Raw genomic sequence first — 56893 nt, forward strand, 5'->3', positions numbered from 1 at the left:
GCGTCAAATGCACATTTTGGGAATTACACCGTCCTGGTCGCGTGAACGCTTTACGCTGGACGAGGGCCTGAACGAGGCCGTCCGCAAGGTGTTCGTGCAGCTCTATAAAGAGGGCCTGATCTACCGCGCCAAGCGTCTGGTGAACTGGGACCCGCATTTCCAGACCGCCATTTCGGACCTTGAGGTCGAGCAGAAGGAAGTCGACGGTGCGTATTGGCACTTCGCCTATCCGCTGGCCGATGGTGTGACCTATCAACATCCGGTCGCCTTCGACGAAGACGGCAAGCCGACCGAGTTCGAGACCCGCGATTACATCGTGGTCGCCACCACGCGCCCCGAAACCATGCTGGGCGACACCGGCGTGGCCGTTCACCCGAAGGACGAGCGTTACGCTGGCCTCGTTGGCAAGGAAGTCGTCCTGCCGATCACAGGCCGCCGCGTGCCGATCGTGGCCGATGAATACGCCGATCCGGAAAAGGGTTCGGGTGCGGTGAAGATCACCCCTGCGCACGACTTCAACGACTTCCAGGTCGGCAAGCGTGCGGGTCTGCCGGCGCTGAACATCATGGACTCGCTGGCCCGCATCATTGCCGACGAGGTTCCGGAAATTCCGGCCGAATATGTCGGCATGGACCGTTTCGTCGCGCGCAAGGCAATCATCGCCAAAGCCGAGGAAGACGGCTGGCTGAAGGAAATCGAAAAGACCAAGCATCAGGTCCCGCACGGCGACCGTTCGGGGGCTGTCATCGAGCCGTGGCTGACGGACCAGTGGTGGGTCGATGCCAAGACGCTGGCTCAACCGGCGCTGAAGGCCGTTCAGGACGGTGAGACCGTTTTCGAGCCGAAGTCGTACGAAAAAGTCTATTTCGAGTGGCTGAACAATATCGAGCCGTGGTGCGTTTCGCGCCAGCTGTGGTGGGGTCACCAGATCCCGGCCTGGTACGGCCCGAACGGTGAGATCTTCGTCGCCGAGACCGAAGAGGAGGCCCGCGCCGAAGCCGAGGCCCAGCTGGGTGCCGGTGTTGAACTGACGCGCGAAGAGGACGTGCTGGATACGTGGTTCTCGTCGGCGCTGTGGCCGTTCTCGACGATGGGCTGGCCGGAAAAGACCGACGATCTGGCCCGTTTCTATCCGACGTCGGACCTCGTCACCGCCGCCGACATCATCTTCTTCTGGGTTGCCCGCATGATGATGATGGGCAAGCACTTCATGGGCGATGCCCCGTTCAAGCGCGTCATCATCAATGGCCTCGTCCGCGACGAGAAGGGCCAGAAGATGTCGAAGTCCAAGGGCAACGTCATCGACCCGCTGGAGATCGTGGACGAGCTGGGTGCCGACCCGCTGCGCTTCACCATGGCCATCCTGTCGGGCACACGCGACATTAAGTTGTCGAAGCAACGCATTGAAGGTTATCGCAATTTTGGCACGAAGCTGTGGAACGCCGCACGCTTCAGCCAGATGAACGAATGCGCCCGTGTCGAAGGTTTCGATCCGGCCAATGTCCAGCAGACCATCAACCGCTGGATCCGTGGCGAACTGACCAAGGCCGAACGCGCCGTTTCCGAAGCCATCGAAGGCGGCCGTTTCGACGATGCGTCCGGTGCCCTGTACCGCTACATCTGGAACGTCTTCTGCGACTGGTACCTCGAACTGGCCAAGCCGGTGTTCAACGGCTCGGACGAGGCCGCCAAGGCCGAGACCCGCGCCATGACCGCTTGGGTTCTGGACGAGACGCTGAAGCTGCTGCATCCGGTCATGCCGTACATCACCGAAGAGCTGTGGGCCGAACTGGGCAAGTCTGGCCCGTCGCGCGACACCTTGCTGATCGGTGCCAACTGGCCGCAACTGCCGGACAGCTATGTTGACGCTGCCGCAGAGGCCGAGATCGGCTGGCTGGTCGATCTGATCGGTGAACTGCGTGGTCTGCGTGCCGAGATGAACGTGCCGCCGTCGGCCAAGCCGCCGCTGGCCTTCGTCAATCCGGATGCGGAAACGGCTGAGCGTCTGGCGAGTCACCGCGACCTGATCCTGACGCTGGGCCGTGTGTCGTCGGTGGATGCAGCTGATGCCGCGCCCGCCGGTGCTGTGACCTGTGTCTCGGGCGGTTCGACCGTGGCCCTGTCGCTGGCCGATTTCATCGACTTGAGCGCGGAGAAGGCCCGTCTGAACAAGGAAATCGCCGCGTTCGACAGCGATATCGCGCACTACAACAAGAAGCTCGGCAACCCGAACTTTGTGTCGCGCGCTGCACCGGAAGTGGTCGAGGACCAGCGCCAGAAGCTGGCCGATGCCGAAGCTGGCAAGGCCAAGCTGCAGGCCGCACTGGCACGTCTGGAAGCCATGGCGTGAGCCGTATCCGGCTCGACCAACACCTTGTGAACCTTGGACTGGCCGAAAGCCGGTCCAAGGCCAAGGCGGCCATCGAGGCGGGCAATGTCACGGTGGACGGCGAGGTGGCGAAGGCCGCTTCGCTGAAAGTCCTTGAGGACGCCGACATCGGCTATGCCGACGCCCACCGCTGGGTCGGGCGCGGCGCGCTGAAACTGGAACGCGCGTTCCAGCTTTGGTCGCTGGATGTGGCGGGTAAGGTGGCGATGGACGTCGGGGCCTCGACTGGAGGCTTTACCGAGGTCTGTCTGGACCGTGGCGCGGCCAAGGTGTTTGCCGTCGATGTGGGGCAGGGGCAGATGCACTCGCGCATCGCCGCCGACCCGCGCGTCGTGAACCTTGAAAAGACCGATGCCCGCGAGCTGAGCGTGGATCAGATCACGCAGCCGCCGTCCCTGATCGTGTGCGATGCCAGCTTCATCAGCCTGTTGAAGGTGTTGCCCGTTCCGCTGTCGCTGGCGGCGGATGGCGCGCATCTGATGACCTTGGTGAAACCCCAGTTCGAGGCCGACAGCCCGTCGGCCATCGGCAAGAAGGGCATTGTCAAGGACGTGGCGGCCCATGAGGCGGCGGTCAGAAAGGTCCGCGACTGGCTGGAAGCCGAGGGCTGGGCCGTTCAGGGCGTGGCCGACAGCCCCATTGAGGGCGGGGACGGCAACCGCGAGTTCCTGCTCTGGGCGATCAAGCGCTAGGATCGAAGGCTAAAATGAAAGGGCCGCCGGATGTTTCCGGCGGCCCTTAACGCGTCATCGATTACAGGGGGGCTGAGAGTTAGTCGACGACGCGATAGCGTCCGCGCTCGTCCGGGCAGGTGCGGACATAGCGGGTCTCAACACGGCCATCCGGCAGACGGATTTCGCTCTCGGCCAGCTGGCACTCGTCGCGTGCCGGTGCGGGCTGCGGGCGGCCTTGCTCGTAGCTTTCCGGATAGTCGCGGTAATAGTCATAGCCACCGCGCTTGCTGGGGCGACCATCGTCATAGCGGCGATGGGGCGGAGGCGGCGGGGGAGGCGGCGGCGGTGCTTCATAGACCTCTACCGGCATCGGGGCCGAACCGGGGGTGCAGGCCGCGGCGCTGCCACCAACACCGGCACCGACTGCGGCACCCAGAACACCGCCCAGAACAGCACCTTCGCTGCGGCGACCGCTATGGGCGATTTGCGATCCGGCCAGGGCACCGATAGCGGCACCGACGAGACCGCCGGTCGTCTGGCGCTCGCGGGTTTCGCGCAGGCACGGATCATAGGTCGCAGGCGTTCCGGCATAGCCGCCGCCATAAGACTGGGCGGTAGCCACAGCTGGCAGGGCGGTCGCGGCGCAGGCGATGCCTGCCAAGGCGATAGCGGCGGATTTCGTGATCTTGGCGATCATATAATTCAGCTCCCTCACAGGAGCGGCCCATGGGCAGTGGCACGCTCCGAACTTGGGATCAGGCTTAGCTGTACGAATCTGAACAATCGTTGATCACGCCGTTCATCTTCGTTCATTTTGATTCATCTTTGTTTTCGACACGATCCGCAGGTAGAAGCTCCCAATGACGCAGACCCTGACGATCGCCCGTATGGGCCACCACGGCGACGGTATCGCCGATACTCCGAACGGAGCCGTTTTCGTACCCGGTGCCTTGCCCGGCGAAGTCGTGCGCGGCGAGGTGAAGGACGGTCGCGTCGAGAGTTTTGAACTGGTGGAAGCCAGCGCCGACCGCCGCCCGATCTTCTCCGAAGCCTATGCCGAATGCGGCGTGGCGCCTCTCCAGCACTGGGCTGACGCGCCCTATCTGGAATGGAAGCGCGATGTGGTGATCCACACCCTGCAACGCGAGGGGCTGGAGACCGAGGTTGCCGCCACCGTCGCCACGCCTCCGGCCAGCCGCCGCCGCATCGCTCTGCACGCGCGCCGTGGGCCGAATGGCCGCATCTTGCTGGGCTTCAAGGCGCGGCGCTCGTGGCGTCTGGTTGAAATCAACGAATGCCCGATTTCCGATCCGGCGCTGGTGGCGGTGTTTCCGACCCTGCGCCGTATCGCCGATGTTTTCCTGACACATCCCAAGTCGGCCCCGACGCTCCATGCGACCCTGACCGATACCGGCGTGGACGTGGATGTGACGGGCGTGGAGAAACGCTCGGGCGGGCCGTCGGCCGACCAGATTGCGCGGGCGATCTCTGCCGCTGCCGAGGGCGATCTGGCGCGTCTCAGCCTTGATGGCGACACGCTGGTCATGGCGCGTCAGCCGCGCGTGACCTTTGGCCGTGCGTCGGTTCCGATTCCGGCGGGTGGCTTCCTTCAGGCTTCGCCCGCCGCCGAGGCCGCCATGGTCGAGCGCGTGGTCGCGGCGGTAAAGGGCCACAAGAAGGTGGCCGACCTGTTCTGTGGCGCGGGCACCTTTACCTTCCCGCTGGCCGAGGTGGCCTCGGTCACGGCGGCGGATTCGGCGGCGTCCTCCATCGCGGCCATGAAGGCGGCCTTCCCGACGGCCAAGGGTCTGAAGGGGATCGAGGCGCAGGCGCGGGACCTGTTCCGCCGCCCGCTGTCGCCCTATGACCTCAAGGGCTGTGACGCCATTGTTCTGGACCCGCCGCGCGCGGGTGCCCTGGAACAGACTCAGCAATTGCCGGGCACCAAGGCCGACACCATCGTCGGCGTTTCGTGCAATCCGCAGACCTTCGCCCGTGACGCCCGCGTTCTGGTGGATGCAGGCTTCCGGCTGGAAGCCGTGACGCCGATCGACCAGTTCATCTGGTCCACCCACATCGAACTGGTCGGCGTATTCCGCCGCTGACCGCTGCCGAAAGATATTGTGATGACCGATGCACGCGATGACGACATCGACGGCGGTGGCTTCGATTTTGACGATTGGGATCGTCTGAAACCCTTTACAGGCCGCGTGGCGACGCTGGACGACGTGCAGGCCAAGGCGGCGGTATTCGCCCTTGGCGACACCGAGCGTCCCTATCCGCTGGATATGGAACTGCCCCCGCCGGCGATCTGGTGGGACGAGGACGGCGAGAAGCCTGTGGTCATTATTCAGGCCGAGGCGCACACCAACGCCGACGACGAGGAAATGGAAATCCTCGGCCTCATCCTTCCGGATGGCGACGGTGCGGTGGCGCTGATGGAAGACGTGGACTTTGTGGATGCCACCGACGTTACGTGGCGACAGCTGGTCAGCGACTATATCGATCCGTCGGCCGCGAACGACTGAAGATCGAACAGATCGCCCTGCGCCTTCTCGCTGGCGGGAACGCGGAAACGCGAGCAGTCCAGCGGGGGCAGGGGCGTATCCAGGCGATAGCGTTTGCAGGCCGCGCGGAAGCGCGTGGCGATAAGCTCCGCTAAGGGACCTGTTCCCTTCATCCTCTGTGACCAGTCGGGGTCATAGTCACGCCCGCCGCGCGTCTGGCGGACCAGCGACATGACACGCCGTGCCCGATCGGGACGGGCCTGTTCCAGCCATTCGCGGAACAGGTCCTTGATCTCCAGCGGCAGGCGCAGGGTGACATACATGGCACGTGCCGCGCCCGCCTTGGCGGCAGCCTCCAGTACCGCCTCCAGTTCGTGATCGTTCAGGCCGGGAATGACAGGTGCGAACCCGACCGTGACCGGACAGCCCGCATCGGCCAGTCGGCTGATGGTCTCCAGCCGTTTGGCGGGCGTGGCGGCGCGCGGCTCCATCGCGCGGGCCAGCTTGCGGTCCAGCGTGGTGATCGACACGCAGGCGCGGGCAAGTCCTTTGCGTCCCATGCGGCCCAAAATGTCCGCGTCACGCGCCATCAGGGCCGATTTAGATATGATGGACAGCGGGTGGTTGAACCGCTCGAGAACCTCCAGAATGCCGCGCGTCAGCCCTGTCTCGCGGTCCACAGGCTGATAGGGATCGGTATTGCCGCCGATGTGGATCGGCGCGCAGCGATAGCGCGGCTTCTTCAGTTCCTCCGTCAGCAGTTTGGGGGCATTGGGCTTGAAGAAAAGGCGGCTCTCGAAATCCAGCCCCGGTGACAGGCCCATCCATGCGTGGGCGGGGCGGGCGTAGCAATAGATGCAGCCATGCTCACAGCCCCTGTAGGGATTGATCGAGCGGTCGAAGTTGATGTCCGGACTGGTGTTGCGGGTGATGACCGTCCGCGCCGCCTCGGGCGTCAGCGTGGTCCGTAGGGGAGGCGGTGCCTCGTCCCGCGTGTCCCACCCGTCCTCCATCGCTTCGGTGGTCAGGGCCTCATAGCGCCCGCTGGCGTTGGAGCAGGCCCCGCGCCCGCGTGCTGACTGCATCATGATGGAAGGAGCAGAACATACCGAAGTGAACAGAACAAGAACAAAATTTCATCCACCAGCGTAATTTCGCTTGCACCGCGGGTTCGGCAATGTTTAGAACAAATATCGAACATTTAAGTGTGGATTGGAGATCAACCCCATGGCTCGTCGTTTCAAGGATCTTCTGGCGCTGGCTTCGTGCGGCAGCTTCGTCTGGATGGTTTGGCACGCCGCGTTTCTGGTTTCGTGACGCGTCGGCACGTCACGCTTTTGCCGCTGCTTGGGATCATGTACCGACTCCGTGCATAAGCAGTCTGCGGTCGTTTGCGCCGCGAGTTTGGAGCAGTCCAGGTGACCGACGCCACTGAAACCGCCGGCTTTGTCCATCTGCGGGTCCGAAGCGCCTATTCCCTGCTGGAAGGGGCGATCAAGGCCAGCAAGATCGGCAGCATGGCGGCGGGTATGGGTATGCCCGCGGTGGCGATCGCCGACCGTTCCAACCTGTTCGGCGCGCTGGAGTTCAGCCAGTACACCAAGGACGCGGGCGTCCAGCCGATCGTCGGTTGCGCCCTTCCGGTTTTCGGCATCGGTGGCCGCAAGCCCGAACGCTGGTCCAAGGTACCGACCATCATGTTGCTGGCGCAGAACCAGCAGGGATGGTTGAACCTGTGCGCCCTGTCTTCGTCCTCCTTCCTCGACACCATCGACATGCCCGAGGCGGGCGTGCCGTGGGAACTGGTGGCCGAGCGTTCCGAAGGGCTGATCCTGCTGTCGGGTGGTCCTGACGGTCCTGTCGATCCGCTGCTCGCGGCGGGCAAGTCGGATGAGGGCGCTGCCGCCCTTGCGGAAATGAAGCGCGTTTTCGGCGACCGCTTCTATGTCGAGCTGCAACGCCACAACCTGCCGGAAGAGGCCGCCGCTGAGGGTGGACTTGTCGGCTGGGCCTATGAGAACGACGTGCCGCTGGTAGCGACCAACGACGTCTATTACGGTAAGGCCGAGCAGGCGAAGGCGCATGACGCCCTGCTGTGTATTTCAGACGGTGCCTTTGTCGGTCAGGAAGAGCGCCGCCGCGTTACGGGCGAGCATTGGTTCAAATCGCCCGAGGATATGCGGGCGCTGTTCGCTGACTTGCCGGAAGCCTGCGACAATACGCTGGAAGTGGCGCGGCGCTGCGCCTTCCTGACCCAGACCCACAAACCCATTCTGCCCAGCTTCAATACGGGCGAAGGCCGTTCCGAGGCCGACGAAATGGCGCACCAGGCCCGCGAGGGGCTGAAGATGCGCCTGTCGCGGCACCAGCATTATGCGCCGGAGCAGGACTATTGGGACCGTCTGGAGTGGGAGATCGGGATCATCCAGCAGATGGGGTTCCCGGGCTACTTCCTGATCGTGTCGGACTTCATCAAGTGGGCGAAGCTGCACCACATTCCGGTCGGCCCGGGCCGTGGTTCGGGGGCGGGCTCGCTGGTGGCGTGGGCGCTGACGATTACCGACCTCGACCCGCTGCGTTTCGGCCTGCTGTTCGAGCGCTTCCTGAACCCCGAACGCGTATCGATGCCCGACTTCGATATCGACTTCTGTCAGGAGCGTCGCGAAGAGGTCATCGCCTACGTCCAGAACCACTACGGTTTCGACCGCGTGGCGCAGATCATCACCTTCGGTACGCTGCAGGCGCGTGTGGTGCTGCGCGACGTGGGCCGCGTGATGCAACTGCCGTTCGGTCAGGTGGACCGACTGGCCAAGATGGTTCCGGCCAACCCCGCCAATCCGGTGACGCTGGCGCAGGCCATCGAGCTGGAACCGCGCCTGCGCGAAGCCCGCGATAACGAGGCGGCGGTCAAGGCGCTGCTGGATACCTCGCTGGAGCTGGAAGGGCTTTACCGCAACTGTTCGACGCACGCCGCCGGTGTGGTTATCGGCGACCGTCCGCTGACCGAGCTGGTGCCGCTTTATCAGGATCCGCGTTCGACCATTCCGGCGTCGCAGTTCAACATGAAGTGGGTCGAGCCGGCCGGTCTGGTGAAGTTCGACTTCCTTGGCCTCAAGACCCTGACGGTTCTGGACCGCGCCAAGGGCTTCCTGGAGCGTCGCGGTCAGGCTCCGGAATGGAACCTCATCCCGCTGGATGACGAAAAGACCTATGAACTGATGGCCTCGGGCCAGACGGTCGGCGTGTTCCAGCTGGAATCGCAGGGCATGCGCGACACGCTGCGCAAGATGCGATGCGGCTCGATCGAAGAGATCACCGCTCTGATCTCGCTGTACCGCCCCGGCCCGATGGAGATGATCGACACCTATATCGACCGTAAATTCGGTCGTGCCGAGGTCGATTACCTGCACCCCAGCCTGAAGGAAGTCCTGACCGAGACCTACGGCGTCATCATCTATCAGGAACAGGTGATGAAGATCGCCCAGATCCTGGCAGGGTACAGCCTGGGCGAAGCCGACCTTCTGCGTCGCGCCATGGGTAAGAAGAAGAAGGAGGAGATGGATTTCCAGCGCCTCCGCTTCGTGAAGGGCGCTTCGGAAAAGGGCGTGCCGGAAGAACAGTCCGGCTCCATCTTCGACCTTGTGGCTAAGTTCGCGGGCTACGGCTTCAACAAATCGCACGCCGCCGCCTATGCGCTGATCTCGTTCTGGACGGGCTGGCTGAAGGCCAACCATCCGGTCGAGTTCTTCGCCGCGTCCATGAGCCTTGATCTGTCGAACACCGACAAGCTGGCCGTCTTCTATCAGGACTGCCGCCGCTTCGAGATTCCGGTGCTGGCGCCCGACATCAACCGTTCGTCCGCCGACTTCGACGTCTCGTGGGAGGATGGCAAGGGCAGCGTGCTCTATGCGCTGGGGGCTATCCGCAACGTGGGCCTCGAAGCCATGAAGCACGTGGTCGAGGTGCGGAACGAGACGGGACCGTTCAAGGATATCTTCGACTTCCTCGAACGCGTCGATCCCAAGGTCGTCAACAAACGCGCGCTGGAAGGTCTGGCGCGGGCAGGGGCGTTTGACAGCATCCACCCGAACCGCCGCCAGCTGTTCGAGCAGGCCGATGTTCTTGTCGCGTATTGTCAGAGCGTCGCGGCCGAACGCGCCTCGGCGCAGGTCAGCCTGTTCGGTGCCGATCAGGCGTCCGCCGCCCGTCCGCGCCTACGTGCCGTCGAGCCGTGGGCCGGACCGGATAAGCTGGATCAGGAACTGTCGGCGGTCGGCTTCTATCTGTCGGGCCACCCGCTGGAGGAACTGACGCCGGCGCTGAAGCGCAAGCGGGTCACCTTCGTGGCCGAGGCGACCGGACTGGCGGAGGCTGGACATGAAGCCTTCCAGATGGCTGGTGTCGTGCGCCGTAAACAGGAGCGTCCGAACAAGAACGGCGAGAAATTCGCCTTCGTCAGCTTCTCCGACCCGACGGGCGAGTTTGAATGTCTGTTCCCGCCCGAACAGCTGCGCCGTTGCCGCGACATCCTTGAGGTCGGCTCCGCCGTGCTGGTCAAGGTCCGCGCCAAGGCGTCGGATGGTGAGGTCCGCTTCTTTGGTGACGACGCCAGCCGCATGGATGTGCTGCTGGACGATGCCAACATCGGCCTGCGCGTGATTGTGTCGGCAGGCTCTTCCGATCCAGAGGCGCTGAAGTCCCGTCTAGAGCGCGCCCGTTCGCAAGGGAAGGGCGGGGAGGTCTGGATCCAGACGACCCTGCAAGGCCGCACCGAGGTCGAGGTGAAGCTGCCGGGTCGCTATCGTCTGGATGCCGCCCTGCGTGGTGCCCTTAAAACAGTGCCGGGTGTCGTGATGCTCGAGGATGCCTGATCCGGCGTCGCGGCAATGTCTTTGACGGACTTGAGTTTTCTTGGCGCTGCCTCTTGCGTTTTTGCCCGTCGGGGCGTAGAGGGGCGGCGCACTTCGCACGTGGGTGAGGCGCGGTTGGGGAGAAATCCCGACCTGCTCCGTTCCGAGGGACCGTACGTCCTTTAATCACCCGCGCTAGGTTTGATCGGAAAAAGGATAATACGATCATGGCTCTGCCTGAATTCTCGATGCGCACCCTGCTGGAAGCTGGCGCTCACTTTGGTCACCAGACGCACCGCTGGAACCCGAAGATGGAACGCTACATCTTCGGTTCGCGCTCGAACATCCACATCATCGACCTGTCGCAAACCATGCCGCTGATGCACCAGGCTCTGGTTGCTGTTCGCGACGTGGCTGCCAAGGGCGGTCGTGTTCTGTTCGTTGGTACCAAGCGTCAAGCTGCTGATCCGGTCGCTCAAGCTGCCAAGCGCTGCGCCCAGTACTACATGAACAACCGTTGGCTCGGCGGTACGTTGACCAACTGGCGCACCGTTTCGGGTTCGATCCAGCGTCTGCGCGAACTGGAAGGCATTCTGGAAAGCGGCGAAGGCCGTAACAAGAAAGAACTGCTGACCCTGCAACGCGAGAAGGACAAGCTGGAGCTGTCGCTGGGCGGCATCAAGGACATGGGTTCGGTTCCGGACATCATGTTCGTGATCGACACCAACAAGGAATCGATCGCGATCCAAGAAGCTCGCAAGCTGAACATCCCGATCATCGCTATCCTGGACACCAACTCGGATCCGGACGGCATCACCTATCCGGTCCCGGGTAACGACGACGCCGCTCGCGCCATCCAAACCTACTGCGACCTGATCGCCGACGCCGTTCTGGACGGTCTGGCTGCTGGTGCTGCTGCCCAAGGTATCGACCTGGGTGCTCTGGAAGCTCCGGTCGAGCCGGCTCTGGCTGCCGAAGAAGCTCCGGCTGCTGAAGAAGCTGCTCAAGGCTGATTTCTGACGGTTCGTCCCTATATAGGGGCGAACTCACGTCAAACCGACATGCGGCCGGGCTAATGGTCCGGCCGCTCAATCGAATTTCAGGAGAAGAACATGGCCGAGATCACTGCCGCCCTCGTGAAGGAACTTCGCGAGCGTTCGGGCGTCGGCATGATGGACTGCAAGAAGGCCTTGCAGGAAAACGACGGTAACATCGAAGCCGCCATCGACTGGCTGCGCGCCAAGGGCCTGTCCAAGGCCGCCAAGAAGGCTGACCGCGTCGCTGCTGAAGGCGTTGTTGCTGTTGCAACCGAAGAAAACGGCGCTGGCGAAACCGCTGCTGCCATCGAGTTCAACGCTGAAACCGACTTCGTTGCCCGTAACGACCTGTTCCAGACCGCAGCCAAGCAATTCGCTCAGCTGGCTCTGAAGAACGAAGGCGTTGAAGCCATCTCGGCTGCTACGCTGGAAAACGGCCGTACCGTTTCTGACGAAATCACCCAGCTGATCGCCACCATCGGCGAGAACATGACTCTGCGTCGTTCGGCCCGTCTGTCGGTCGAGCAAGGCGCTGTAGCTTCGTACGTCCACAACGCTGTGTCGCCGGGCGTCGGCCGCATCGGCGTGCTGGTCGCCATCGAAGGCGCTGGTGACAAGGCTGCTGTCCGTGAACTGGGCCGCAAGATCGCCATGCACGTTGCGGCTACCGCTCCGCTGGCTCTGGACACCTCGGACCTCGATCCGGCCGCTATCGAGAAGGAACGTGCCGTTCTGATCGAAAAGGCCAAGGAAGAAGGCCGTCCGGAAGCCATGATCGAAAAGATCGTGGAAGGCCAAATCAACAAGTTCCAAAAGGAAGTTGTTCTGTCGAAGCAGCCGTTCGTGATGGATCCGGACGTGACTGTCGAGCAGCTGGTTGCCAACACCGGTAAGGAACTGGGCGCTGAGCTGAAGCTGGCTGGCTTCGTGCGTCTGGCTCTGGGTGAAGGCGTCGAGAAGGCCGACACTCCGGACTTCGCTGCTGAAGTCGCCTCGATGACGGGCGGCAACTAAGCCAAAAAATCTTCCTTATTGGGAAGATAGAGTTAAAAGGGCGCGTTCGGCTTTGAAGGCTGACGCGCCCTTCGCTTATGATGGATCCGCCGATTCCTTTTTCGCGCGGATGCGTGACACTATTTCTACGGATGATTGCCGCATGACCGACGCCACTCCTGACTTCCGCTACAAGCGCGTTCTTCTGAAGGTTTCGGGTGAGGTGCTGATGGGCGATCAGGCCTATGGCATCGACACCAAGACGGTGGATGTCGTGGCGGCGGCCGTTGCGGCTGTGGCGCGTCAGGGCGTTGAAATCTGCCTCGTGATCGGCGGCGGCAACATCTTCCGTGGCCTGTCCAAGGCAGCCGAGGGCATGGACCGTGCCCAGGCCGACTATATGGGCATGCTGGCCACCATCATGAACGCGCTGGCCATGCAGGGCGCGCTGGAAAAGATCGGCATCGAAACCCGCGTCCAGAGCGCCATTCCGATGGCCGCCATCGCCGAACCCTACATCCGCCGCAAGGCCCTGCGTCACCTTGAAAAGGGCCGCGTGGTGATCTTTGCCGCTGGCGTGGGCGCACCGTTCTTCACCACGGATTCGGGCGCGGCTCTGCGCGCTGCGGAAATGGGCTGCGACGCTTTGCTCAAGGGCACCAGCGTTGACGGCGTCTATACCGCCGATCCGAAAAAGGACCCGACCGCGACCCGTTACGAGACCCTGAGCTATCAGGACGTGCTGGCCAAGGACCTGCGCGTCATGGATGCCTCGGCGATTGCTCTGATGCGTGACAGCGGCGTGCCGATTGTTGTCTTCTCCATCCGCGAAGAAGGCTCGCTGATGAAAACCCTGACGGGCGAAGGTACCTTCACCGTCATCACCAATAAGCCGGCTTAATCCGGCACGAACGACCTTTAGGACCAATCCTCATGGCGAAACCTGATCTCAAAGTTTTCCGCGACCGCATGGACAAGTCGGTCAACTCCCTGAAGGACGACTATGCCGGCCTGCGTACGGGCCGCGCCAACTCGGGCCTGCTGGATCCGGTGATGGTCGAGGCCTATGGCTCGATGTCGCCGCTGAACGCTGTGGCGGCCGTTTCGGTGCCGGAACCGCGCATGATCTCGGTCAACGTATGGGACCGTGGCATGGTGGTTTCGGTCGAGAAGGCCATCCGCGCTGCCGGTCTGGGCCTGAATCCGGTCGTTGACGGCCAGACCCTGCGTATCCCGATCCCGCCGCTGACCGAAGAGCGCCGTAAGGAGCTGGTGAAGCTGGCTGGCAAGTACGCCGAGGACAAGAAGATCGCCGTCCGTAACGTCCGCCGCGACGCCAACGACGAGCTGAAGAAGGCCGAAAAGGCCGGCGAAATCAGCCAGGACGATCAAAAGAAGATGGAAGCCGAGGTCCAGAAGGACACCGACGCCGCCGTCAAGCGCATCGACGAGATCTTCAAGGCCAAGGAAGTCGAGATCATGCAGGTCTAACCCGACCTGCACCTTCTCGTTTCTTTTAGGACCAGTGCCTGATGTCGGCCTCAACCGCTTCACATGACCGCCAGCCACTGCATGTGGCCATCATTATGGACGGTAACGGTCGATGGGCCGAGCGCAGGGGTGTGCCCCGTGCGCTGGGTCACCGCGAGGGCGTTCAGGCACTGCGTCGCACCATCAAGGCGGCACCGGAACTGGGCATCCAATGCCTGACCATTTTCGGTTTCTCGACCGAGAACTGGAACCGGCCCGCCGACGAGGTTTCCGACCTCATGGGGTTGCTGCACAAATTCGTGGGTGCAGACCTCAAGCGGCTCGATCAGGAAGGTGTCCGGATCAAGGTTCTGGGTCGCCGCAAGGGCCTGTCCCGCGACATCATCGAAACGATCGAAAAGGCCGAGCGTCAGACCGCGGGCAATGACCGTTTCCTTTTGCAGGTGGCCTTCAACTATGGCGCTCATGCCGATCTGGTCGATGCCGCCCAGGTGCTGATCGACCGCGCGGCAGAGCAGGGGCGTTTCGAGCTGACCGAGCAGGTACTGGCTGAGCAGTTGTCCACCCGAGACGCGCCCCCTGTAGACCTGATTATCCGGACATCCGGCGAGCAAAGGCTGTCGAACTTCCTTTTGTGGGAAGCCGCCTATGCCGAACTGGTTTTCCAACCGATTCTGTGGCCTGACTACGGGCCCGAGGCGCTGAAAGCCGCCGTTGAAGAGTTTTCCTGCCGCGAGCGCCGGTTTGGCGGCCGCGAAGTCGTAGAGGGCCACGTGACGGCTTCAGCTGAGAAAGCGGGTTCGTAATGGCCCTCAAACCCAAGGATATTGCCCTACGAGCGGCCTCTGCGCTGGTGCTGGCCCCCGCGGCCGTATTGGCCATGTGGGCGGGCGGCGTTTGGTTCTCCGCGCTGATCTTTGCCGCAGGCATGCTGCTGGCCTTTGAATGGGCACGTATGAGCGAGCCGCGCGACTGGAAGGTCGTGGGCATGGCCGTGACGGCGGGCGTGGTTGCGCCGCTGGTGGCGGCACATGTCGGGCTGATGTCGCTAGCGTTTGTGCTCCTTGTATTCGGTGCGGCTGCGGCGGGCCTGATCGCCCATCGTCGGGGCGGCGAGGGGCTGGATGCCGCCTATGGCGTGCTCTACCTCGGCTGGCCCTGTATCCTGCTGATCTGGCTGCGGGCGTCCAACTCCGAACAGGGGCTGTACTGGACCGTTCTGGTCTTCACCGTCGCATGGGCTGCCGACATTCTGGCCTATCTGGTAGGCAGTGCGGTGGGCGGGCCAAAGCTGTGGCCCAAGTTTTCGCCCAACAAGACATGGTCCGGTTTCATCGGTGGGCTTCTGGCAGGCATGATCGCTGGCTCGGCCATGGCGGCATGGCTGGATATGGGCGCGCTGAATTTCATCTGGGGCGGCGTTCTGGGCCTGACTGCAGCACTGGCGACCATGGGCGGCGACCTTTGGGAATCCGCGCTCAAGCGCCGTTTCGGGGTCAAGGATGCGGGTAACCTGATCCCCGGCCACGGCGGTCTGCTGGATCGCGTGGACGGTTTGATGTTCGCCGTTGTTGTTGTTTCGATCGGTCGCCTGATCGTGATCCTGATTGGGGGTCACGGGTGATCAGCCGTCGCGTCAGTGTTCTGGGCTCGACCGGCTCGGTCGGCACCTCCACGCTCGAACTCATGGAAGCCGCCGAGGCGACCGGATCGGGCCGTTTTGAGGTCGAGGTTCTGACGGGCGGGCGCAACGTCGAAAAGCTGGCGGAGCAATGCCGCCGCTGGAAGCCCAAGCTGGTGGTGATCGCTGACGAGAGCCGCCGCGAGTCTCTGTCCGCTGCTTTGGCGGGTACCGAAACCGAGGTGGCCGCCGGTGCGTCGGCCATTGTGGAAGCCGCGACGCGCCCCGCTGATTGGGTGATGGCCTCCATCGTCGGTGCAGCCGGGCTGCGCTCCGCGTGGGCCGCGGCTTCGACGGGGGCGACGCTGGCGCTGGCGAACAAGGAAAGTCTCGTCTGCTGCGGTCCGGCCTTGTTGGATCGTGTGGCGAAGTCTGGCGGCCGGATCATCCCCGTAGACTCCGAACACTCAGCCATTTTTCAGGTTTTTACAGCCGAGCGTCCCGAACGGATTGAACGGCTGATCCTCACGGCGTCGGGCGGTCCTTTCCGCCAAACGCCGCTGGAAGCGATGCGGTCCATCACGCCCGAACAGGCGGTGGCGCACCCCAACTGGTCGATGGGCGCAAAGATTTCCGTCGACAGCGCATCGATGGCCAACAAGGGCCTCGAACTGATCGAGGCGGCCTATCTGTTCGGTATGCCGCAATCGAAGATCGATGTGGTGATTCACCCTGAATCCATCGTGCATAGCCTTGTCGAATACGTGGACGGCTCGACGCTGGCCCAGCTCGGCCCGCCCGACATGAAGACGCCGATTGCGTGCGCACTGTCTTGGCCGGACCGCATGCCGTGGCCTGCCAAGAAGCTGGACCTTGCCACTATCGGCAAGCTGACGTTCGAGGCTCCCGACACCCAGCGTTTCCCTGCGCTCAAGCTGGCCCGCGAGGCACTTGAGGCAGGCGGCGTTTCGCCCATCGTTTTCAACGCGGCGAACGAGGTCGCTGCGTTCGCGTTCCTTGACCGACGATTGGCATTTCTAAATATTGCCGCAGTCATCACCGAAACCCTTGAACGGGCTGACAGTGTTGGCTTGGCGATCGGCGACGGTGACGCGGCTGAATCGGCATTGGCGGTGGACGAAGCTGCCCGTGCGATTGCGCGTGATATCGTCAAATCGCTCGATCTAGCGGCCTAGCGCCGCGCTTTGAGACTGGAGACCGGATGATCGGCTTTTTGGGCCAATTGGTCACCTATATAGTGCCGTTTCTGGTCGTGCTCACGGTTGTCGTCACGATCCACGAACTCGGTCACTTCCTGACGGCGCGCGCCTTTGGCGTGAAGATCGAACGGTTCGCCATCGGCTTCGGCCGGGCGATCTTTTCGCGCAACGACCGTCATGGTGTCGAATGGCGCGTTGGCTGGCTTCCGCTGGGTGGCTACGTCAAGTTTGCTGGCGATCTGGACGATACGGGTGTTCCCGATCAGGCCGGTCTGGCCCAGCTCCGTGAACGGATCGTCGCCCAGCACGGCGCGGGTGCCGAGCGCGACTATCTGTATTTCAAGCCGATCTGGCAGCGTGCTCTGGTGGTTGCGGGTGGCCCGCTGGCCAACTTCCTGCTGGCCATTGTCATCTTTACATTCCTTTTCTCCGTCGTCGGCGTGATGCAGCGTCCGGCGCGGGTGGTGAACATCCTGCCGGAATCTCCGGCGGCTGTGGCGGGCTTCCAGTCGGGCGATCTAATCACCCACGTCAACGGCAAGCTGATCGAGGACAGTAGCGAGGTGGTTCGCTTTGTCGCTCTGTCCAGCGGCACGCCGGTCGCCTTTACCGTCGAACGGGCAGGGGAAGTTATCTCGCTGAATGCGACGCCCGAGCGCGCCGTGGTCCAGGATCCTATCGGTGGGCGTGTCTCCATGGGCCGACTGGGGGTCGAACTGGGATCGACCCGCGCCGATGCGCGTCACGTCCGCTATTCGCCGGTCGCCGCAGTCGCGAAGGGCGCGGAGGAAATCCGCGACATTCTGGGGACCACGCTGAAATATATCGGCCGCATTTTCATGGGCCGCGAGAGCGGTGACCAGTTCAGCGGCCCTCTGGGAATCGCCCGTGCTTCGGGCGCTTTGACCAATGCTGCGGTGTCGGTTGACCCCGATCCGCGTGCGGCGGCCATCAACCTGGTACTGACGCTAACCAGTTTTGCCGCCATACTTTCGGTCGGAATCGGTTTTCTAAATCTTTTGCCGATTCCTGTTCTGGATGGGGGACATTTGATGTTCTATGCTTACGAGGCTGTGGCACGTCGCCCTCTGGACGCCCGAATCCAGGCCGCTGGTTATAGAGTTGGACTTGCCATGTTGGCCTGTTTGATGTTGTTCGCCACTTGGAACGACTTACAGAAGCTGAATATCTTCAAATTCCTTGGCGGGCTCGTCGCGTGAGTCGAGACCTGCCCCTAAGGACATCCCGAATGATCGACCTGATGAACCGAACTTCTAATCGCGCGCGTATCCTGGGTCCGAGTGGGATCGCTCTTGTCGTGGCCGCTGGCCTGGCGACACCGGCGTTCGCACAGCAGGCTGCGCCTGCAGCGGCTCCTGCGGCCGAGGCTACGCCTCAGGTTGTTGTTGAAGATGTTGAGCGTGCCCGCGTTAACCGCATTCTGGTGACCGGTAACCAGCGTATCGACCAGACGACCGTGCTGTCGTACCTGCCGATCCAGCCGGGTGACATCGTCGATCCGGTGACGTTCGACGTCGCGGTCCGCACTCTGTACCGCACCAACCTGTTTGCGAACGTTCAGCTGGGTCTTCAGCCGAATGGCGATCTGGTGATCGAGGTGGTCGAAAACCCGATCATCAACCAGGTGACCTTCGAGGGTAACAAGGCCCTCACCGAGAAGAAGCTTCGCGACGAAGTCTCGATCAACCCGCGCGGCATCTATACCCGCGCCCGCGTTCAGGAAGACGTGGGTAAGATCGTCGAACTGTACCGTCTGGCAGGCCGTATCTCGGCAACCGTGACCCCGCGTCTGGTCCAGCTGGAGCAGAACCGCGTCGACGTCGTGTTCGAGATCGATGAAGGTCCGGAAAGCGGCATCTCGGGCATCACCTTCCTCGGCAACCGCGCCTTCTCGGATGCGGACCTGCGCGAAGTGATGGTGACCCAGACCTCGCGCTGGTGGCGTCTGTTCTCGTCGAACGACAACTACGACCCGAACCGTCTGGACTATGACCGCGAGCAGCTGCGTAAATTCTATACGAACCGTGGCTACTACGACTTCACCATCCGTTCGTCGGTTGCCGAGCTGAAGCCGGACAACAGCGCCTTTGCGGTGACCATCACCGTGGACGAAGGCGACAAGTACAACTTCGGCGAAGTGAAGGTGGTCACCGAGAGCGACCGTCTGAACGCCGACTTCCTGACGGCACTGCTGCCGATCCGCTCGGGCGACCTGTACCAGAGCGACCGCATCGAAGCCGCCGTCGATACCCTGACCTTCGCGGCCGGTTCGGCGGGTTATGCCTTCGTCGACATCAACCCGACCTATCGCGCCAATCCGGATACTGACACCGTCGACGTGACCTTCAACGTCCGCGAAGGCGCTCGCGTTTATGTGGACCGCATCAATGTGGTGGGCAACACCCGCACGCTGGATACGGTCATCCGTCGCGAAATGATGCTGGGCGAGGGCGATGCCTTCAACCGCTCGCTGCTGGAACGCTCGCGTAACAACCTGCGCGCCCTCGGCTTCTTTAAGGACGTGAAGATCGAAGAGACCCGTGGCTCGGCCCCGGACCGCTCGATCGTTAACGTGACCGTCGAAGAACAGCCGACCGGCGAACTGTCGGTGGGCGCTGGCTTCAGCTCGTTCGACAGCTTCACCCTGAACCTCGGCGTGACCGAGCGTAACTTCCGTGGTCGTGGCCAGAACATCGTGGCTCGCGCCGAATGGGGTTCGATCCGTCAGAACATCGACTTCCGCTTCACCGAGCCGAAGTTCATGGGCCGTGATGTGGCCGCCGGTTTCGACCTGTTCCACACCCGTCTGGACCTCAGCGAGTACTCTTCGTACGACTACCGCTCGACCGGTGCGGGCGTGCGTCTGACCTATCCGCTGAACAACTACACCCGTCTGAGCCTGCGCTACTTCATCAAGGACGATGAAGTGATGGTGCCGAACAGCTATTGCTCGAACGCGGGCATGGGCTCGTCGGCCCTCTGCGACCAGATCGGTGCCTATCTGAACTCGTCGGCGGGCTACACCCTGTTTGTTGACCGCCGTAACGATCCGGTCCGTCCGACCCGTGGCTGGACCACGGCTCTGCGTCAGGACTTCGCCGGCATCGGCGGTGACGTGAACTACATCAAGACCGAACTCGACGGTGCCTACTACTATGGCATCCGTCCGGAATGGGTCGTCAGTGTTCAGGGCTCCGTCGGCTATGTCGCGGGTTGGGCTGGTGACTCGATCCGCATTAACGACCGCTTCTTCAAGGGCGGCCAAAGCTTCCGTGGCTTTGAAACGGCCGGCATGGGCCCGCGTGACCTGAGCACGACCGACGCTCTGGGCGGGAACTTCTATGCGATTGGTACCGTTGAACTGACCGTACCGAACGGCCTGCCAGAACAGTATGGCATCAAGACCAGCCTGTTCGCCGACGTGGGTACGCTGGGCCAACTGGACGACCGTTATCTAGTCAACGCACAAGGTATGCCGAACGCCAACATCGTCGACGACATGGCTCTGCGCGCCGCCGCGGGCCTCAGCATCCACTGGCGTTCGCCGATGGGCCCGATCCGTTTCGACCTGTCGAAGGTCCTCTCGAAGGAAGACTACGACAAGACCGAAACCTTCCGTTTCTCGACTTCAACCCAGTTCTAAACCGCGGCTATTTCCGCACTAAGGCTTAAGATTATGAAGATGCTTTCGATTGGCGCTTTTGCGCTGGCAACGCTGACGGCCTCGGCTGCTGCTGCACAACAGGCTCCGACCAACCCGGGTCCGGTTCTGCCGGGCGTCTGCTCGTTCTCGGGCGAGCGCGTTCTGGGGGCTTCGGCTGCTGGCCAAGCCCTGCAATCGCGCATGGTTCAACTGTACCAAGAAGTTCAAGGCGAGCTTCAGCCGTACGCCACCGCCATCGAGTCCGAAGCCCAACAGCTGCAACAAAGCGCTGCCAGCCTGTCGGAAGCCGACCGCAACTCGCGCGTTCAGGCTCTGCAAAACCGTGACCGCGAACTGCAACAACTGCAGCAAACCCGCGCTAACGAACTGCGCTACACCCAGTCGGTTCAGGCTCAAGCCATCGACACCGCTGCTCGTCCGATCGTGATCGCTGTCTACCAAGAGCGTGGTTGCGGCGTTCTGCTGTCGGCAGACGCAGTGGCCTACATCAACCCGGCCATGGACATCACCGACACCGTCATCCAGCGCCTGAACGCCCAGCTGCCGACGCTGTCGTTCAACCGCATGCCGGTTCCGGTCCAAGCCCAGAACTAATATCAGGGCCATGCCCGACACGACCTTCTTCACGACCTTGCCCCCCCGCACGGTCTCCGCCATCGCCGCCGAACTCGGCGCGGAGGTGATCCGGGGTGGAGAGGTCATCGTTTCGGCGGTTGCGCCCCTGTCCGGCAAGGACGGGGGCGCTATCGCTTTTATGGGCGATCGCAAATACCTGCCGGACTTGGAGAAGACCAAGGCCGCGTGCGTGATTGTGCACCCGTCCATGGTTGACCATGTGCCGGCCGGTGTGGCCGTCATCGCATCACGTCAGGCGCAGGCCGACTGGGCCCTGACGTCCATGATGCTGCACGAGCCGCGACGCCTGCTGCGGGCCATTCCGCTGGCCGAGGCTGCCGAGGACGACACTGTGGTGATCGAACCCGGTGTGGTGATCGGCGAGGGCGCACGGATCGGCCGTGGTTCGTACATCGGTGCCAACACCGTCATTGGCCCGGGCGTGCAGATCGGTCGCGACTGCACCATCGGCTCCAGTGCCAGCCTCTTCTTCTGCCTGTTGGGGGACAGGGTGAAGATCTATTCCGGTGTTCGCATCGGCGAGGCCGGTTTCGGAGCGGCGGTATCGCGCAACGGTCCGGTGGACATTCCGCAGCTGGGCCGCGTGATCATTCAAGACAACGTCACCATCGGTGCGAACTCCTGCGTGGATCGCGGCGCGTTCGACGACACCGTCATCGGCGAGAACACCAAGATCGATAATCTGGTGATGATCGGCCACAACTGTGTCATCGGTCGCAATAACCTGCTCGCTGGCAACACGGGCATTTCCGGCTCTGTGACCACGGGTGACAATGTCATCTTTGGTGGCAAGGCGGGTATCGGCGACCACATCAATATCGGGGAGGGGGCCCGAGTAGCCGCAGGGGCTGGCGTATTGGCCGATGTTCCTGCTGGCGAAACCTGGTCCGGCTATCCGGCCAGACCCCTGCGTCGTTTCCTGCGCGAAACCGTATGGGTCTCCAAACAGGCGTCAAAACCGCGTGACGCAAAGGATTCCTGAGATGAGCGAACAGATTAACATCGATTATGCCGAAGTGATGCGCCGCCTGCCGCATCGCTATCCCTTCCTGCTGGTCGACAAGGCCGAGGATTTCGTTCCGGCGACCTCTCTGGTCGGCATCAAGAACGTCACCCATAACGAGCCGTTCTTCCCCGGCCACTTCCCGATCGATCCGGTCATGCCGGGCGTTCTGATCGTCGAGGCTATGGCCCAGACGGGCGCTCTGCTGATGTCCAAGACGCTCGACGTTCCGGTCGAGGACAAGGTCATCATGTTCATGTCCATCGACGGTGTTCGCTTCCGTAAGCCGGCGCGTCCGGGCGACCAACTGCGCATGGAAGTGAAGGTGCTGAAAGCACGCGGCGATGCTTATAAATTCCGTGGCGAAACCTTCATCGACGGCAAGCTCGCCGCCGAGGCTGAGTTCATGGCCATGGTCGTCAAAATCGAGGAACCGGCCAAGTGAGCCAAATCCACCCTACCGCCATCGTAGACTCCACTGCAGTGATCGCAGACGGCGCTGTCGTCGGCCCGTGGAGCGTTGTGGGACCGAACGTGACCCTGTCGGCAGGCGTCGTGCTGAAATCGCACGTCGTCGTCCAGCAGGACACGTCCATCGGCGCCAACACGGTTGTGCACCCGTTCGCCCTTGTCGGCGGCGACCCGCAACACCTTGGCTATAAGGGTGAGACTGTTCGCCTCGAGATCGGCGAGAACAACATCATCCGCGAACACGCGACCCTGAACCGCGGCACGCCGCAGGGTTCGGGCGTGACCAAGCTGGGCAACAACTGTCTGCTGATGACGGGTGCCCACATCGGTCACGACTGCGTGGTCGAGGACAACGTCACCATGGCCAACAATGCGACGCTGGGCGGTCACGCCCACGTCGGTTCGCGGACCTTCCTCGGCGGCCTGTGCGCCGTGCACCAGAATGCCCGCGTGGGGCAAGGTGCGATCGTCGGCGGTCTGGCAGCGGTGACGCGCGATGTGATCCCTTACGGCTCGGTATGGGGCAACCACGCGCGTCTGCGCGGACTGAACATCATCGGCCTGAAGCGCAAGGGGTATGGCAAGGACGACCTGCGTCGCCTGCTGGCCTTTTATCGCGACCTGTTCGAGGGCGAGGGTGCCTTTTCCGAGCGTCTGGAAACGGTTGCGGCTACCTATGGTGACCTGCCGGAGATTGTCGAAATCCTCGACTTCATCCGTGATGGTGCCAAGCGTCCGCTCTGCCTGCCGAACGCCGAATGAAAAAGCTGGGACTGATCGCCGGTGGGGGCGACCTTCCCGCATCTGTGGCGGCCCGCTGTGAAGCAGAGGGCCGCCCGCTCTACATCATCCGTCTGGACGGCTTTGCGGGCGACGACCTGCTGAAATGGGATGGCGAGACGCTGGGCATGGCCCAGATCGGCGGCATTCTGAAGGCCCTGCGCCGCGAGGGGTGTGAGGCCGTCTGTCTGGCGGGCTATGTGAACCGTCCCGATTTCAAGACGCTGAAGCCGGATCTCAAGGGGGCCTCGGTCCTTCCGGGCATAATCGCCGCCGCGACCAAGGGCGACGATGCCCTGCTGCGCAAGATCCTCGGCATCTTCGAGGGTGAGGGCTATGAGGTCGTGGGTGCCGATGACATCCTTGGCGGCCAGACCCTGACGGCTGGGGCGCTGGGGGCGCTGTCGCCGACGGATAGCCAGATGGCGGACCTGCGAAAGGCCATCCACGTGGCCGAGAAATCCGGTGAGCTGGATATCGGTCAGGGCGCAGTCGTCTGTGAAGGTCTGGTACTGGCCGTAGAGGCTCAGGAAGGCACCGACCAGATGCTGCTGCGTGTCGCTGGCCTGCCACAGGACCTGCGCGGCACGGCCGATAGCCGCAAGGGCTGTCTGGCCAAGGCTCCCAAGCCCATTCAGGACACCCGCGTGGACATGCCGGTCATCGGCCCGCGCACGGTCGAACTGGCCGCTGCCGCGGGGCTGGCGGGTATTGGCGGCTTCGTCGGGCGTCTTATCGTCATGGATGCCGAAGGAACGCGTGCGGCGGCGGACAGGCTGGGCCTGTTCGTGTGGGGGATGACTGACGGGGACCGATTGTCGTGAAGCCATACAAGATCATGCTCGTGGCCGCAGAGGCCTCTGGCGATGTGCTGGGAGCCGAACTGGCCAAGGCACTCAAAGCCAAATTGGGCGACGGCGTGAGCTTTGTGGGCGTCGGCGGTCCGCGCATGGCCGAGCTGGGCATCCAAAGCCCGTTCGACATCGCGCAACTGTCGATCCTCGGCGTCGTCGAGGCGCTGAAAGCCTATAAGCGCGTCAAGGCACGGGTCGAGGATACAGCGGCACTGGCCGCGCGGGAAAAGCCCGACGCGGTCATTCTGATCGATTCATGGGGCTTCACCATCCGAGTGGCGCGGGCGATCCGCAAGCTGATGCCGGAAGTGGCGCTGATCAAATACGTCGGGCCTCAGGTCTGGGCCTCCCGTCCGGGGCGGGCCAAGGTGCTGGCGGGCGCGGTGGATCACATGTTGGCCCTGTATCCGATGGATGCGCCGTTCTTCGAGCGCGAAGGCCTGCCGACCACGGTTGTGGGCTCGTCGGCCCTGCACATCGATATGGGCAAGGACGATGGCTCGGCCTTCCGCAAGGCGCGCGGCTTGGCGGATGATACGCCGCTGCTGCTCGTCCTGCCGGGCAGCCGTCCCAAGGAAATCGAGCGGATGACGCCTGTCTATGAAGAGACGGTCAAACGCCTGAAAGCGACCATTCCGGACCTGCAGGTCGCCGTCGTGGCCGCTGGCACTGTGGCGTCCGATGTTACGGGTCGTGTGGCCAGTTGGCCGTTCCGCACCTTCCTTGTGACAGAAGCCGAGAAATATTCGGCCATGAAGGCGGCGGACGTGGCGCTGGCCACCAGTGGAACAGTGTCGACAGAGATCGCCATGGCGGGCACGCCGATGGTCATCGCCTATAAGATCGACAACCTGTCGTACCGCCTGATGAAGCCACTGGTGACGGCGAAATATTTCACCATGCTGAACCTCGCCGCCGACGAGGAAGTGGCCAAGGAATGTATCCAGTTCGAGGCCACGCCTGATTTCATCACCCCGCACGTCGAGCGTTTGCTGACCGACAAGGCGGCGGCTAAGGCACAGGCCGAGCGTCAGACGCAGGCGCTGGAAATTCTCGGCAGAGGCGGGCCAAATCCTTCAGAGTTGGCCGCCGATGCGGTTATCGACGTTCTGGAACGCCGAAAAGCCTGATCTTATTTGGTCATCCACGGGCGGGATTTGCCCGCCTCGATGCGCTTGTTCTGTTCACGTTGAAAGGCTCCGCCGCGCGGGGCCTTTTCGCGTTTGGCCAGGGCTTCCTGCTTCTGGCGGAAGGCACGCTGGATGGGCGTTTCGTTGGCGGGGGGATTGGTGTCGTTGGTCATAGGACGCCTTGTCTAGCATAGAAAAAACGCCGGAGCTTTCGCTCCGGCGTTTCCGCTTCAATCCTGAAAGGATGGATTAGCCGCGCTTGTCGATCGAGACGTAGTCGCGTTGCGTCGGGCCGGTGTACAGCTGACGCGGACGGCCGATCTTTTGGCCCGGATCTTCGATCATTTCCTGCCATTGCGAAATCCAGCCGACGGTACGGGCCAGAGCGAACAGCACGGTGAACATGGTGGTCGGGAAGCCCATCGCCGACAGGGTGATGCCCGAGTAGAAGTCCACGTTCGGGAACAGCTTGCGCGAGGTGAAGTATTCGTCGTTCAGGGCAACCTTTTCCAGTTCCTTGGCGACGACGAACAGCGGATCGTCCTGACGGCCGGTCGCTTCCAGCACTTCGTAGGCCGACTGCTGCATCACCTTGGCGCGCGGATCGTAGTTCTTATACACGCGGTGGCCGAAGCCCATCAGCTTGTACTTACGGTCCTTAACGCCTTGGATGAACTCAGGAATACGGTCCGGAGTACCGATTTCCTTCAGCATGTTCAGGGCTTCTTCGTTCGCGCCGCCGTGCGACGGGCCCCACAGGCAGGCGATGCCGGCTGCGATACAGGCGAACGGGTTGGCACCCGACGAACCAGCCAGACGGACGGTCGAGGTCGAGGCGTTTTGCTCGTGGTCGGCGTGCAGGGTGAAGATGCGGTCCATGGCGCGGACGATGCGCGGATCAACCGAATAGTCTTCAGCCGGAACGGCGAAGCACATGCGCAGGAAGTTCTCGGCGTACGACAGGTCGTTGCGCGGCGAGATGAACGGCTGGCCAACGTGGTACTTGTAAGCACGGGCAGCGATGGTCGGCATCTTGGCGATCAGGCGGATAGCCGAGATTTCGCGCTGGACCGGGTCATTGATGTCGAGGCTGTCGTGGTAGAAGGCCGACAGAGCGCCGACGGTACCAACCATGATGGCCATCGGGTGGGCGTCGCGGCGGAAGCCTTCGAAGAAGCGGTCAAACTGCGCGTGCAGCATGGTGTGCTTCGTGACGGTTTCCTTGAAGGCTTCGTATTCCGAAGCGGTCGGCAGCTCGCCCTTCAGCAGCAGGTGGCAAACTTCCAGGAAGTTCGACTGCGAGGCCAGTTGGTCGATCGGATAGCCGCGGTGCAGCAGAACGCCTTCGTCACCGTCGATGAAGGTCAGGCCCGACTCGCACGAGGCGGTCGAGGTGAAACCCGGGTCAAAGGTGAAAGCGCCGGTGCCGGCGTACAGCTTGCGAATGTCGATGACGTCCGGGCCGGTCGAACCGGACAGGACGGGGAGTTCGATGCTCTTGTCGCCAAGGGTAAGAGTGGCGGCAGGTTTAGCTTGTTCAGTCATCTGGGCCCCTTGTTATATCGGACCGGGCGCGGGGAGGCGGACGGCCTTATGTTTGGTTGGTGTGTTACTTAGTCTGTTGCAGCGCATCATCCAAGCGCTGGAGACTTTCGTTGCGGCCAATGGCGACCAGAATTTTTGCAATATCTGGAGCCGGAACACCGCCCGTCAGAGCGGCGCGAGCAAAAGGCCCGATTTTTCCGAAGCCTACGGCTTCTTTTTCAGCAAAGGCTTTAAGTTCACCTTCGAGCGTCTCTACCGACCACTGCGACACATTGGTCAGATGATCACGAAGTCGTGAAAGTCGGTCGAGGTTTTCGCCTTGCAGCATGCCCGCGCTTTTCTCGTTAAGCGGGATCGGGCTCGCCAACAGGGCGAATTGAACCTGATCGGCCAGTTCCGGCACCAGTTTGGCGCGGTCCTTGATCAGGGGGATGGCGCGCAGCAGCTTTTCGCGGCCTGCGTCATCCAGTTGCTGGCCACGGGAGGCCAGAACGCCAGCGGTCAGATCAGCAAGGCGCTGATCGTCGGCTTGGCGGATCCAGTGGGCGTTGACGTGCGCCAGCTTGTCGAAGTCGAGGCGGGCCGGAGCCTTGTTGATGCCGCCGAAATCGAACCAGGCCTTGGCCTGTTCGTCGTCGAACAGTTCGTCGTCACCGTGTGCCCAGCCCAGACGCGCCAGATAGTTGCGCATGGCTTCGGGCAGATAGCCCATCTCGGCATATTCGTGGACAGCCTGTGCGCCATGGCGCTTGGACAGCTTGGCACCGTCCGGTCCGTGAATGAGCGGGATGTGGGCGAAGGTCGGGCGCGTCCAGCCCAGAGCGTCGTAAATCAGACTCTGGCGGGCGGCGTTGTTCAGGTGGTCATCGCCACGGATCACGTGGGTGACGCCCATGTCATGGTCATCGACCACAACGGCGAGGTTGTAGGTCGGGGCACCATCCGAACGCAGGATGACCAGATCGTCCAGCGCCGAGCTTTCCCAGCGCACGGTGCCCTGAACGGCATCGTCAACAACCACGGCCTGATCCAGCGGGCGACGGAAGCGCACGGTGAACGGTTTTTGCAGGTCTTCGGCGGTCGGCTCGCGGTCACGCCACGGCGAGACAAAGTCCTTGCCCTCGGCCTTGGCCGCATCGCGCAGTGCGCCGGTTTCCTCGGCGGTCAGGAAGTCGCGGTAGGCGTGACCGGTGTCCAGAAGCTGTTGGATGACCTCGCGGTGACGATCGGCGCGGGCGAATTGATAGACGGGTTCTTCATCGCCCAGCAGCTGCAGCCACTCCAGACCATCGAAGATGGCCTTCACGGCTTCGTCGGTCGAACGCTCGCGGTCGGTGTCCTCGATGCGGATCAGGAACTTGCCGCCGTGGCCCTTTGCGTACAGCCAGTTAAATAACGCCGTTCTCGCCCCGCCAATATGCAGGTAGCCTGTCGGCGAGGGGGCAAAGCGCGTGACAACAGTCGAAGATGGGGAGGTCATAGGCAATGAGTCCAATACGGCCGCTCTTATACGCTCGTCAGCGGCAAAACGAAGCCTTGCGGTAAAGTTGATCGCCGGTTTCCGTACGCGTCTGAGACACGAATGGAATGCTCAAAGTGAACGTTGGTCGCTCTGGAGCGCGGTTTTCTTTGGCAGCGGTTGTGCCACGTATTTTCTGTTTCGGACAGAGCCGTCGTTCTGGCCCCTGTTTTTCCTAGGTTTTATCGGCCTTTCAGGGTGGTTTGTGGCGCGGCTGGCGGGGGCGGTCAGGGCCGTCACTCTACCACTCTTGATGGTGGCGTGCTTTGCAGCTGGACTGGCGGTTGCAAAGGCACGATCTGACGCTGTTGCGGCCCCTATTGCCCCTGTGGTGACAAAACCGACTTTGGTCGAGGGCTATGTCATCGACGTCGATTCTCCCGGCGCACGAGGTCCGCGAGTCGTGATTGCGCCTGTCCGGATTCGTGGCGTCGCCCCCGAAGAGGCGCCCCATCGGATGCGCGCGACGATCAAGGGCGTGACGCCGAAGCCGGGCGAGGCCATCTCGATATTCGGCATTGTGAACCCGCCGCCAGCGCCCGCCGCGCCCCACAGCTATGATTTTGGGCGAATGGCGTGGTTCCAGAGCATGGGCGGGGTGGTGTTCGGCCTGACCGAGGTCAGGCAGGCGGAGCTGCCCCAGCCGCCCTTGTCGGTCCGCGCGGAAATGAAGGTCAATGCCGTCCGGTTCGCGCTGGCGGAACGGCTGGTGGCGCGGCTGGGGGAGCAGAGGGGCGGTATCGCGGCTGCCATGGTCACCGGCCATGAAGCGTGGATCGGGGAGGCCGATCTGGAGGCCATGAGGGATTCGGGGCTGGCGCACATCCTGTCGATCTCGGGGCTTCACATGGCTGTGGTGGGGGGATTCGTATTCTTTCTGGTCCGGCTGATGATCGCCTGTGTGTCGTGGTTGGCCCTGCGGGTGTCGGGAAAAAAGGTGGCTGCGGTGGCGGGGCTTTTGGCGGTGGGGGCCTATCTGGTGCTGTCCGGTGCGCCGCCTCCGGCAGAGCGGGCGGCGGTGACGGCGTCGATTGCCTTTGCGGCGATATTGCTGGGGCGCAAGGCTATCAGCATGCGGGCGCTTGCAGCGGCGGCCTTTGTCGTCCTGTGTCTGCAGCCCGAGGCTGTGATCACGCCCGGATTTCAGATGTCGTTCGCGGCCACAGCGGCCTTGGTGGCCTTGGCGGAAGTGTGGCCGAGGCGAATCCGCGAGATCAACACGCCGTGGCCGATTGCGGGTATCCAGCGTGCCGTTTCGTGGGCCATGGCGGCGGTGGCGGCCAGTTTTGTGGCAGGGCTGGCAACCGGCCCGTTCGTCATGCACCACTTCAACCGCACCAGTGTCTATGGATTGGTGGCCAATATGGCCAGCGCGCCCTTGGCCGATCTGATCATGCTTCCGGCGCTGGCATTGGGGGCGGCCTTGGAACCGCTGGGTCTTGGCGGACCGTTCTTGTGGGTTGCGGGGCAGGGCGTGCAGTGGATGCTGGCCATCGGCCATTGGGCGGCGCAGTTGCCAGGCGCGGTACAGACCATGGCAGGCGCGCCGCCACAGGCCCTGCCGATCGCCTTTGTCGGCATCCTGTTCATGTGCCTGTGGCGCGGGTGGCTGCGGCTGCTGGGGCTGCCTCTGGCCTGTGCGGTGTTGTTATGGCCGCGCGAGACACCGCCGGATATCTGGATTGGAGACTCGGCGACCAATGCGGCATGGGTTTCCGGCGATCAGGCGACAGTTTTCCGCCCGGTCCGCGCCTTTTCGTCCGAGATATGGGCGCAGCGTTGGGATTTGGAGCTGGTTCCGCGTGACAAGGCCGCGTGGAAATGCGGGCGTACCCATTGCGCGGCGTTGGAGGCCACAGCCCCCGTTGCGCTGTGGTGGGGCAGGGCTAGTCCCGCAGCCGACAAGCTGAGCCAGATGTGTCTGACGGCAGAGGTTGTTGCTGTGCGCGCTGTCGTCCACCAACTGCCGCAAGAGTGCGCGAATAGGCTGGTGCTGGATGGTCAGGACTTTGCAGAGCGTGGCGCGGTCGAGTTGTGGCGCGAGGGAGAGGGATGGCGCGCCCGTTGGGTACGCGATGCGCGTGGAATCAGGCCGTGGTCGCGGTGGGGCGACCCGGATTATCAGTGATAGCGGCGGATAAGGCCGACCAGCTTGCCCTGAACCTCGACCTGATCCGGCCCGAAGATGCGGGTTTCATAGGCGCGGTTGGCCGGTTCCAGAGCGATGGACTGGCCCTTGCGGCGCAGGCGCTTCAGCGTGGCTTCTTCGCCCTCGACCAGTGCGACGACGATCTCGCCGTTGTTGGCGTTGCTGGTGCGTTTGATCACCACCGTGTCGCCGTCGAGGATACCGGCCTCGATCATCGAGTCGCCTTCGATCTCGAGCAGATAGTGCTCGCCCGAGCCGAGGATGGATTCCGGCACGGGAATTCGGTCCTGTTCGTGCTGGATGGCGGCAATCGGCGTACCGGCGGCGATCTTGCCCAACAGCGGCAGTTCGCGCACGTCGTTGGCGGCTTCCTGAACGGGGGCGCGATTCATGCCGCCACCTTCGATGACGCCGGGCTTGAACGGGGCGCGGCCCTTGGCGGGCGCGGCGGCGGTGGCCTGTTCCGGCATTTTGACGACTTCCAGCGCGCGGGCGCGGTGCGCCAGACGGCGGATGAAGCCGCGTTCCTCAAGGGCGGTGATCAGGCGGTGGATGCCCGATTTGGAAGCCAGATCCAGCGCTTCCTTCATCTCGTCGAAAGAAGGCGACACGCCGGTTTCCTTGATGCGTTCATGGATGAACATCAGGAGTTCGTGCTGCTTCTTGGTGAGCATGTCAGGGGCGCTTTCAGAACAAGGCGTGAACCGTTGCTGAATGTTCTGTAAGTGTTCTGGTTAAAAGTCAACTAACGCCAAGTTGAAACGGCAATAGGCGCACGAAGGCGCTGTGGTGGGGCGTATGTCGATTTTTGGGAGGCGTTTCGGACCAAGAGCGGTATGCGCCACTCCGTACTTCATGAAGAAGGGGAGTGGCGCGAGTGACGGGGCTCGAACCCGCGACCTCCGGCGTGACAGGCCGGCACTCTAACCAACTGAGCTACACCCGCTTGGTCCCGTTCGCGCCGTGTCCGGCGGGAACGAGGTGGTGTTTAGGTGGGGCAGCGTTTCGGGTCAACGGGAAAAATGCATACCCCTGAAAAAATACGGCAATTTGCGAAATGGTCCGCGATTTCATAACCTTGGTCGATATGGAAACGGGGGCGTTTCCGCCCCCGCAAAGCCTGATTTTCCGGCCTTTAACGGCCCTTGTCGCTGAGAAGCAGGGCCGGTCCATCGGGCGGAGTGGTGTCGGCGGCGCCCAATGGCTTTTGCATGAAGATGACATCGCGCCAGCCGTCCAACTTCCATCCGGCAGAGGTGAATCGGCCGGAATCAGCGAATCCGCGCGAGCGATGAAGGCCGATAGATGATTCATTTTCGGAATCACCGATGACGGCGACCATCTGGCGGGCCCCTTTTTGCTCGCATTCCAGAATCAGGCGGTCGAGAAGGGCACCACCGACGCCAAGCCCCTTGGCTGCCGGATCGATGTAGATCGAATCCTCGACCATGTAGCGATAAGCCTCGCGTGCGCGGAACGGCCCCGCATAGGCATAGCCGATGACCTGACCGTCCTTCTCGGCGACCAGATAGGGCATGCCCAGGGCGCGGATGTAGGCGAAACGGGCCTTCATCTCGTCCTCGGTCGGCGGGACCAGTTCGAACGTGCCGCAGGCGTCGTTTACCCATCCGGCATAGATGCTTGTGATGGCGGGGAAGTCAGCCTCCACCGCCTCACGGATACTGAACTCAGGCATCAGGCGAAGTCTTTTTCCCAGCCCTTGTTCACGGCCCAGATCGCGAAGGCGTAATCCAGCGCGATGTCCTTCAGATAGTCGAAGCGGCCCGACGAGGCGAAGTGGCCCGCCTCCATATTGATCTTCAGCAGCACCGGATTGGTCGAGGTGGTGTGATCACGCAGGCGGGCGACCCATTTCTGCGGCTCCCAATAGGTGACGCGCGGATCGGACAGGCCGCCGGTGGCCAGAACGGCCGGATAGGGTTTGGCCGAAATCTGGTCATAGGGGCTGTAGGACCACATGTAGTCGTAGGCGGCGGCGTCCTCGATCGGATTACCCCATTCGGGCCATTCCGGCGGAGTGAGCGGCAGCGAGGTGTCGCTCATGGTGTTGATCAGGTCCACGAACGGCACACCGCCAATGATGCCTGCCCACAGCTCGGGACGCATATTGGTGACGGCCCCCATCAGCAGTCCGCCCGCCGAGCGGCCCTCGGCCACGATGTTTCCGGCGCGGGCATAGTTCTTTTCGATCAGGTGATCGGCGGCGGCGATGAAGTCGGTGAAGGTGTTCTTCTTGGTGAAGCGGCGGGCGTTCAGGAACCAGTTCCAGCCCTTGTCGGCACCGCCACGGATGTGGGCGATGGCATAGATGAAGCCGCGATCCACCAGCGACAGGCGGTTCGTCGAGAAGCCAGCAGGCATGGACATGCCATACGAGCCATAGCCGTACAGCAGCACGGGGGCCGAGCCGTCCACGGGGGTATCTTTGTGGCGCAGGATGGAGACCGGAACCAGCTCGCCGTCCGATGCCGGCGCGTTCAGGCGCTCGACGATATAGTCGGCAGGGTTGTGGCCCGATGGCACTTCCTGAACCTTGCGAAGCACGCGTTCGCGCGACTTCTGGTCATAATCATAGACCGACGTCGGCGTGGACATGGAGTTGTAGCTGTAGCGGATGACCGTGGTGTCGAACTCCGACGCGCCAGCCAGCGACAGGCTGTAGGCGGGCTCGTCCACGCGGATCTCGTGCTCGCTGCCCGCGCGGTCGCGGATGACGATGCGGGTGTTGGCGTCGGCGCGTTCCTGACGGGCGACGAAGTCCTTGGTCAGCGAGAAGCCTTCGATGTAGCGGCCCGGCGTATGGGGGACGAGGTCCTTCCAATTGGCCTTGGCGGGGGCGTCGGTCGGGGCTTCGACGATCTTGAAGTCGATGGCATCGTCGACATTGGTGCGGATCACCCAGCGGTCGCCCCAGTGGTCCATCGAATAGAGGCGGGCCTCGACGCGCGGCTCGACCACCACCGGCGTCGCCGTGGGATCATTGCCGGGGATCAGACGCGATTCTGAGGTTTCCTGATTGGCGATGGTCACCAGCAGGAAGGCGTCGTCCGAGGTGCGGCCAAGGCCAAGGAACATACCCTCGTCCTCTTCCTCATAGACGAGGGTCGTTTCGCCGCCCTTGGCCGGACGGCGGAAAATCTTGTCCGGACGGCCATTGTCATTGCGGTTGGTCCAGAAGATCCACTGGCTGTCGGGCGAGAAGGTGAAGTCGCCCGTGGCCGACTCGATCACGTCCGGCAGGACCTGTCCGGTGGCGAGGTCCTTCACATAGATTTTGTAGACCTCTGAGCCTTGGGCGTCCTCGGAATAGCCGAACAGGCTGTGGTCGGGGCTGGCCTCGGTGTCGCCAACCTCGGAATAGGCCTTGCCCTCGGCCAGTTTGTTGGCGTCCAGCAGGATTTCCTCGCCGTCGGTGCGGCCGCGCGGGCGGCGGCAATACAGCGGGTGCTGATCGCCCGCATTATAGCGGGTGTAGTATTCCCACGGGCCGTCGGCGGACGGCACCGAGGCGTCGTCTTCCTTGATGCGGCCCTTCATCTCCTCGAACATCTCTTTCTGGAGCTGTTCGGTGGAGGCCATCATGGCCTCGCGATAGGCGTTCTCTTCGTTCAGATGCTCTTTGACGTCCTGTTTGATCAGCGACGGGTCGCGCAGAACGGCCTGCCAGTTGTCGTCCTTCATCCACTGGTATTCATCGACGCGGGTGCGGCCCAGCTGTTCGATGGTGACGGGGACTTTCTTGGCAACGGGCGGTACTGGGCGAGGCATTCTGGCTCCGGTGGTTTGGGTCGCGGCAAGGGCAGGGGATGCGGCCATCAGGCCGGCAGCTGCAGTCGTGGCAATCAGTTCGCGGCGATTCATCGACAGTCCCTTGCAGAGTTGTTTCGGCAGGGACCTTGTGCCGACACAGACCTGAGGTCAAATGTTCGGCATGGTCATCGACGCATATCCCCCCGAACCGCCCGTCGCCCAGTCTCCCGCCGCTGCCGAGTGGGACATGACGCTGGGCTTGATCAACGCGACGATCCAGATCGACCAGTCGCAGGGTAACGGTCGCCGCAAGGTCGGCACGGGGGTGCTGGTCAGCGCGCCGCGCCCCGATGGTACGCCGCGTATCCTGCTGGTTACAGCGGATCACGTCTTTGCGGTCATGCCTCATCAGAAGGCACGTTTCGGATGGCGTAATGCCGAGGCGGACGGTAACTGGCGCTATACCCCTGCCGAGGTCGATATCCGCACCGAAGCGGGAGATCCGCTATGGACCAAACATCCTGATCAGGATGTGGCGGTGATGGAAATCACCGCGCCTGAAGCCTTTACGCGTGCGGCTATTCCGCTGGGCTGGATTGCTGATGACAATACGTTTGACCAGTGGCGGATGGGGCCTGGGGACGAGCTGTTCGCACTGGGCTATCCGCATGGCCTGTCCGCGAACCGTGCGGGCTTTCCTATCCTGCGGTCGGGGCGGATCAGTTCGTGGCCGCTGACGCCGATCCAGCATTTCCCGACCTTCCTGCTCGACTTCAACGTGTCGCAGGGGAATTCGGGTGGGCCTGTTTTCTGGGTGCCTGCCGCGACCCGTCGCCCCGGCGCGCCCGTGCCTGATCATCCCTTCATCGCGGGTCTTCTGATCAAGGAAGTTCAGGGCGATGGCGAGGGCATCGAACTGGGCGTGGTGGTGCAGGGGCAATATATCCGCGACACCATCGCCCTGTTGGACGGAACGGCTCAGTCTTCTGGGCAGCCGTAACGGGCGCAGAAGCGTTCGCGCAGCGGGGCCGTGTTGGCTTTCAGCGGTGACAGGCTGGCATGGGCGCGTTCCATGTCGTTCACCCAGTCGGCCCAGTCCGGCGGCGTTTCGGCAGGTAGTGTCAGAACGCCGCGCTCGGCCAGCGCCATGGCTATGGCGCGGCCCATCAATTTCACATTGGCCGGACCGACATACATCTCGGCGATCCACTGACGGAAGATGTGGGCCTTCTCGGGCGACAACTGCTCCAGCCCCCAGTCGATATGGCCTTGCAGAGCCGGATTTCCGGCCATGGATTGCGCGCCGACCAATCCAGCCAACAGTTGGGCGGCTGACGGCTCGGGACCATTCCACGGCTCGACCGGCAGGTCTTCGGGCTCTTGCGGCACGAATGGCAGGCGGACAGCGATCTTTGCGGGGACGGCGGTGCCGTTGACGCGTCGGGGATTCAGCCTGCCGCGTTCGGCGATGGTGACGGCGGCTTGCTCGAAACCCATGCCTTCGACCGTGGTTTCGACCGATCGGCATTTGGGAACGCCTTGCTCATCGACCTCACATTCGACGAGGACGTTGGCTGCAAGGTCCAACTGTGCTGCTAGTTTGGGGTAGTCACTTTCATCAACGACCGGCGGTTCTTTCCACGACGGATTGGTGATGGTGGCGGGCAGGGCGACGGTTTCCACACTGATTGTGGGCGTCTGGGCGTCCTGTGATGAAGCCAGCGCACCCAATGCCAGCGCCAAGGTCGCACTCACCAAACCCGTCATCGTGATTCCCTCTATCGGTCGTCACTCATAGCGAGTCTATCCTCGGAGGTTGAGGACATTTCAGGAGTGGCGGCCAACTGGGCCAGCTAAAGCCGAAATCGCCATACGAAAACGCCTCCTGCACCGAGGATGCAGGAGGCGTGGTTCATTGCAAGCGTAGCGGGGGGGGCTTAGCCAGCCAGAGCTTCAACCGTCAGCTTTTGCAGCAGCTCACCACCTTGGCCGACGCCAGCCAGACGGCTGGACACGTGGCCCAGAACGTTCGCGGCATAGACTTCGTACAGGTCCATCTTGCCTTGTAGCCATGCAGCGTCGCCGTCGTGGGCGTCCAGCTTGGCCTTGGCAGCCAGTGCGCCCTTGGCCAGCATCCAGCCGCCGACCACATCGCCCATCAGCTTCAGATAGCTGTCGGCACCGGCCAGAACGTCAGCCGCGCGGGCCTTGTCCTGCTTGGCGTCCAGCAGCCAAAGGGTAGCGTCCTCGACCGATTCAATGGCGTTGGCGAAACGCTCGACCGGCTTGCCCGAATAGATCGACGACAGCTGATGCAGGGTCGCCTTCATCTCTTCGATCAGGCGCTTGGCCGATTCACCGTTGTCCATCGACAGCTTGCGGCCCACGAGGTCCATGGCCTGAATGCCGTTGGTGCCTTCGTAGATCGGGGTGATACGGGCGTCGCGATAGTATTGGGCTGCGCCGGTTTCTTCGATGAAGCCCATGCCGCCGTGAACCTGAACGCCCAGCGAGGCGACTTCACAGCCGATGTCGGTCGACCACGCCTTGGCGATCGGGGTGAACAGGTCTTCGCGACCCTTCCAGATCTTGCGCTCTTCCTCGGTGGCTGAATGCTTGGCCAGATCGGCCGCAACGCCGGTGGACAGGCAGATGGCGCGGGCGGCGGCGACCTTGGCCTTCATCACGACCAGCATGCGGCGCACGTCCGGCAGGTCGAACAGCGGCGCGCTGCGCTCGCCGGTCCAGACGCTGGTGCCCTGACGGCGTTCCAGAGCGTAGGCGAGGGCGTGTTGATAGGCGCGCTCGGCGATGCCGACGCCCTCGACGCCCACGGCCAGACGGGCGGCGTTCATCATGACGAACATGTGGGCCAGACCCTCGTTCGGGCGGCCAACCAGCTCTGCAACGGCATTGTCATACTGCATGACGCAGGTCGGGCTGCCGTGGATGCCGAGTTTGTGCTCCAGACCGACCGGAGCAAAGCTGTTGCGCTCGCTGGTGACGTTGCCGTCGGCGTCGAGGTGGAATTTCGAGGCGAGGAACAGCGAGATGCCCTTCGGACCAGCCGGAGCGCCCGGCAGGCGGGCCAGAACGAGGTGGACGATGTTGTCCGTCGCGTCGTGGTCGCCCCAGGTGATGAAGATCTTCTGGCCGTTCAGCAGGTATTTGCCGTCTTCGGTCGGGGTGGCGGTGGCGACCAGAGCGCCAAGGTCCGAACCCGCGCCCGGCTCGGTCAGGACCATGGCACCGGTCCATTCACCCGAGACCAGCTTGGGCAGATAGGTTTGCTTCTGGAATTCGTTGCCGACTTCCTCGAGGGCCTCGATGGCGGCCAGCGACAGCATCGGGCACAGGCCGAACGCCATGTTGGCCGAGTGGACGGTTTCAAAGGCGGCCAGTTCCAGCGCCTTGGGCAGCGCCTGACCACCTGCCTCGGTCGAAGCGGTCAGCGAGGTCCAGCCGCCAGCGGCGAATTCCTTATAGGCATCGGCAAAACCCGGCGAGGCGGTGACATTGCCATTGGCGATCGTCGCGGGGTTCAGGTCACCCACGCGGTTCAGCGGGGCCAGAACGCCTTCCGAGAACTGGGCCGCAGCTTCGATAACGGCTTGCGAGACGTCAGCGTCATAGTCCGGGAATGCGCCGGTGGCGGCGACTTCACCGATACCGGCAATGGCTTCCAGAGCGAAAGCAATGTCTCGGACAGGGGCGCGATAGGTCATCGTGAATCCTCTAAATTATTTTCGCAGTCTTTCGGTCTTTCAGCGGCCCGGCGCAAGAGCGCTTGGACTTTGGTCGAGATTCCGCGCAGTGAGGGTTAAAGTGTGAACGCGTACCGTGACGTAAGGAAAGACTGCAGATGAATGAAACACGCTCTTCGGGAGACACCGTGGCTAAGGCCGTGGATGCCTTGCGTGCCGGACAGCTTGTGATTCTGCCGACCGAGACGGTTTACGGACTGGGCGCGGACGCTTCAAATGCCGAGGCGGTCGCCGCGATTTTCGAGGCGAAAGGCCGCCCGCGCTTCAATCCGCTGATCGCGCACGTGGCCGACGCGGTCGCCGCGGAATCTTTTGCAGTATTCGATGACAGGGCACGCCGTCTGGCCGAGGCCTTCTGGCCGGGGCCGCTGACGATTGTCGCGCCGGTCAGGGATCGCAACGGCGTCTCCGACCTTGCTCGCGCTGGGTTGGACAGCGTTGCGATTCGCGTTCCGGGCCACGCCAAGGCTCGTGATGTCATTGCCGCCTTTGGCGGTGCGGTCGTCGCCCCGTCGGCCAACCGTTCGGGCCGTCCCAGCCCGACCACCTTTGCCGACGCCGTGGAAGAAACCGGAGCCTCGGCGGGGGCTGTGATCGACGGTGGTCCGTGCGCCGTGGGCGTCGAAAGCACGGTTGTGTCCATCCTTGGTGGTCAGGTGTCACTGTTGCGACCGGGCTGCGTCACGCGCGAAGAGCTGGAGGCCGTGGTCGGTCCCTTGGCCAGCAAGCCCGAGGACGGGCATCGCTCGCCGGGGCGTATGGCCTTGCACTATGCGCCCGACGCCCCGGTTCGGATCAATGTCACCGAGCCGAAGGAGGGCGAACTACTGTTGGGCTTCGGGCAGGGGATCGGCGATGAACGCTGGAGCCTCAGCCCCAGCGGCAATCTCAAGGAGGCGGCGGCCAACCTGTTCCGCATGCTGCGTGAGGCGGACCGCACGCGCCCCGTGGGCATCGCCGTTTCACCTATTCCGGCCAACGGTCTGGGCGAGGCGATCAATGACCGCCTGAAACGCGCCGCGGGTTTTGTGGGCTAAAGAAACGCGGCTTGCAGGTCGATGGTGGTGGACTTGCCGACCCGCTCGAAACAGTTTTCCAGCCACTGATCGGCAGCCTTGCGCCCACTTTCCTTGAGCGAGGTCAGAAAGCCCCATTCGGTGTCCATCTTGGATGCGAGCGACAGGTCACCCAGCCATTCATCGGCGGGGATGGCGTGGATGCGGATATCCTTCCACCCATCGCCGCGCTCCAGACGACCTTCCTCCATCAGCTTTTGAACAAAGGCGATGGAGCGTAGCTCGGCCACCAGAGGCGCGTTGAACAGGATTTCGTTCAGCCGATCCATGATGTCGGCGGACTGTTGCGGGGTATCGTCCCGACGGAACGGGTTCAGCGGTAGCAACAGGATGTCGTGCGGCTGGCGATCCTCGAACAGGGGATAGAGGGCGGGGTTGGCCAGATAGCCGCCATCCCAATAATCCTGACCATCAATGCGAACCGCCTGAAACACGTGCGGCAGGCAGGCGCTGGCCATCAGGACCTGCGGCGTGATCTCTGCGGTTTCAAAGATGCGCGACTTGCCGCTTTGAACCGCCGTGGCCGCGATGTGCATCTGGACCTTGGATGCCCGAACCGCTTCGAAATCCACCGCCGTCTCGACCACGCGCTTAAGAGGGTTGAGGTTGAACGGATTGAAGGCATAGGGGCTCATGGACATGGCCAGTGTCTGGCCCGCCTGCCACAGCGGGTTGTCGCTGACCCACTGTTTGGTCAGGCTTTGAAGCCATTGTCCGCTGGATCCGAACACATTGCGACCGCCCGAGCGGTTCACTTCCAGCCAGAGTTTGTCGAGGGAGGCCCGCGCACCCTCATTGCCGCCTTGCTCGAGGCCGGTGACGAGAGCGGCGGCGTTCATGGCTCCGGCAGAGGCCGCTGTGACGGCTGTCACCTCGATCCTGTCATCCTCGAACAGGCGATCGAGGACGCCCCACTGGAATGCGCCGTGTGATCCGCCGCCCTGCAAGGCCAGACAGACCGGTTTGCGTTTTGCCATGTGGGGCCTCCCGATGCCGAGGCCCTCAGCTTATTGCGCGGTCCAGCCGCCGTCGACCGAATACGAACTGCCGTTCGCCGAAGCGCCAAGATCGGACACGAGGTAAAGGAAGATGCCAGCCAGCTGGTCCGTGGTGACGAACTTCTTGGTCGGCTGCGAGCCAAGGATGACGCTCTTCATCACGTCCTCTTCGGACATGCCGCGCGTGCGGGCCTGTTCGGCGATCTGGGCCTGAACCAGCGGGGTTTCGACAAAGCCGGGGCAGATGGCGTTGCAGGTGATGTTCTGTTGGGCCAGTTCCAGCGCGACGGTCTTGGTGAAGCCGATGACGCCGTGCTTGGCCGCGACATAGGCCGACTTGAACGGGCTGGCGACCAGACCGTGGGCCGAGGCCACGTTGATGATGCGGCCACGGCCTTGGGCCTGCATGATGGGGATGGCGGCCTTGGTGGCATAGAAGGCCGAGGACAGGTTGATCGAAATGATGCGTTCCCACGCGTCGTTCGGGAATTTCTCGACCGCCTCGACGTGCTGGATGCCCGCATTGTTCACGAGGATGTCGACGCGGCCCAGTTCGCGCTTGGCGAAGTCCACCATGTCGGCGATCTGGTCCGGCTGGGTCATGTCTGCCGGATGATAGAGGACTTTGACGCCGGTTTTTTCGGCCAGACCCGCGCGGGTCGCTTCGATGGCGTCGGCGTCACCCAGTCCGTTCAGGACGACATTGGCACCGCATTCCGCAGCAGCCGTCGCCAAAGCCAGCCCGATACCGGAAGTCGAACCTGTGACAATGGCGACTTGGCCCTTGAGGTCGTTCATGGCGAGCATACGAGGAATCCACCCTAAGATTATGATTTGGGTTCAACCTAACGCCGGCTCGCCATTAACGCATCAGGAATTTCCTTCTCTGATGAATATCCAGTCGGATTCCGTCGAAAGGCCCGCATCGTAACGGTAGCCGTCCCGATCAAATGCCTTCAAATCCTCGGCGTGCTCGATACGGTTCTCGATGGCATAGCGGGCCATCGCGCCTCGGGCCTTCTTGGCGTGGAAGGATATGATGCGGTCTTCGCCGTCTTTGCGCTCTTTGAAATGCGGAGTGACCACACGAAGTTTCAGGGCGCGCGCATCGACGGCCCCGAAATATTCCTGACTGGCCAGGTTCACGAGCGTCTGTTCCGGATGTCCCTCGGCGTCTTCGTTCAGGCGCAGGGAAATCCGCTCGCCCCAGAAATCGTACAAGGTGTTACCGCGCGGAGTTTTCAGGCGGGTGCCCATTTCCAGACGATAGGGCTGGATGCCGTCCATAGGGCGCAGCAGGCCATAGAAGCCGGACAGGATACGCAGGTGATCCTGCGCCCACGCCAGATCGTCGGCAGACATCTCGCGGGCCTTCAGGCCCTCGTACACGTCACCGGCAAAGGCGAAGACCGCCTGGACGTTGTTCTCGTCGACTTCGTTGTTGAAGGCTTGAAAGCGTTCGTAGTTGAGGTCGGCCAAGGCTTCGGAGATCGACATCAGGCGGCGCAGGTCGGCGCGCGACAGCTGGCGCGTGACCTTGTCCAGCTCTGCCGTTTCCTTGGCGCAGCGGCGCGGGGTCATCGGCAGGTCGGCGGCAGCAGGCGTAAAATCCAGCTTTTTGGCTGGCGAAACAACGATTAGCACAATGGCGCTCCTTAATCGGCGCATGACATAGGGCGTCGGTCCCGGATTTCAAACCGAGCGGGCGAAAAACAGGCTTTGCCGTATGTTCAGTCCCGTCTGCGCTCAGAACAGGATATCGGGGTTCATGATGCGCTTGGGGTCGATCGCTTTGCGGATGGCCGCCATGAGATCGAGTTCAGCCTGACTCTTATACTGCTTCACTTCGTCAGTCTTAAGGCGGCCTAGGCCGTGTTCCGCCGAGATCGAGCCGTCATAGCGGGACACGATGTCGTGGACGACCTTGGAGCCTTCTTTCCAGCGGGCGATGAAGGCAGGGATGTCCTCGCCGACACCCGGAATAATGTCGTAGTGCAGATTGCCGTCGCCGATGTGACCGAAACAGGACACACGGCAGCCGGGGTGGAAGGCTTCGACCGCAGCGGTGGCCTCTTCGATGAAATCGGCGATGCGGCTGATCGGCACCGAGACGTCGTGCTTCCAGCCGCCACCTTCCGGTTTCAGGGCCGCGGAGTGTTCTTCGCGCATGCGCCAGAATTGGGCGCGCTGGGCGTCATTCTGGGCAATGGCCGCATCGGTGATCAGCCCTTCCTCAAAGGCAACCTCGAGCAGGCGCTCCATCTGGGCTTCTGCACCACCGGGCGTGCCATTGGTGATTTCGATCAGGACGTACCACGGGGGCGTGCTTTCCAGCGGCTCACGCGTGTCGGGGATGTTCTTGAGCACCAGCTCGATGCCGAGGCGCTTCATCATCTCGAAGGCTTCGACGCCACCGCCGGTCTCGTCCTTGGCGCGGGCCAGCAGTTCGATGGATGCGGCTGCACTCTCCAGACCCACAAAGGCCACACAGCGCGAGCGCATGATCGGGAACAGCTTCAGGGTTGCCGCCGTGACCACGCCCAGCGTTCCCTCGCCACCGATCAGTAGCTGTTTAAGGTCATAGCCGGTATTGTCCTTGCGAAGGCGCTTCAAGCCGTTGAAGACCTCGCCATTGGGCAGGACCGCTTCGATACCCAGCACCAGATCGCGCATCATGCCATAGCGCAGAACCTGCGTGCCGCCCGCGTTCGTGGAAATCACGCCGCCGATGGTGGCCGAGCCTTCAGCCGCCAGCGACAGCGGGAAGAAACGGCCCTTGGCCTTGGCGATTTCCTGCGCTTCCAAAAGGGTCACGCCCGCTTCGACCGTCATGGCGTCATCCAGCGGGGTCACGTCACGGACATCACGCAGTTTGCGCGTCGACAGGACGACCTGACCGAAGGGGATCTGCCCACCGACCAGACCCGTGCCGCCGCCTTGGGTGACAATGGGGGTGCCATGCTTGGCGCAGATTTGAACCGCGCGCTGGACCTCGTCGAGGGTGCGCGGCGTCAGGATCAGCGGCGAATTGCCGGTCCAGCGACTGCGCCATTCCGTGAGCCACGGGGCCATCTCGGCCGTGTCATCGATATAGGATTCCGGCAGGGCGGATTTCAGTTCGGCGAGTGCTTCGGGCGTGGGCAGAGTCATGATCGCCCTTTTGACAAAACCTTCGCGGTGGTGGAAGCGCAAACCCATGTTGTCGAACCGTTGAACTGCGAAATATTCATGACGCCAGTGCCCGCTGTCGGTGTTGTCTGCATAAAAGACGACCAGATCCTGCTGATCCGGCGCGGCAAACCGCCGAGGGCAGGCGAGTGGAGCCTGCCCGGTGGGCGGCTGGAAGCGGGAGAGCGGGCGGTCGATGCGGCGCTGCGCGAGCTGCGCGAGGAAACCGGTGTCGAGGCGCGTATCGGTGGCCTGATCGACGTGGTCGACGGCATTTTCCTCGAGGCAGGCCGTCATTACGTCCTGATCGATTATTGGGCGGAATGGATTTCCGGTGACGCGGTCGCGGGCGATGACGCTGCCGAGGCGGCCTTCTTTCCGTTGGATGAGGCGCTTGAACGCGTGGATTGGGACGAGACGCGCCGCGTGATCCGCCACGCCATGGATTCAATAGTTAACAAAAACTTGGGGTGACAACCTCGGACTTTTAGGCCGAAATGGGGCGGAGAGCTGTCAGCTATTGGCGGCCATGCCCTCGGAGGTTCGAATGGGTCTGTTTTTCGTCATCCCCTTTGTGGTCTTCGCGCTGATCCTGCTGTTCAGCGTCGTGAAGATTGTGCCGCAAGGACGGGAGTTCACGGTTGAGCGGTTCGGCCGCTACACCAAGACCCTGACGCCCGGTATCCACCTGCTGACCCCGTTCATCGAGCGCGTAGGCCGCCGGATGAACATGATGGAGCAGGTGCTGGACGTGCCGACCCAGGAGGTCATCACCAAGGACAACGCCATGGTGAAGGTCGACGGCATTGTTTTCATTCAGGTGACCAATGCCTCGGCGGCCGCCTACCGCGTCGATAATCTGAGCTATGCCATCGCCCAGCTTTGTATGACGAACCTGCGTACCGTGGTCGGTTCGATGGAGTTGGACGAGGTGCTGAGCCAGCGTGACAGCATCAACACCCGCCTGCTGCACGTGATCGACGCCGCGACGGAGCCGTGGGGCATCAAGGTCAACCGGATCGAGATCAAGGACCTGACCCCGCCGGTGGATATCACCAACGCCATGGCCCGCCAGATGAAGGCCGAGCGTGAGCGTCGTGCCGTGATCACCGAGGCGGACGGAGAGCGTCAGGCCGCAATCGCCCGCGCCGAAGGTGCCAAGCAGTCGGCCATCCTTCAGGCCGAGGGCCGTAAGGAAGCCGCCTTCCGCGACGCAGAGGCCCGCGAACGTGAAGCCGAGGCCGAAGCCCGCGCCACCACCATGGTGTCGGAGGCCATCGCCGACGGCAATGTGAACGCTATCAACTACTTCGTCGCTCAGAAGTACGTCGAAGCCTTTGCCGAACTGGCCAGCAGCCCGCAGCAGAAGACCGTTATCGTTCCGACCGAAATGTCGGCTCTGGTCGGTACGATTGCCGGCGTGGGTGAACTGGTCGGGCTGGCCCGCAATGAAAATCAGGCACAGTCTGGACCGGCTCCGGCACCGCGCCGTAGCCGCAGCACCAGCGTGCCGCAATCGGAGTGATCACCATGGAATGGCTTGCCGGACTGTATTCGACCCAGCCGTTTTGGCTCTGGTTGGGTGTCGGTGTGATCCTTCTTGGGATCGAAGCCATGTTTTCGACCGAGTGGTTGCTGTGGCCTGCGGTTTCGGCAGGAATCACGGCTGTCCTCTCGGCGGTGTTTGCCGATATGGGGATCTGGGTCGAACTGGCTGTCTTTGCCGCTTTGACGGTGGTGCTGACGCTGGTTTCGCGCCGATTTATCAAAAAGGTGAACCCGGATGACGTGCCGGACATCAATGATGTCCAGCTGCGTCTGATCGGCAAGCCGGCCCGTGTGGTGGAGCCATTTCACAACGGCATGGGCCGTGTCTTTATCTCGGGCTCCGAATGGGCGGCCGAGATCGAAGGGGCCAGCCCGCTGGTCGGCGAAAACGTCATCGTCGATCAGGTTATGGGCGGCCGCCTGCGCGTCAGTGCGATGTGATCAACGGCGGGGCAGGCGGGTTTAACGCCCGCGTGCCTCGTCCACCCCACGATTGGCGAGCGAATCAGCACGCTCGTTCAATTCATGGCCTGCGTGACCTTTGACCCAGTGCCATTTCACCTCATGGCGATTGCGTGCTTCATCAAGCCGACGCCACAAGTCCTCGTTCTTTACGGGCTTCTTTTCGGCGGTCTTCCAACCGCGGGCTTTCCAGCCCCGAATCCACTCGGTCACACCCTGCATCACGTATTTGCTGTCGGTGTGCAAATCCACGCGGCACGGGCGTTTCAGCGCCTCCAGAGCCTGAATGGCGGCCATCAGCTCCATACGGTTGTTGGTGGTGTTCAACTCGCCACCCCACAACTCTTTTTCGTGGCCGCGTGATTGCAGAATGGCTCCCCAGCCTCCGGGGCCGGGGTTGCCTTTGCAGGCTCCATCCGTGTGGACGATGACGTGATCTGGAAGACTCATTTAACCTTGCCTACAGCGTCACTTGGCGCACGGCCATCTCTACGCCTATATGGGCGCTAACAATCTGTGTTCGGGCGCGCGGTCGTCGCCGCCCTCCGAGGAGGAATTCCCATGGGCGCTATGAGCATCTGGCACTGGGCCATCGTCATCGTTGTGGTTGCCGTTCTGTTTGGCGGCCGTGGCAAGCTGTCGTCGATCATGGGCGATGCCGCTAAGGGCATCCGCGCGTTCAAGGACGGCCTGAAGGACGACGACAAGGCCAAGAGCGAGCCGGTCGGCACCATCACCCGCACCGAAGACAAAGAAACCCACTGATCTTCTCTGAAAGACGCTGAAATATGGGTGGTCTAGGACCCGGTATCGGCGGTTTCGAGATCCTGGTGATCGGAATCGTGGCCCTGCTGGTTGTGGGGCCGAAGGACTTGCCGTTGTTGATGCGGCGGGTGGGCCAGTTCGTGGGTAAGGCCCGCGCCATGGCCAATGACTTCCGCGCCAGCTTTGACGAGATGGCGCGGCAGTCCGAATTGGATGACCTGCGCAAGGAAGTTCAGGCCCTTCGCACGGGTTCGGGCATGTATGCGCTGGGTGCCGAGGCGGATAATGCCTTCAAGGACATCCGCAAGGAGCTTGAAGGCCCGCTGGATACTCCCAAAGCCAGCGCCGACGCCGAGGCCGGTATCGTAGCCACCGGTACGGACGAGTGGCCCGATCTGGATGCCCAGGCTGCTCAAGTCGAAGAGGCCCAGCAAGCTGCGGCTGCCGAGGCCAAGAAGGACGTTCAATGACGCATATCGATCGCGACGAGGCCGAGATCGAGGCTTCGCGTGCGCCGTTGATGGATCACCTGATCGAGCTGCGCTCGCGCTTGCTCAAATGTGTGGTGGCCTTTGCGCTGGCCTTCATCGTCTGCTTCTACTTCTCGGGCCAGATCTATCTGTTTCTGGTGAAGCCCTATGTGGCCGCCTATGCCTTCTTCCAGTCGGCGGGTGGTGGCCATCCCAGTGCCTCGCCGATTGATCTTATTCTGGGCACGGCGGGCGCGATCCCGCTGCCGCATGTTGATGACGACTCCGTGCGCCTCATCTACACGGCACCGCTGGAAATCCTCTTCACCAAGATGAAGCTGGCAGCGCTGGGTGCAGTGTTTCTGGCCTTCCCGGTGATTGCCTATCAGCTGTACCGCTTTGTGGCTCCGGGTCTTTACCGCAATGAGCGCGGGGCATTCCTGCCGTTCCTGATTGCGGCACCGGTGCTGTTCGTTGTCGGCGCGGCGCTGGTCTACTTCGTCATGCTGCCCTTTGTGATGTGGTTCTCGCTGAGCCAAGGCATCGTCGGCGAGGGCGTGACGGCTGAACTACTCCCCAAGGTGTCGGACTACCTCAGTCTCGTCATGGCGCTGGTTTTGGCCTTTGGTTTTTGTTTCCAGCTGCCGGTGGTGATGACCTTGGTGGGTATGGCAGGCCTGATCAGCAGCGAGCTGATGGCCAAGGGCCGCCGCTATGCCATCGTTGCGGTGGTGGTTTTGGCGGCAGTGGTGACGCCGCCTGACCCCATTAGCCAGCTGATGTTGGCGGTCCCGATGGTGCTTCTCTACGAAGTGTCCATCTGGTGCGTTCGCATTATCGAAATGCGCCGACGCAAGCGCGAAGCCGCTGAAGAGCAATAAAAAAGGCCGGTCCCTTTCGGGGCCGGCCTTTTTCTTATGTGAGCCCGCTTAGAAGGCGCGGGTCAAACCCATGCTGAACTGGGTGTAGTCGTAGGTATAGCCGCTGGCGATGGGTGTGTTCGAATAGGTCACACCGGCGTTCACAGCCCACTCGCGAACGGGCGGGCTGACGACCTGGGCCGTCACGAAGCGCGCCTGCTTCCAGTCGTCGCCGGTCGCCTTCTGGCCGCCGTAGCCACCGGCCAGCAGATAACGCCAACCGCCGTAATAGCGGCGCAGCTGAACCACAGGCATGACCTCCACATAGTCTTCCGGCGAGAAGTAGTCGAACTCGCCCGGATGGCTGCTGTGGAAGTAGCGAGCGCGCAACTGGGCCGAAAGGCCCCATTCCGGCTTCAGCACGTGGACATAGGTGGCCCGCAGGTGGGTCCGCATATTGTCGCCGGTAAAGTCCTGCAGACCCGCGACCAGCGTCACATTGTTCCGGTCATTGATAGGCAGGTCCAGCGCGCCACCCACGAAGGTGTAGTAGATGCCGTCATCAACGCCTTGCGGCGTTTCCAGCACTTCGCGCTCGATGAAATATTCCTGGCGGAACCGGGCGTTGTTGTTGACGCTGGCCGAGCCGAGCAGCGTGTCACCGTCGGTACCCGCGTTGAAGCGCCACGTCCAATCGCCGGTCGTGTCGGCACCGCGCAGATAGACGCGTTGCGTATTGCGCGACGCTTGGCCGACCGGACTGAACTGGGCGGTTTCGACGCGGATGCCGAGATACTCGTCCGGACCTTTCCACTTCCAGTCCAGATTGGCACCGGCCTTTAGCACTTCGGTATCGTCGGCGTCGGTCGAGTAGAAGACGTCGGCCCCCACCGCATGGTTGAAGCCGTCGGCGCTACGATCACGGTGCTGTTCACGTGCGACGTCCTGCGCGGTCTCGACCGTTTGGGCATTGGCAGCCGCAGCGATCGACAGCGCCGAGGCCGTCGCCAACAGGGCAAAAATCGAATGACGGCTCATTTGGTATCCCACTTTTTGGCCATGCCGATAGTTTCCGCCACATAACCCCACACGCAGACGGGCTGCATCAGAAGGCTGTAGGCGAGCGAGTAGAACAGGAAGCCGCCGAAGTTCTGGCGGACCTTCAGGCCTTCGCGATGGAACATCTTCCGCTGGATGCTGAAGATGAACATGTTCCAGAGCGCGGCCAGAGGAAGGACGGCGAGGGTGAGGGGACCTGCAATCCAGAAATAGCCGAACAGCGCCAGCACCAAACCCGGAATGAACACGAAGGTGTAAACCAGATCCAGCGGCAGGAAGAACAGGTTCCACCAGATGAAAAGGGTCGTCAGACGGCGCTTGAACAACAGGGCCGGATGGGCCTTGAACGCTTCGATCAGACCGCGCGACCAACGCTTGCGCTGCAGGGAAAACTGTTTGATGCGCGTCGGGACATTGGTGAAGGCCAGAGCGTCTTCGGCGTAGCCGATACGGTGTCCCTTATCGAGCAGCGCCCACGACACGACGATGTCTTCGCCAACGCATTCAGGCCAACCGCCGACCTCCAGCAAGGCTTCTTTGCGGTACAGAGAAAATGCGCCCTGAGCCACCAGTGTGCCGTGGTACATCGACTGCATGCGCTTTACAGCGGCGATGCCGTGGAAATAGTCCCATTCCTGCGCGCGGGTGAGGAAGTTCTCACGCGAGTTGCGGACCATGACGGCACCCGCCACGGCGACCGTATTGGCAGGGTCGGCGTAAAGGCGCTCAACGATCTGGGTGACGCCGTCGATCCGGACCCAGGAGTCGCCGTCGATGGTCACGACCAGATCGTGGGCTGCCATCTTCAGCCCGCGGTTCAGCACGGACGCCTTGCCCGCATTGACCGGAAAATCAACGACCTGAAAGTCAAAGTTCGCGGGCAGGCTAAGCGATGCAAGCGTGCTGTGGGCGATGGCGACCGTCTCGTCTGTCGAGCCATCATTGAGCACCAACACCTGCATGGGGCCGGCGTAATCCTGTCGGGCCAGACTGGTCAGCGTATCGCGAATGGCCGCCGCCTCATTATAGGCTGCCACGAGGATGGTGATCCCCGGATACTGCGCCAGCTGACGTCGGACGGGGCGACGGTCGAAGCCAAGCGAGGAAATCATGAACGCATTCATGAAGCCCGGCACATAGGCGATGAAGCCAATGGCGATCAACGCAAAGGGCCAGCTCGTCAGCGCGGCGAGGTCATCGAGCCAGCGCTTCGACAGCCATACGCTCAACGCCGTCCAGGACAGCGCAATAATGAGCGCGATAGCGAACTTGGTGGGAACGGTAAGATAGAACCGGCGCCGACTAAGCGGCTGGGACGTAATAGCGCCCCCGGTCGTCTGACCTGCGTCAGTCGACTGGGAACGCGGCAAAGCATCGAACATAGGTGCAACTGAACAAGGGACAAATACGGGGGTGGGTCGCTTGTCCAAGGGCCCGCCCGACTGAGCGAGCCTTGCTATAGGAGCGTTGCCGTTAAGGAAATGTACCTAATGGTGACGATTTGGAGGCAGCCAGCTTTCTTTGTTGGACTGTGTTCTTTCTGCTCCAGTGTCGCAGGAACGCTGGGTTTCATCTGGTTGCAGATGAGGCGTTATTCCAACCTTAAGTTTAGTTAACTCTAGAAAACTTCGTTATGCGATTATCGTATCTCGCCGAAGGAGTGCGAGGGATCATGATCAATCGACGTCTTATGCTGGCCTCTGGCTTGATGGCAGGGGCCGTTGCCGCTTCCCCCTTAAGGGCTTTAGCGCGACAATCAACGCTCAGTCTGGATCTGAAACATGCGTTGGATCAGGCCGTCGATGGCAAGTTAACGGTGGGGGGAGCGCTGATTGCTGTCCAGCAGGGAAGGCTGATCGGCGAATATTATTGGGGTAAGGCCTCTCTACCCTTTGATCGGCCGGTCGGGCCCAATACCCTCTTTCATCTGGGCTCTAACGGAAAACTGGTGACGGCCGTTGCTGTTATGCAGTTGTTGCGGGCGGGTGGGATATCTCTGGACGCGACGATCGGAAGCCTGATGCCCGATCTTCCTCCTGCCATAGGGGGTATGCGTCTTGATCGGCTGATGAGCCACACAAGTGGGCTTCCTGACTACGGTGAGTTCTTTGAGGATTGGGATCGGCCGCAGCCCAAAGCCAACATCATAAAGGCGGTAGCGGATGCGCCGATGATGTTCGAGCAGGGGGCCTCATTCTCCTACTCCAATACCAACTATCTGGTTTTGGGATGGCTGATCGAACATCTGTCGGGGATGAGCTATGCCGACTACGTCGCCAAGCGCCTGTTCGAGCCTACCGGCATGCCCACGGCTCGGGCCGATGCCAGCCAGCATGTGATCCCCAACCGAGCCGAGCCCTATGAGTTCTCTCCTGATGGCGAGGCTGTACATGCCGTTAGGATGGAGGATGCAGTTTCGCGGGCGGCAGACGGTGGGATACTGATGTCCGCGATGGATGTGGCCGCTTGGCGGCATGCTCTGGCGAGCAATCGTCTTCTTGCCGCCGAGGATTGGCAGAGGATCAACAGTCCGACGCGGCTGAACTCAGGAAGGCTGATCCCTTATGGGTTCGGCACTTTCGTTGATCAGGACAAGGGGCGGCCGGTTCTGCATCATAATGGTGGCGTGCCGGGGTTCATGAGCATGTGGCGCACTTGGCCTAATAGCGGGCTGTCCATCCTCATGATGACAAACTCTATGGCGCGGTTTGACCAGTCGCCCCCGTTTAACGACATGATCGAGCTGATGGCCGAGGCATGCGAGCCTGGAGTGGTGCAGCCCCGCCCAAGACTGGGAGATGGCACCGATGAAAGAACGCAAGCTCTTCTGAAGTTGATCTCCAGAAACCGTGAGGACCCTCCGCCGGAGGGACTGCTGGCCGTCGAGAGAACAGTTGCTCCCGAGCTGGTGCCTGGGCCTCTACCGGCAATCGAAGGGCTATACCCGATGGAGAGCTGGATGATGGGTAACAGCGCGGAAGAGGGCGAGATGGTGCGTTACGGCCTCACCATGCGGGGACGCCCCCGAGAAATTTTGGTCGGCTGGACCCCGCAAAACCAAATCTATTGGATGTAGTGCATCTCACAAGAAAGCCCCCCGGACACAGTGTCCGAGGGGCTCTTCCTGATTAGATCAGGCAGCTGTGATTAGCAGCTGTAGTACATGTCGAATTCGACCGGGTGCGGGTGCAGTTGCAGACGGGCGACTTCTTCTTCCTTCAGCGCGATGTAGGCGTCGATGAAGTCGTCGTCCATCACGCCGCCCTTCTTGAGGAAGGCACGGTCGGCGTTCAGGGCGTCCAGAGCTTCACGCAGCGAACCGGCGACTTCCGGGATCGAGCCACGCTCTTCCGGCGGCAGGTCGTACAGGTTCTTGTCGGCGGCTGCGCCCGGATCGATACGGTTTTCGATGCCGTCCAGGCCAGCCATCAGCAGGGCCACGAAGGTCAGGTACGGGTTGCCCATCGGGTCCGGGAAGCGGGCTTCGATGCGCTTGGCCTTCGGCGACGACACGTGCGGGATACGGATCGAGGCCGAGCGGTTGCGGGCCGAGTAGGCCAGCTTGACCGGAGCTTCATAACCCGGAACCAGACGCTTGTACGAGTTGGTGGTCGAGTTGGCGAAGGCGTTGATGGCCTTGGCGTGCTTGATGATGCCGCCGATGTACCACAGGCATTCTTGCGACAGGCCAGCGTACTTGTCGCCAGCGAACTGCGGCTTGCCGTCTTTCCAGATCGACATGTGGACGTGCATGCCCGAGCCGTTGTCGCCGAACATCGGCTTGGCCATGAAGGTCGCCGACTTGCCGTAGGCGTGGGCCACGTTGTGGATCACGTACTTATACAGCTGCAGGCGGTCGGCCATGGTCAGCAGGTCCGAGAACTTCAGGCCCAGCTCGTGCTGCGCCGGAGCCACTTCGTGGTGGTGCTTCTCGGGGTCGAGGCCCAGGTCGCGCATGACAGCCAGCATTTCGCCGCGCAGGTCCTGACCGGAGTCGACCGGGTTGACCGGGAAGTAGCCGCCCTTGGTCGACGGACGGTGACCCATGTTGCCTTCGGCGTATTCGGCACCGGTGTTGGCCGGCAGTTCCGACGAGTCGAAGCTGTAGCGGGTGTCGTGCGGGGCGGTGTTCCAGCGCACGTCGTCGAAGATGAAGAACTCAGCTTCCGGACCGAAGTAGACGGTGTCACCCACGCCAGCCGACTGGACGTAGGCGAGGGCCTTCTTGGCCATCGAACGGCTGTCGCGGTTGTACGGCTCGGCGGTGTCCGGGTTCAGAACGTCGCAGAACAGGAACAGGGTCGGTTGTTGGTAGAACGGGTCGATATAGGCGGTCGAAAGGTCCGGCATCAGCAGCATGTCGGACTCGTTGATGGCCTTCCAGCCCGCGATCGACGAACCGTCGAACATGGTGCCTTCGGTCAGGAAGTCTTCATCGACCTGGCTGATGTCGAAGGTCACGTGCTGCAGCTTGCCCTTGGTGTCGGTAAAGCGCAGGTCGACGTATTCGATGCCCTTGTCTTTGATCTCTTGAAGGATCTTTTGTGCGGCGCTCATTTCTCGAGTTCCTGTTATGGAATGGGAGGAAACAAAAGCGGCCGCCCCCAATGGGACGGCCGATTACACTTAGATAGCTTGCGAGCCCGTCTCCCCCGTACGGATACGGATGACGTCTTCGAGGGCGCTGACAAAGATTTTGCCATCCCCGATTTTGCCGGTTCGCGCAGCATTTTGGATGGTTTCGACGACTGCGTTGACGAGGTCGTCGGCGACGACGATCTCGATCTTAATTTTAGGCAGAAAATCGATGACGTATTCCGCGCCACGATAAAGTTCAGAATGTCCTTTCTGTCGGCCATATCCCTTGGCTTCCAGAACGGTCATGCCCTGCACCCCAATGTCTTGCAGGGCATCTTTGACTTCATCCAGCTTGAACGGCTTGATGATGGCTTCGATCTTTTTCATGGCGCTTCCGAGCCGGGTCCCCTTGTGGCCCGACGCTCGATAAGCAAGACACATTGCATTGCGACATAAGGCAAGCCTTTTTCAGGCGCTTAACCGCAGCGTGAACTGTAATCCCCAGTCATCTTGCCAAATTGTCACGTGTTTGCGGTGACTTAGCTCAAATTCGTGTTGCGCTGCACAATGTAGGGGGAGAAGTGGTGCGGATGAGAGGAATCGAACCTCCACGCCTCTCGGCGCTGGAACCTAAATCCAGTGCGTCTACCAGTTCCGCCACATCCGCATTAGGTCAGGTGATGGCGTTTAAAGATTCCATGGCGAAGGCGCAAGCCGCTTAATTGCCTCTAAAGACAACAAAAAAGCCCCGGGTTTCTCCGGGGCTTTCTGTATGCGTATCGAGACGCTTACTCGATACCGCGAGCAAGGTGGCTCTTGCGGTAGCCGTAGGCGAAGTAGACCACCAGACCGATGATGGCCCACAGCGGCAGAACCAGCTTCGCATCGGTCGGCAGGTTCAGATACAGGCCCAGAGTACCGGCCATGGCGAGCGGGCCAATCAGCCAGATCATCGGCGTCTTGAACGGACGGTGACGATGCGGATCGCGCTTGCGCAGGATCATGACGGCCAGCGCCACCATGAAGAAGGCGAACAGCGTACCCGAGTTCGAAATGTCAGCCAGCTTACCGACCGGCAGGAAGGCCGCGAAGAAGGCCACGGCAACACCGGTGATCATGGTCACGATGTGCGGGGTTTTCCACTTGGGGTGGATGGCCGACAGGAAGTTCGGCAGCAGGCCGTCACGCGCCATCACGAAGAAGATGCGGGTTTGGCCGAACAGCATGATCAGGATGACCGACGGCAGGGCCAGGAAGGCGGCTACGCCGATCAGGTCGCCGATACGGGTATAGCCGACCGAGCGCAGAACGTGGGCGAGGGCTTCCTTCGAGCAGACCAGCGGCTCGGTGCCAGCGGCAACCAGCGTCTGGCACTGAGCGGCCATTGCCGACGAACCGGCGTGCAGGATTTCGCCGCCCGGACCGGTGACCGGCTGGGCACCGAGGGCACCGATGGCGCCGGCGGCAACCAGAATGTAGAAGACCGTGCAGATCAGCAGCGAACCGATCAGGCCGATCGGAACGTTCTTTTGCGGATCCTTGGTTTCTTCGGCGGCGGTCGAAACGGCATCGAAGCCGACGTAGGCGAAGAAGATCGAGGCAGCAGCGCCGACGATGCCCAGGCCAGCGTGGTCACCCATGCCCATGATGCCGTTCGGCATGAAGGGGGTGAAGTTCTCGCCCTTCAGGACCGGCAGGGTCAGGACGATGAACACGGTCAGTGCAGTCACCTTGATGGCCACCAGAACGGCATTCACGCGAGCCGATTCCGTCGTACCGATCAGCAGCAGACCGGTGATGATCAGCGCAATCGCAGCTGCCGGGAAGTTCACGATACCGCCTGCGTACGGCCCGGCCGTTAGCGCAAGGGGTAGCTCAACACCCCAACTCTTGAGCAATCCGATGAAATAGCCGGACCAGCCCACCGACACGGCGGATGCTGCCACTGCATATTCGAGGATCAGCGCCCAACCAACGAGCCACGCCAGCAGCTCGCCCATCACGGCGTAGGTGTAGGTGTAGGCAGAGCCCGACACCGGCACCATCGAAGAGATCTCCGAATAGCAAAGCGCCGCCACGGCACAGACCGCAGCGGCGATAACGAAGCTCCACATCATGCCGGGGCCGGCTTTTTGGGCTGCTTCAGAGGTAAGCACGAAGATGCCGGTACCGATAATGGCACCGACGCCGAGCAGCGTAAGCTGGATTGCACCCAGCGAGCGCGTAAGCGCTTTCTTTTCTGCGGACGCTATAATGGCGTCCAGCGGTTTGATCCGCCAAGACATGAATGTCCCCTCACATTTTGTGTGCCGACAGCTGTCGACCCTCGGGCTCGACGCTAGACAGGGTTTTTCGTTCACGCAACGCGATTGACGGATTCTTGGCCAAATTGCGACGATTTTGTCAGCGGATAAGGTCGAGGTACTAGGATCGGATGTTACCGATCCATGCCGTTCTCGAATCGGTTGTCCAATCTCTGGACGCCCACGCGACTCTTGTTCTCGCAGCGCCACCGGGGGCGGGTAAAACTACCGTCGTGCCTTTGGCGCTTCTGGATCGTGCATGGCTGAACGGCGGCAAGATTTTGCTTCTGGAGCCACGCAGACTGGCTGCACGCGCCGCCGCCGAGCGGATGGCACAGACGCTGGGCCAGAAGGCGGGCGAGACTGTCGGCTATCGCACGCGCCTGCAGAGCCGGATCGGTCCGAACACCCGCATCGAGGTTGTGACCGAAGGCGTGTTCACCCGAATGATTCTGGACGACCCGACGCTGGATGGCGTTGCAGCGGTCCTGTTCGATGAATTCCACGAGCGCAGCCTTGATGCCGATCTGGGTCTGGCGCTGGCACGGGAATGCCAGCAGGTGCTGCGCGATGATCTGCGCATTGTCGTGATGTCGGCCACGCTGGATGTCGAAGGCGTGGCGCGTCTGCTGGACAATCCGCCCGTCATCGAGACCGAGGGGCGCATGTTCCCTGTCGAGACCCGCTATCTGGGGCGCAATCCGACCGAGCGGTTCGAGGACGCCATGGCGCGGGCCGTGCTTCAGGCGCTGGATGAAGAGACGGGTTCGATACTGTGTTTCCTGCCGGGGCAGGGGGAAATCCACCGTACTCTGCAAAGGCTGAACGAGCGGCTGCGTGATCCCGCCGTTGATGTGGTCGGCCTGTTCGGGGCGATGGACAAGGCGGATCAGGACAGGGCGCTGGAGCCTTCTCCCGCCGGACGTCGCAAGGTCGTTCTGGCGACGTCGGTTGCGGAAACCAGCCTGACCATCGAGGGCGTTCGTGTCGTTATCGATGGCGGTCTGTCTCGCGTCCCGCGTTTCGAGCCGTCCAGCGGTCTGACCCGATTGCTGACGGTAAAGGTCAGCCGATCCTCGGCGGAGCAGCGGCGCGGTCGTGCAGGCCGTGTGGAGCCGGGTGTCTGTTATCGCCTGTGGGATGAAGAACAGACGCGCGGTCTGGTGGCGCACCAACGGCCTGAAATTCAGGAAGCGGACCTGTCGGCGTTTGCGCTGGACCTGGCGCGATGGGGCAGGCGCTCGCCCGAAGGATTGGCGCTGTTGGACATGCCCCCGTCAGGCGCTTTTGCCGAGGCGCGCAACCTGCTGACCCGCTTGGGCGCGCTGGATGCAAAGGGTGAACTGACCGCGCACGGACAGCGGTTGATCAAAATGCCGTTGTCGCCGCGGTTGGCGCACATGGTGACGGTGGCGTCCGATCTGGGCGATGCCATGGGCGGGGCGAAGCTGGCGGCCCTTTTGACCGAACCCGGACTGGGTGGAAATGCAGTCGATGTGAAAGAGCGGCTGAAGGGA

The 56893-nt window shown here is 62.2% G+C and carries 50 protein-coding genes, 2 tRNA genes and 1 pseudogene (1 of these 53 cut by a window edge); 31 read left to right on the forward strand and 22 right to left on the reverse strand.

The window, feature by feature from the left end; translation table 11 throughout:
* Together Q0Y42_RS03535 and Q0Y42_RS03540 are read left to right on the forward strand one after the other, a co-directional pair.
* A partial coding sequence (locus Q0Y42_RS03535) for a valine--tRNA ligase (protein ID WP_297800245.1) occupies positions 1 to 2350 on the forward strand: 2350 nt, incomplete at its 5' end.
* Entirely contained in the window at positions 2347 to 3081 is a 735-nt protein-coding gene (locus tag Q0Y42_RS03540) for a TlyA family RNA methyltransferase (RefSeq protein WP_297800247.1), read from the forward strand. The genes Q0Y42_RS03535 and Q0Y42_RS03540, both read left to right, overlap by 4 nt.
* 79 nt (positions 3082 to 3160) lie before the next feature.
* Here the strand turns inward: Q0Y42_RS03540 and Q0Y42_RS03545 are convergent, their stop codons facing one another.
* Entirely contained in the window at positions 3161 to 3760 is a 600-nt protein-coding gene (locus Q0Y42_RS03545) for a hypothetical protein (protein WP_297800249.1), read from the reverse strand.
* Positions 3761 to 3923: 163 nt separating this feature from the next.
* Between Q0Y42_RS03545 and Q0Y42_RS03550 the strand changes: the two genes are divergently transcribed.
* Both Q0Y42_RS03550 and Q0Y42_RS03555 read left to right on the forward strand, forming a co-directional pair.
* Complete coding sequence (locus tag Q0Y42_RS03550; protein ID WP_297800251.1) at positions 3924 to 5168, forward strand: class I SAM-dependent RNA methyltransferase; 1245 nt, start codon at positions 3924 to 3926, stop codon at positions 5166 to 5168.
* A gap of 21 nt (positions 5169 to 5189) precedes the next feature.
* Positions 5190 to 5591 carry a hypothetical protein gene (locus Q0Y42_RS03555; protein WP_297800253.1) on the forward strand — a complete coding sequence of 134 codons (402 nt, stop codon included), beginning with the start codon at positions 5190 to 5192 and terminating at the stop codon, positions 5589 to 5591.
* Here Q0Y42_RS03555 and Q0Y42_RS03560 read toward each other — a convergent pair.
* Complete coding sequence (locus Q0Y42_RS03560) at positions 5561 to 6658, reverse strand: PA0069 family radical SAM protein (RefSeq protein ID WP_297800255.1); 1098 nt, start codon at positions 6656 to 6658, stop codon at positions 5561 to 5563. The two genes, Q0Y42_RS03555 and Q0Y42_RS03560, sit on opposite strands and share 31 nt — an antisense overlap.
* A gap of 330 nt (positions 6659 to 6988) precedes the next feature.
* On the opposite strand from Q0Y42_RS03560, the gene dnaE reads away from it, so the two are divergent.
* The 16 genes from dnaE (at position 6989) to lpxB (ending at position 25341) form a co-directional block, all read left to right on the forward strand.
* Positions 6989 to 10441 carry a DNA polymerase III subunit alpha gene (gene dnaE, locus Q0Y42_RS03565; protein WP_297800257.1) on the forward strand — a complete coding sequence of 1151 codons (3453 nt, stop codon included), beginning with the start codon at positions 6989 to 6991 and terminating at the stop codon, positions 10439 to 10441.
* A 206-nt stretch (positions 10442 to 10647) separates the two neighbouring features.
* On the forward strand, positions 10648 to 11433 hold the full coding sequence (rpsB, locus tag Q0Y42_RS03570) for a 30S ribosomal protein S2 (RefSeq protein ID WP_297800259.1): 786 nt from the start codon (positions 10648 to 10650) through the stop codon (positions 11431 to 11433).
* 99 nt (positions 11434 to 11532) lie between these two features.
* Complete coding sequence (gene tsf, locus Q0Y42_RS03575) at positions 11533 to 12471, forward strand: translation elongation factor Ts (RefSeq protein ID WP_297800261.1); 939 nt, start codon at positions 11533 to 11535, stop codon at positions 12469 to 12471.
* A 142-nt stretch (positions 12472 to 12613) separates the two neighbouring features.
* Positions 12614 to 13351: a UMP kinase gene (gene pyrH / locus Q0Y42_RS03580; protein ID WP_297800264.1), complete on the forward strand. Its 738-nt coding sequence runs from the start codon at positions 12614 to 12616 to the stop codon at positions 13349 to 13351.
* 32 nt (positions 13352 to 13383) lie between these two features.
* Entirely contained in the window at positions 13384 to 13941 is a 558-nt protein-coding gene (frr, locus tag Q0Y42_RS03585; RefSeq protein WP_297800265.1) for a ribosome recycling factor, read from the forward strand.
* Positions 13942 to 13982: 41 nt separating this feature from the next.
* On the forward strand, positions 13983 to 14747 hold the full coding sequence (gene uppS, locus Q0Y42_RS03590) for a polyprenyl diphosphate synthase (protein ID WP_297800267.1): 765 nt from the start codon (positions 13983 to 13985) through the stop codon (positions 14745 to 14747).
* Positions 14747 to 15565, forward strand: a complete 819-nt coding sequence (locus Q0Y42_RS03595) for a phosphatidate cytidylyltransferase (RefSeq protein ID WP_297800269.1) — start codon at positions 14747 to 14749, stop codon at positions 15563 to 15565. The genes uppS and Q0Y42_RS03595 overlap by 1 nt, the downstream gene beginning before the upstream one ends.
* On the forward strand, positions 15562 to 16758 hold the full coding sequence (gene dxr / locus Q0Y42_RS03600; RefSeq protein ID WP_297800271.1) for a 1-deoxy-D-xylulose-5-phosphate reductoisomerase: 1197 nt from the start codon (positions 15562 to 15564) through the stop codon (positions 16756 to 16758). The genes Q0Y42_RS03595 and dxr overlap by 4 nt, the downstream gene beginning before the upstream one ends.
* 26 nt (positions 16759 to 16784) lie before the next feature.
* Positions 16785 to 18002, forward strand: a complete 1218-nt coding sequence (locus Q0Y42_RS03605) for an RIP metalloprotease (protein WP_297800273.1) — start codon at positions 16785 to 16787, stop codon at positions 18000 to 18002.
* 41 nt (positions 18003 to 18043) lie between these two features.
* A complete protein-coding gene (gene bamA / locus Q0Y42_RS03610) occupies positions 18044 to 20446 on the forward strand; it encodes an outer membrane protein assembly factor BamA (protein ID WP_297800276.1) in 2403 nt (800 codons plus the stop codon).
* Between the two features lie 33 nt (positions 20447 to 20479).
* Positions 20480 to 21061, forward strand: a complete 582-nt coding sequence (locus tag Q0Y42_RS03615) for an OmpH family outer membrane protein (protein WP_297800278.1) — start codon at positions 20480 to 20482, stop codon at positions 21059 to 21061.
* A 10-nt stretch (positions 21062 to 21071) separates the two neighbouring features.
* The gene (gene lpxD / locus Q0Y42_RS03620; protein ID WP_297800280.1) at positions 21072 to 22085 is read left to right on the forward strand and encodes a UDP-3-O-(3-hydroxymyristoyl)glucosamine N-acyltransferase; all 1014 of its coding nucleotides are present in this window, start codon (positions 21072 to 21074) and stop codon (positions 22083 to 22085) included.
* A gap of 1 nt (position 22086) precedes the next feature.
* Positions 22087 to 22551 (forward strand): 3-hydroxyacyl-ACP dehydratase FabZ, encoded by a 465-nt coding sequence (gene fabZ / locus Q0Y42_RS03625; protein WP_297800282.1) that lies wholly within the window; start codon positions 22087 to 22089, stop codon positions 22549 to 22551.
* Positions 22548 to 23339 carry an acyl-ACP--UDP-N-acetylglucosamine O-acyltransferase gene (lpxA, locus tag Q0Y42_RS03630; protein WP_297800285.1) on the forward strand — a complete coding sequence of 264 codons (792 nt, stop codon included), beginning with the start codon at positions 22548 to 22550 and terminating at the stop codon, positions 23337 to 23339. The genes fabZ and lpxA overlap by 4 nt, the downstream gene beginning before the upstream one ends.
* Positions 23336 to 24181 carry a UDP-2,3-diacylglucosamine diphosphatase LpxI gene (gene lpxI, locus Q0Y42_RS03635; protein ID WP_297800287.1) on the forward strand — a complete coding sequence of 282 codons (846 nt, stop codon included), beginning with the start codon at positions 23336 to 23338 and terminating at the stop codon, positions 24179 to 24181. Before lpxA ends, lpxI begins: the two co-directional genes overlap by 4 nt.
* A complete protein-coding gene (gene lpxB, locus Q0Y42_RS03640) occupies positions 24178 to 25341 on the forward strand; it encodes a lipid-A-disaccharide synthase (protein ID WP_297800289.1) in 1164 nt (387 codons plus the stop codon). The genes lpxI and lpxB overlap by 4 nt, the downstream gene beginning before the upstream one ends.
* A gap of 2 nt (positions 25342 to 25343) precedes the next feature.
* Here the strand turns inward: lpxB and Q0Y42_RS03645 are convergent, their stop codons facing one another.
* The 3 genes from Q0Y42_RS03645 to gltX form a co-directional block, all read right to left on the reverse strand.
* Positions 25344 to 25514: a hypothetical protein gene (locus tag Q0Y42_RS03645; protein WP_297800291.1), complete on the reverse strand. Its 171-nt coding sequence runs from the start codon at positions 25512 to 25514 to the stop codon at positions 25344 to 25346.
* Between the two features lie 76 nt (positions 25515 to 25590).
* Positions 25591 to 26886, reverse strand: a complete 1296-nt coding sequence (gltA, locus tag Q0Y42_RS03650; protein WP_297800293.1) for a citrate synthase — start codon at positions 26884 to 26886, stop codon at positions 25591 to 25593.
* A 64-nt stretch (positions 26887 to 26950) separates the two neighbouring features.
* Positions 26951 to 28366, reverse strand: a complete 1416-nt coding sequence (gene gltX / locus Q0Y42_RS03655) for a glutamate--tRNA ligase (protein ID WP_297800295.1) — start codon at positions 28364 to 28366, stop codon at positions 26951 to 26953.
* Positions 28367 to 28610: 244 nt separating this feature from the next.
* On the opposite strand from gltX, the gene Q0Y42_RS03660 reads away from it, so the two are divergent.
* Positions 28611 to 30533, forward strand: a complete 1923-nt coding sequence (locus Q0Y42_RS03660) for a ComEC/Rec2 family competence protein (RefSeq protein ID WP_366107994.1) — start codon at positions 28611 to 28613, stop codon at positions 30531 to 30533.
* Here Q0Y42_RS03660 and lexA read toward each other — a convergent pair.
* The 4 genes from lexA to Q0Y42_RS03680 all read right to left on the reverse strand — a co-directional run bounded on the left by lexA (position 30527) and on the right by Q0Y42_RS03680 (position 34436).
* A complete protein-coding gene (gene lexA / locus Q0Y42_RS03665; protein WP_297800301.1) occupies positions 30527 to 31228 on the reverse strand; it encodes a transcriptional repressor LexA in 702 nt (233 codons plus the stop codon). The genes Q0Y42_RS03660 and lexA overlap by 7 nt on opposite strands.
* A gap of 195 nt (positions 31229 to 31423) precedes the next feature.
* Positions 31424 to 31500, reverse strand: a tRNA-Asp gene (locus tag Q0Y42_RS03670).
* Between the two features lie 189 nt (positions 31501 to 31689).
* On the reverse strand, positions 31690 to 32250 hold the full coding sequence (locus Q0Y42_RS03675; RefSeq protein WP_297800303.1) for a GNAT family N-acetyltransferase: 561 nt from the start codon (positions 32248 to 32250) through the stop codon (positions 31690 to 31692).
* Positions 32250 to 34436 carry a S9 family peptidase gene (locus Q0Y42_RS03680; RefSeq protein ID WP_297800306.1) on the reverse strand — a complete coding sequence of 729 codons (2187 nt, stop codon included), beginning with the start codon at positions 34434 to 34436 and terminating at the stop codon, positions 32250 to 32252. Before Q0Y42_RS03680 ends, Q0Y42_RS03675 begins: the two co-directional genes overlap by 1 nt.
* Before the next feature lie 70 nt (positions 34437 to 34506).
* On the opposite strand from Q0Y42_RS03680, the gene Q0Y42_RS03685 reads away from it, so the two are divergent.
* The gene (locus tag Q0Y42_RS03685; protein WP_297800308.1) at positions 34507 to 35325 is read left to right on the forward strand and encodes a serine protease; all 819 of its coding nucleotides are present in this window, start codon (positions 34507 to 34509) and stop codon (positions 35323 to 35325) included.
* Here Q0Y42_RS03685 and Q0Y42_RS03690 read toward each other — a convergent pair.
* Both Q0Y42_RS03690 and Q0Y42_RS03695 read right to left on the reverse strand, forming a co-directional pair.
* Complete coding sequence (locus Q0Y42_RS03690; protein WP_297800310.1) at positions 35304 to 36092, reverse strand: energy transducer TonB; 789 nt, start codon at positions 36090 to 36092, stop codon at positions 35304 to 35306. The genes Q0Y42_RS03685 and Q0Y42_RS03690 overlap by 22 nt on opposite strands.
* Before the next feature lie 170 nt (positions 36093 to 36262).
* Positions 36263 to 38050: an acyl-CoA dehydrogenase gene (locus Q0Y42_RS03695; protein WP_297800312.1), complete on the reverse strand. Its 1788-nt coding sequence runs from the start codon at positions 38048 to 38050 to the stop codon at positions 36263 to 36265.
* Between the two features lie 137 nt (positions 38051 to 38187).
* On the opposite strand from Q0Y42_RS03695, the gene Q0Y42_RS03700 reads away from it, so the two are divergent.
* A complete protein-coding gene (locus tag Q0Y42_RS03700) occupies positions 38188 to 39126 on the forward strand; it encodes an L-threonylcarbamoyladenylate synthase (RefSeq protein WP_297800314.1) in 939 nt (312 codons plus the stop codon).
* Here Q0Y42_RS03700 and Q0Y42_RS03705 read toward each other — a convergent pair.
* From Q0Y42_RS03705 to Q0Y42_RS03720, 4 genes are all read right to left on the reverse strand, one after another.
* A complete protein-coding gene (locus Q0Y42_RS03705) occupies positions 39123 to 40142 on the reverse strand; it encodes a patatin-like phospholipase family protein (protein WP_297800316.1) in 1020 nt (339 codons plus the stop codon). The genes Q0Y42_RS03700 and Q0Y42_RS03705 overlap by 4 nt on opposite strands.
* A gap of 30 nt (positions 40143 to 40172) precedes the next feature.
* On the reverse strand, positions 40173 to 40970 hold the full coding sequence (locus tag Q0Y42_RS03710) for a 3-hydroxybutyrate dehydrogenase (RefSeq protein ID WP_297800318.1): 798 nt from the start codon (positions 40968 to 40970) through the stop codon (positions 40173 to 40175).
* A 63-nt stretch (positions 40971 to 41033) separates the two neighbouring features.
* Positions 41034 to 41807: a peroxide stress protein YaaA gene (gene yaaA, locus Q0Y42_RS03715; RefSeq protein WP_297800320.1), complete on the reverse strand. Its 774-nt coding sequence runs from the start codon at positions 41805 to 41807 to the stop codon at positions 41034 to 41036.
* Between the two features lie 102 nt (positions 41808 to 41909).
* On the reverse strand, positions 41910 to 43313 hold the full coding sequence (locus Q0Y42_RS03720) for an FAD-binding oxidoreductase (protein ID WP_297800322.1): 1404 nt from the start codon (positions 43311 to 43313) through the stop codon (positions 41910 to 41912).
* Between the two features lie 78 nt (positions 43314 to 43391).
* Here Q0Y42_RS03720 and Q0Y42_RS03725 point away from each other — a divergent pair, with 78 nt between their 5' ends.
* The 3 genes from Q0Y42_RS03725 to Q0Y42_RS03735 all read left to right on the forward strand — a co-directional run bounded on the left by Q0Y42_RS03725 (position 43392) and on the right by Q0Y42_RS03735 (position 45320).
* Positions 43392 to 43805 (forward strand): NUDIX hydrolase, encoded by a 414-nt coding sequence (locus Q0Y42_RS03725; RefSeq protein WP_297800324.1) that lies wholly within the window; start codon positions 43392 to 43394, stop codon positions 43803 to 43805.
* Between the two features lie 73 nt (positions 43806 to 43878).
* On the forward strand, positions 43879 to 44856 hold the full coding sequence (locus Q0Y42_RS03730) for an SPFH domain-containing protein (protein WP_297800326.1): 978 nt from the start codon (positions 43879 to 43881) through the stop codon (positions 44854 to 44856).
* A 5-nt stretch (positions 44857 to 44861) separates the two neighbouring features.
* Entirely contained in the window at positions 44862 to 45320 is a 459-nt protein-coding gene (locus Q0Y42_RS03735; RefSeq protein WP_297800328.1) for an NfeD family protein, read from the forward strand.
* A gap of 21 nt (positions 45321 to 45341) precedes the next feature.
* Here the strand turns inward: Q0Y42_RS03735 and rnhA are convergent, their stop codons facing one another.
* Positions 45342 to 45791 (reverse strand): ribonuclease HI, encoded by a 450-nt coding sequence (gene rnhA / locus Q0Y42_RS03740; RefSeq protein WP_297800330.1) that lies wholly within the window; start codon positions 45789 to 45791, stop codon positions 45342 to 45344.
* Positions 45792 to 45902: 111 nt separating this feature from the next.
* On the opposite strand from rnhA, the gene Q0Y42_RS03745 reads away from it, so the two are divergent.
* From Q0Y42_RS03745 to tatC, 3 genes and pseudogenes are all read left to right on the forward strand, one after another.
* Complete coding sequence (locus Q0Y42_RS03745) at positions 45903 to 46106, forward strand: twin-arginine translocase TatA/TatE family subunit (RefSeq protein ID WP_297800333.1); 204 nt, start codon at positions 45903 to 45905, stop codon at positions 46104 to 46106.
* Between the two features lie 23 nt (positions 46107 to 46129).
* Positions 46130 to 46357 (forward strand): annotated as a pseudogene (gene tatB, locus Q0Y42_RS03750) (Sec-independent protein translocase protein TatB); the annotation flags it as partial.
* A gap of 215 nt (positions 46358 to 46572) precedes the next feature.
* Complete coding sequence (gene tatC / locus Q0Y42_RS03755; RefSeq protein ID WP_297800336.1) at positions 46573 to 47457, forward strand: twin-arginine translocase subunit TatC; 885 nt, start codon at positions 46573 to 46575, stop codon at positions 47455 to 47457.
* A 48-nt stretch (positions 47458 to 47505) separates the two neighbouring features.
* Here tatC and Q0Y42_RS03760 read toward each other — a convergent pair whose 3' ends face one another.
* Both Q0Y42_RS03760 and Q0Y42_RS03765 read right to left on the reverse strand, forming a co-directional pair.
* The gene (locus Q0Y42_RS03760; protein WP_297800338.1) at positions 47506 to 48474 is read right to left on the reverse strand and encodes a hypothetical protein; all 969 of its coding nucleotides are present in this window, start codon (positions 48472 to 48474) and stop codon (positions 47506 to 47508) included.
* Positions 48471 to 49724, reverse strand: coding sequence for a glycosyltransferase (locus Q0Y42_RS03765; protein ID WP_297800340.1), 1254 nt, complete (start codon positions 49722 to 49724; stop codon positions 48471 to 48473). The genes Q0Y42_RS03760 and Q0Y42_RS03765 overlap by 4 nt, the downstream gene beginning before the upstream one ends.
* A 443-nt stretch (positions 49725 to 50167) precedes the next feature.
* Between Q0Y42_RS03765 and Q0Y42_RS03770 the strand changes: the two genes are divergently transcribed.
* Positions 50168 to 51571 (forward strand): serine hydrolase domain-containing protein, encoded by a 1404-nt coding sequence (locus Q0Y42_RS03770; RefSeq protein WP_297800342.1) that lies wholly within the window; start codon positions 50168 to 50170, stop codon positions 51569 to 51571.
* Positions 51572 to 51642: 71 nt separating this feature from the next.
* Here Q0Y42_RS03770 and glnA read toward each other — a convergent pair whose 3' ends face one another.
* The 4 genes from glnA to Q0Y42_RS03790 form a co-directional block, all read right to left on the reverse strand.
* Positions 51643 to 53052: a type I glutamate--ammonia ligase gene (glnA, locus tag Q0Y42_RS03775; protein WP_297800343.1), complete on the reverse strand. Its 1410-nt coding sequence runs from the start codon at positions 53050 to 53052 to the stop codon at positions 51643 to 51645.
* A gap of 69 nt (positions 53053 to 53121) precedes the next feature.
* The gene (locus Q0Y42_RS03780) at positions 53122 to 53460 is read right to left on the reverse strand and encodes a P-II family nitrogen regulator (RefSeq protein ID WP_297800345.1); all 339 of its coding nucleotides are present in this window, start codon (positions 53458 to 53460) and stop codon (positions 53122 to 53124) included.
* A gap of 195 nt (positions 53461 to 53655) precedes the next feature.
* Positions 53656 to 53740, reverse strand: a tRNA-Leu gene (locus Q0Y42_RS03785).
* Positions 53741 to 53861: 121 nt separating this feature from the next.
* Positions 53862 to 55358 (reverse strand): amino acid permease, encoded by a 1497-nt coding sequence (locus tag Q0Y42_RS03790; protein ID WP_297800347.1) that lies wholly within the window; start codon positions 55356 to 55358, stop codon positions 53862 to 53864.
* Between the two features lie 149 nt (positions 55359 to 55507).
* Here Q0Y42_RS03790 and hrpB point away from each other — a divergent pair, with 149 nt between their 5' ends.
* Positions 55508 to 56893, forward strand: partial view of an ATP-dependent helicase HrpB gene (gene hrpB / locus Q0Y42_RS03795; RefSeq protein ID WP_297800350.1) — the 5' portion only. Its footprint extends 1050 nt past the window's final position; the window shows 1386 of its 2436 coding nt (coding positions 1-1386); it begins with the start codon at positions 55508 to 55510; its stop codon lies off the right edge, out of view.

Origin of the sequence: uncultured Brevundimonas sp. (genome assembly GCF_947305955.1) — a bacterium.
In the GTDB taxonomy this organism is placed as follows: domain Bacteria; phylum Pseudomonadota; class Alphaproteobacteria; order Caulobacterales; family Caulobacteraceae; genus Brevundimonas.

What these genes read in the sequence shown, in the direction of transcription:
- Q0Y42_RS03545 (WP_297800249.1), bottom strand. Translation starts at nt 3,760, where the DNA reads ATGATCGCCAAGATCACGAAATCCGCCGCTATCGCCTTGGCAGGCATC.
- Q0Y42_RS03550 (WP_297800251.1), top strand. Translation starts at nt 3,924, where the DNA reads ATGACGCAGACCCTGACGATCGCCCGTATGGGCCACCACGGCGACGGT.
- Q0Y42_RS03555 (WP_297800253.1), top strand. Translation starts at nt 5,190, where the DNA reads ATGACCGATGCACGCGATGACGACATCGACGGCGGTGGCTTCGATTTT.
- Q0Y42_RS03560 (WP_297800255.1), bottom strand. Translation starts at nt 6,658, where the DNA reads ATGATGCAGTCAGCACGCGGGCGCGGGGCCTGCTCCAACGCCAGCGGG.
- rpsB (WP_297800259.1), top strand. Translation starts at nt 10,648, where the DNA reads ATGGCTCTGCCTGAATTCTCGATGCGCACCCTGCTGGAAGCTGGCGCT.
- tsf (WP_297800261.1), top strand. Translation starts at nt 11,533, where the DNA reads ATGGCCGAGATCACTGCCGCCCTCGTGAAGGAACTTCGCGAGCGTTCG.
- pyrH (WP_297800264.1), top strand. Translation starts at nt 12,614, where the DNA reads ATGACCGACGCCACTCCTGACTTCCGCTACAAGCGCGTTCTTCTGAAG.
- frr (WP_297800265.1), top strand. Translation starts at nt 13,384, where the DNA reads ATGGCGAAACCTGATCTCAAAGTTTTCCGCGACCGCATGGACAAGTCG.
- uppS (WP_297800267.1), top strand. Translation starts at nt 13,983, where the DNA reads ATGTCGGCCTCAACCGCTTCACATGACCGCCAGCCACTGCATGTGGCC.
- Q0Y42_RS03595 (WP_297800269.1), top strand. Translation starts at nt 14,747, where the DNA reads ATGGCCCTCAAACCCAAGGATATTGCCCTACGAGCGGCCTCTGCGCTG.
- Q0Y42_RS03605 (WP_297800273.1), top strand. Translation starts at nt 16,785, where the DNA reads ATGATCGGCTTTTTGGGCCAATTGGTCACCTATATAGTGCCGTTTCTG.
- bamA (WP_297800276.1), top strand. Translation starts at nt 18,044, where the DNA reads ATGAACCGAACTTCTAATCGCGCGCGTATCCTGGGTCCGAGTGGGATC.
- Q0Y42_RS03615 (WP_297800278.1), top strand. Translation starts at nt 20,480, where the DNA reads ATGAAGATGCTTTCGATTGGCGCTTTTGCGCTGGCAACGCTGACGGCC.
- lpxD (WP_297800280.1), top strand. Translation starts at nt 21,072, where the DNA reads ATGCCCGACACGACCTTCTTCACGACCTTGCCCCCCCGCACGGTCTCC.
- fabZ (WP_297800282.1), top strand. Translation starts at nt 22,087, where the DNA reads ATGAGCGAACAGATTAACATCGATTATGCCGAAGTGATGCGCCGCCTG.
- lpxI (WP_297800287.1), top strand. Translation starts at nt 23,336, where the DNA reads ATGAAAAAGCTGGGACTGATCGCCGGTGGGGGCGACCTTCCCGCATCT.
- Q0Y42_RS03645 (WP_297800291.1), bottom strand. Translation starts at nt 25,514, where the DNA reads ATGACCAACGACACCAATCCCCCCGCCAACGAAACGCCCATCCAGCGT.
- gltA (WP_297800293.1), bottom strand. Translation starts at nt 26,886, where the DNA reads ATGACTGAACAAGCTAAACCTGCCGCCACTCTTACCCTTGGCGACAAG.
- gltX (WP_297800295.1), bottom strand. Translation starts at nt 28,366, where the DNA reads ATGACCTCCCCATCTTCGACTGTTGTCACGCGCTTTGCCCCCTCGCCG.
- lexA (WP_297800301.1), bottom strand. Translation starts at nt 31,228, where the DNA reads ATGCTCACCAAGAAGCAGCACGAACTCCTGATGTTCATCCATGAACGC.
- Q0Y42_RS03675 (WP_297800303.1), bottom strand. Translation starts at nt 32,250, where the DNA reads ATGCCTGAGTTCAGTATCCGTGAGGCGGTGGAGGCTGACTTCCCCGCC.
- Q0Y42_RS03680 (WP_297800306.1), bottom strand. Translation starts at nt 34,436, where the DNA reads ATGAATCGCCGCGAACTGATTGCCACGACTGCAGCTGCCGGCCTGATG.
- Q0Y42_RS03685 (WP_297800308.1), top strand. Translation starts at nt 34,507, where the DNA reads ATGGTCATCGACGCATATCCCCCCGAACCGCCCGTCGCCCAGTCTCCC.
- Q0Y42_RS03690 (WP_297800310.1), bottom strand. Translation starts at nt 36,092, where the DNA reads ATGACGGGTTTGGTGAGTGCGACCTTGGCGCTGGCATTGGGTGCGCTG.
- Q0Y42_RS03695 (WP_297800312.1), bottom strand. Translation starts at nt 38,050, where the DNA reads ATGACCTATCGCGCCCCTGTCCGAGACATTGCTTTCGCTCTGGAAGCC.
- Q0Y42_RS03700 (WP_297800314.1), top strand. Translation starts at nt 38,188, where the DNA reads ATGAATGAAACACGCTCTTCGGGAGACACCGTGGCTAAGGCCGTGGAT.
- Q0Y42_RS03705 (WP_297800316.1), bottom strand. Translation starts at nt 40,142, where the DNA reads ATGGCAAAACGCAAACCGGTCTGTCTGGCCTTGCAGGGCGGCGGATCA.
- Q0Y42_RS03710 (WP_297800318.1), bottom strand. Translation starts at nt 40,970, where the DNA reads ATGCTCGCCATGAACGACCTCAAGGGCCAAGTCGCCATTGTCACAGGT.
- Q0Y42_RS03720 (WP_297800322.1), bottom strand. Translation starts at nt 43,313, where the DNA reads ATGACTCTGCCCACGCCCGAAGCACTCGCCGAACTGAAATCCGCCCTG.
- Q0Y42_RS03725 (WP_297800324.1), top strand. Translation starts at nt 43,392, where the DNA reads ATGACGCCAGTGCCCGCTGTCGGTGTTGTCTGCATAAAAGACGACCAG.
- Q0Y42_RS03730 (WP_297800326.1), top strand. Translation starts at nt 43,879, where the DNA reads ATGGGTCTGTTTTTCGTCATCCCCTTTGTGGTCTTCGCGCTGATCCTG.
- Q0Y42_RS03735 (WP_297800328.1), top strand. Translation starts at nt 44,862, where the DNA reads ATGGAATGGCTTGCCGGACTGTATTCGACCCAGCCGTTTTGGCTCTGG.
- rnhA (WP_297800330.1), bottom strand. Translation starts at nt 45,791, where the DNA reads ATGAGTCTTCCAGATCACGTCATCGTCCACACGGATGGAGCCTGCAAA.
- Q0Y42_RS03745 (WP_297800333.1), top strand. Translation starts at nt 45,903, where the DNA reads ATGGGCGCTATGAGCATCTGGCACTGGGCCATCGTCATCGTTGTGGTT.
- tatC (WP_297800336.1), top strand. Translation starts at nt 46,573, where the DNA reads ATGACGCATATCGATCGCGACGAGGCCGAGATCGAGGCTTCGCGTGCG.
- Q0Y42_RS03760 (WP_297800338.1), bottom strand. Translation starts at nt 48,474, where the DNA reads ATGAGCCGTCATTCGATTTTTGCCCTGTTGGCGACGGCCTCGGCGCTG.
- Q0Y42_RS03770 (WP_297800342.1), top strand. Translation starts at nt 50,168, where the DNA reads ATGATCAATCGACGTCTTATGCTGGCCTCTGGCTTGATGGCAGGGGCC.
- glnA (WP_297800343.1), bottom strand. Translation starts at nt 53,052, where the DNA reads ATGAGCGCCGCACAAAAGATCCTTCAAGAGATCAAAGACAAGGGCATC.
- Q0Y42_RS03780 (WP_297800345.1), bottom strand. Translation starts at nt 53,460, where the DNA reads ATGAAAAAGATCGAAGCCATCATCAAGCCGTTCAAGCTGGATGAAGTC.
- Q0Y42_RS03790 (WP_297800347.1), bottom strand. Translation starts at nt 55,358, where the DNA reads ATGTCTTGGCGGATCAAACCGCTGGACGCCATTATAGCGTCCGCAGAA.